Source organism: Janthinobacterium sp. P210005, assembly GCF_036231865.1.
Taxonomy (GTDB): Bacteria; Pseudomonadota; Gammaproteobacteria; order Burkholderiales; family Burkholderiaceae_D; genus Janthinobacterium; species Janthinobacterium kumbetense.
Map to the genome: position 1 here is coordinate 340,617 of NZ_JAZARC010000003.1, position 56,425 is coordinate 397,041.

General features: G+C 63.0%; 56 protein-coding genes (2 of these 56 only partly in view). 26 read left to right on the plus strand and 30 right to left on the minus strand.

Annotated elements, in window-relative coordinates:
* Window positions 1-563, minus strand: partial view of a YfiR family protein gene (locus VPH40_RS15240; RefSeq protein WP_328573875.1) — the 5' portion only. 55 nt of this gene lie to the left of the window's left edge; the window shows 563 of its 618 coding nt (coding positions 1-563); its start codon is at window positions 561-563; its stop codon lies off the left edge, out of view.
* A gap of 223 nt (window positions 564-786) precedes the next feature.
* On the opposite strand from VPH40_RS15240, the gene VPH40_RS15245 reads away from it, so the two are divergent.
* Window positions 787-1,269: a CinA family protein gene (locus tag VPH40_RS15245; protein ID WP_328573876.1), complete on the plus strand. Its 483-nt coding sequence runs from the start codon at window positions 787-789 to the stop codon at window positions 1,267-1,269.
* Here VPH40_RS15245 and VPH40_RS15250 read toward each other — a convergent pair.
* Window positions 1,259-3,031 carry a GGDEF domain-containing protein gene (locus VPH40_RS15250; protein ID WP_251350145.1) on the minus strand — a complete coding sequence of 591 codons (1,773 nt, stop codon included), beginning with the start codon at window positions 3,029-3,031 and terminating at the stop codon, window positions 1,259-1,261. The genes VPH40_RS15245 and VPH40_RS15250 overlap by 11 nt on opposite strands.
* A 212-nt stretch (window positions 3,032-3,243) precedes the next feature.
* Between VPH40_RS15250 and VPH40_RS15255 the strand changes: the two genes are divergently transcribed.
* The 3 genes from VPH40_RS15255 (at window position 3,244) to VPH40_RS15265 (ending at window position 7,227) form a co-directional block, all read left to right on the plus strand.
* Window positions 3,244-3,972, plus strand: coding sequence for a hypothetical protein (locus VPH40_RS15255; protein WP_077408658.1), 729 nt, complete (start codon window positions 3,244-3,246; stop codon window positions 3,970-3,972).
* The gene (locus VPH40_RS15260) at window positions 3,973-4,323 is read left to right on the plus strand and encodes a hypothetical protein (protein ID WP_305054121.1); all 351 of its coding nucleotides are present in this window, start codon (window positions 3,973-3,975) and stop codon (window positions 4,321-4,323) included.
* 78 nt (window positions 4,324-4,401) lie between these two features.
* Window positions 4,402-7,227, plus strand: a complete 2,826-nt coding sequence (locus tag VPH40_RS15265; RefSeq protein WP_328573877.1) for a M16 family metallopeptidase — start codon at window positions 4,402-4,404, stop codon at window positions 7,225-7,227.
* Between the two features lie 2 nt (window positions 7,228-7,229).
* On the opposite strand, the gene VPH40_RS15270 is transcribed toward VPH40_RS15265, so the two are convergent.
* The gene (locus tag VPH40_RS15270) at window positions 7,230-7,631 is read right to left on the minus strand and encodes a ribosomal maturation YjgA family protein (RefSeq protein ID WP_099666378.1); all 402 of its coding nucleotides are present in this window, start codon (window positions 7,629-7,631) and stop codon (window positions 7,230-7,232) included.
* A 100-nt stretch (window positions 7,632-7,731) separates the two neighbouring features.
* Window positions 7,732-8,637: a LysR family transcriptional regulator gene (locus tag VPH40_RS15275; RefSeq protein WP_328573878.1), complete on the minus strand. Its 906-nt coding sequence runs from the start codon at window positions 8,635-8,637 to the stop codon at window positions 7,732-7,734.
* Between the two features lie 99 nt (window positions 8,638-8,736).
* On the opposite strand from VPH40_RS15275, the gene VPH40_RS15280 reads away from it, so the two are divergent.
* A complete protein-coding gene (locus tag VPH40_RS15280; protein WP_328573879.1) occupies window positions 8,737-10,029 on the plus strand; it encodes an SGNH/GDSL hydrolase family protein in 1,293 nt (430 codons plus the stop codon).
* Here VPH40_RS15280 and cysK read toward each other — a convergent pair.
* Both cysK and VPH40_RS15290 read right to left on the minus strand, forming a co-directional pair.
* Window positions 9,990-10,922 (minus strand): cysteine synthase A, encoded by a 933-nt coding sequence (gene cysK / locus VPH40_RS15285; RefSeq protein ID WP_328573880.1) that lies wholly within the window; start codon window positions 10,920-10,922, stop codon window positions 9,990-9,992. The two genes, VPH40_RS15280 and cysK, sit on opposite strands and share 40 nt — an antisense overlap.
* An 84-nt stretch (window positions 10,923-11,006) precedes the next feature.
* The gene (locus VPH40_RS15290) at window positions 11,007-11,471 is read right to left on the minus strand and encodes an FKBP-type peptidyl-prolyl cis-trans isomerase (protein WP_077408663.1); all 465 of its coding nucleotides are present in this window, start codon (window positions 11,469-11,471) and stop codon (window positions 11,007-11,009) included.
* 95 nt (window positions 11,472-11,566) lie between these two features.
* Between VPH40_RS15290 and thpR the strand changes: the two genes are divergently transcribed.
* Complete coding sequence (thpR, locus tag VPH40_RS15295; RefSeq protein ID WP_180278679.1) at window positions 11,567-12,085, plus strand: RNA 2',3'-cyclic phosphodiesterase; 519 nt, start codon at window positions 11,567-11,569, stop codon at window positions 12,083-12,085.
* A gap of 10 nt (window positions 12,086-12,095) precedes the next feature.
* Here the strand turns inward: thpR and VPH40_RS15300 are convergent, their stop codons facing one another.
* A complete protein-coding gene (locus VPH40_RS15300; protein ID WP_257218844.1) occupies window positions 12,096-12,959 on the minus strand; it encodes a tRNA threonylcarbamoyladenosine dehydratase in 864 nt (287 codons plus the stop codon).
* Window positions 12,960-13,071: 112 nt separating this feature from the next.
* Between VPH40_RS15300 and pdxH the strand changes: the two genes are divergently transcribed.
* Both pdxH and VPH40_RS15310 read left to right on the plus strand, forming a co-directional pair.
* Window positions 13,072-14,292 (plus strand): pyridoxamine 5'-phosphate oxidase, encoded by a 1,221-nt coding sequence (gene pdxH / locus VPH40_RS15305; protein ID WP_328573881.1) that lies wholly within the window; start codon window positions 13,072-13,074, stop codon window positions 14,290-14,292.
* Between the two features lie 127 nt (window positions 14,293-14,419).
* On the plus strand, window positions 14,420-15,667 hold the full coding sequence (locus tag VPH40_RS15310) for an SAM-dependent methyltransferase (protein ID WP_099668346.1): 1,248 nt from the start codon (window positions 14,420-14,422) through the stop codon (window positions 15,665-15,667).
* Window positions 15,668-15,685: 18 nt separating this feature from the next.
* Here VPH40_RS15310 and msrA read toward each other — a convergent pair whose 3' ends face one another.
* A complete protein-coding gene (msrA, locus tag VPH40_RS15315) occupies window positions 15,686-16,219 on the minus strand; it encodes a peptide-methionine (S)-S-oxide reductase MsrA (RefSeq protein ID WP_328573882.1) in 534 nt (177 codons plus the stop codon).
* 176 nt (window positions 16,220-16,395) lie between these two features.
* Between msrA and VPH40_RS15320 the strand changes: the two genes are divergently transcribed.
* Window positions 16,396-16,902, plus strand: a complete 507-nt coding sequence (locus VPH40_RS15320; RefSeq protein WP_077408668.1) for a flavin reductase family protein — start codon at window positions 16,396-16,398, stop codon at window positions 16,900-16,902.
* Window positions 16,903-16,941: 39 nt separating this feature from the next.
* Here the strand turns inward: VPH40_RS15320 and VPH40_RS15325 are convergent, their stop codons facing one another.
* The 11 genes from VPH40_RS15325 to VPH40_RS15375 form a co-directional block, all read right to left on the minus strand.
* Window positions 16,942-17,628: an OmpW/AlkL family protein gene (locus VPH40_RS15325; protein WP_180278678.1), complete on the minus strand. Its 687-nt coding sequence runs from the start codon at window positions 17,626-17,628 to the stop codon at window positions 16,942-16,944.
* Window positions 17,629-17,727: 99 nt separating this feature from the next.
* Entirely contained in the window at window positions 17,728-19,140 is a 1,413-nt protein-coding gene (locus VPH40_RS15330) for an SGNH/GDSL hydrolase family protein (RefSeq protein ID WP_289917567.1), read from the minus strand.
* Between the two features lie 241 nt (window positions 19,141-19,381).
* The gene (locus VPH40_RS15335) at window positions 19,382-20,401 is read right to left on the minus strand and encodes an L-threonylcarbamoyladenylate synthase (RefSeq protein ID WP_328573883.1); all 1,020 of its coding nucleotides are present in this window, start codon (window positions 20,399-20,401) and stop codon (window positions 19,382-19,384) included.
* Entirely contained in the window at window positions 20,398-21,606 is a 1,209-nt protein-coding gene (locus tag VPH40_RS15340) for a 5-(carboxyamino)imidazole ribonucleotide synthase (protein ID WP_328573884.1), read from the minus strand. The genes VPH40_RS15335 and VPH40_RS15340 overlap by 4 nt, the downstream gene beginning before the upstream one ends.
* A gap of 15 nt (window positions 21,607-21,621) precedes the next feature.
* Window positions 21,622-22,119, minus strand: a complete 498-nt coding sequence (gene purE / locus VPH40_RS15345) for a 5-(carboxyamino)imidazole ribonucleotide mutase (protein WP_077408673.1) — start codon at window positions 22,117-22,119, stop codon at window positions 21,622-21,624.
* A 1-nt stretch (window position 22,120) separates the two neighbouring features.
* Window positions 22,121-23,014, minus strand: a complete 894-nt coding sequence (locus VPH40_RS15350; protein WP_077408674.1) for a phosphoribosylaminoimidazolesuccinocarboxamide synthase — start codon at window positions 23,012-23,014, stop codon at window positions 22,121-22,123.
* Window positions 23,015-23,118: 104 nt separating this feature from the next.
* Window positions 23,119-24,183, minus strand: a complete 1,065-nt coding sequence (fba, locus tag VPH40_RS15355; protein ID WP_010401625.1) for a class II fructose-bisphosphate aldolase — start codon at window positions 24,181-24,183, stop codon at window positions 23,119-23,121.
* Between the two features lie 179 nt (window positions 24,184-24,362).
* A complete protein-coding gene (gene pyk, locus VPH40_RS15360) occupies window positions 24,363-25,811 on the minus strand; it encodes a pyruvate kinase (RefSeq protein WP_099666366.1) in 1,449 nt (482 codons plus the stop codon).
* A 113-nt stretch (window positions 25,812-25,924) separates the two neighbouring features.
* Window positions 25,925-27,136, minus strand: coding sequence for a phosphoglycerate kinase (locus tag VPH40_RS15365; RefSeq protein WP_099666365.1), 1,212 nt, complete (start codon window positions 27,134-27,136; stop codon window positions 25,925-25,927).
* A gap of 77 nt (window positions 27,137-27,213) precedes the next feature.
* Window positions 27,214-27,564 carry an AzlD domain-containing protein gene (locus VPH40_RS15370; RefSeq protein WP_328573885.1) on the minus strand — a complete coding sequence of 117 codons (351 nt, stop codon included), beginning with the start codon at window positions 27,562-27,564 and terminating at the stop codon, window positions 27,214-27,216.
* Window positions 27,557-28,291, minus strand: a complete 735-nt coding sequence (locus tag VPH40_RS15375) for an AzlC family ABC transporter permease (RefSeq protein ID WP_305057314.1) — start codon at window positions 28,289-28,291, stop codon at window positions 27,557-27,559. Before VPH40_RS15375 ends, VPH40_RS15370 begins: the two co-directional genes overlap by 8 nt.
* Window positions 28,292-28,549: 258 nt before the next feature.
* Here VPH40_RS15375 and VPH40_RS15380 point away from each other — a divergent pair, with 258 nt between their 5' ends.
* The 4 genes from VPH40_RS15380 to VPH40_RS15395 all read left to right on the plus strand — a co-directional run bounded on the left by VPH40_RS15380 (window position 28,550) and on the right by VPH40_RS15395 (window position 30,852).
* Window positions 28,550-28,744 (plus strand): zinc-finger domain-containing protein, encoded by a 195-nt coding sequence (locus VPH40_RS15380; RefSeq protein ID WP_034780619.1) that lies wholly within the window; start codon window positions 28,550-28,552, stop codon window positions 28,742-28,744.
* A 74-nt stretch (window positions 28,745-28,818) separates the two neighbouring features.
* Entirely contained in the window at window positions 28,819-29,244 is a 426-nt protein-coding gene (locus tag VPH40_RS15385) for a YybH family protein (RefSeq protein WP_034780622.1), read from the plus strand.
* Window positions 29,244-30,269, plus strand: coding sequence for a YheT family hydrolase (locus tag VPH40_RS15390; RefSeq protein WP_099666362.1), 1,026 nt, complete (start codon window positions 29,244-29,246; stop codon window positions 30,267-30,269). The genes VPH40_RS15385 and VPH40_RS15390 overlap by 1 nt, the downstream gene beginning before the upstream one ends.
* Window positions 30,262-30,852, plus strand: a complete 591-nt coding sequence (locus VPH40_RS15395) for a DUF2946 family protein (protein WP_328573886.1) — start codon at window positions 30,262-30,264, stop codon at window positions 30,850-30,852. Before VPH40_RS15390 ends, VPH40_RS15395 begins: the two co-directional genes overlap by 8 nt.
* A gap of 3 nt (window positions 30,853-30,855) precedes the next feature.
* On the opposite strand, the gene VPH40_RS15400 is transcribed toward VPH40_RS15395, so the two are convergent.
* Window positions 30,856-32,445, minus strand: a complete 1,590-nt coding sequence (locus VPH40_RS15400; protein WP_328573981.1) for a M48 family metallopeptidase — start codon at window positions 32,443-32,445, stop codon at window positions 30,856-30,858.
* A gap of 196 nt (window positions 32,446-32,641) precedes the next feature.
* Here VPH40_RS15400 and moaC point away from each other — a divergent pair, with 196 nt between their 5' ends.
* A complete protein-coding gene (gene moaC / locus VPH40_RS15405; RefSeq protein WP_328573887.1) occupies window positions 32,642-33,148 on the plus strand; it encodes a cyclic pyranopterin monophosphate synthase MoaC in 507 nt (168 codons plus the stop codon).
* A gap of 12 nt (window positions 33,149-33,160) precedes the next feature.
* On the opposite strand, the gene VPH40_RS15410 is transcribed toward moaC, so the two are convergent.
* Window positions 33,161-33,538: a DUF6713 family protein gene (locus VPH40_RS15410; protein ID WP_328573888.1), complete on the minus strand. Its 378-nt coding sequence runs from the start codon at window positions 33,536-33,538 to the stop codon at window positions 33,161-33,163.
* 163 nt (window positions 33,539-33,701) lie between these two features.
* On the opposite strand from VPH40_RS15410, the gene VPH40_RS15415 reads away from it, so the two are divergent.
* Window positions 33,702-34,424 (plus strand): flagellar brake protein, encoded by a 723-nt coding sequence (locus tag VPH40_RS15415; protein ID WP_305054140.1) that lies wholly within the window; start codon window positions 33,702-33,704, stop codon window positions 34,422-34,424.
* Between the two features lie 20 nt (window positions 34,425-34,444).
* Here the strand turns inward: VPH40_RS15415 and VPH40_RS15420 are convergent, their stop codons facing one another.
* The 7 genes from VPH40_RS15420 to recA form a co-directional block, all read right to left on the minus strand.
* Window positions 34,445-34,909: a pilin gene (locus tag VPH40_RS15420; protein WP_092608610.1), complete on the minus strand. Its 465-nt coding sequence runs from the start codon at window positions 34,907-34,909 to the stop codon at window positions 34,445-34,447.
* 213 nt (window positions 34,910-35,122) lie between these two features.
* A complete protein-coding gene (gene sucD, locus VPH40_RS15425; RefSeq protein WP_034746085.1) occupies window positions 35,123-36,004 on the minus strand; it encodes a succinate--CoA ligase subunit alpha in 882 nt (293 codons plus the stop codon).
* 13 nt (window positions 36,005-36,017) lie between these two features.
* On the minus strand, window positions 36,018-37,187 hold the full coding sequence (gene sucC / locus VPH40_RS15430; RefSeq protein WP_034788653.1) for an ADP-forming succinate--CoA ligase subunit beta: 1,170 nt from the start codon (window positions 37,185-37,187) through the stop codon (window positions 36,018-36,020).
* A 78-nt stretch (window positions 37,188-37,265) separates the two neighbouring features.
* Window positions 37,266-37,826 (minus strand): DUF2889 domain-containing protein, encoded by a 561-nt coding sequence (locus VPH40_RS15435; RefSeq protein ID WP_077408684.1) that lies wholly within the window; start codon window positions 37,824-37,826, stop codon window positions 37,266-37,268.
* A gap of 267 nt (window positions 37,827-38,093) precedes the next feature.
* A complete protein-coding gene (locus VPH40_RS15440) occupies window positions 38,094-39,632 on the minus strand; it encodes a class I SAM-dependent methyltransferase (protein ID WP_328573889.1) in 1,539 nt (512 codons plus the stop codon).
* Between the two features lie 229 nt (window positions 39,633-39,861).
* On the minus strand, window positions 39,862-40,317 hold the full coding sequence (gene recX / locus VPH40_RS15445) for a recombination regulator RecX (protein WP_328573890.1): 456 nt from the start codon (window positions 40,315-40,317) through the stop codon (window positions 39,862-39,864).
* A gap of 138 nt (window positions 40,318-40,455) precedes the next feature.
* Window positions 40,456-41,562, minus strand: coding sequence for a recombinase RecA (recA, locus tag VPH40_RS15450; protein WP_071321836.1), 1,107 nt, complete (start codon window positions 41,560-41,562; stop codon window positions 40,456-40,458).
* A 240-nt stretch (window positions 41,563-41,802) separates the two neighbouring features.
* Between recA and VPH40_RS15455 the strand changes: the two genes are divergently transcribed.
* The 5 genes from VPH40_RS15455 (at window position 41,803) to VPH40_RS15475 (ending at window position 47,763) form a co-directional block, all read left to right on the plus strand.
* Window positions 41,803-42,537 carry a response regulator gene (locus tag VPH40_RS15455; protein ID WP_034746066.1) on the plus strand — a complete coding sequence of 245 codons (735 nt, stop codon included), beginning with the start codon at window positions 41,803-41,805 and terminating at the stop codon, window positions 42,535-42,537.
* A 2-nt stretch (window positions 42,538-42,539) separates the two neighbouring features.
* Window positions 42,540-44,066, plus strand: coding sequence for a sensor histidine kinase N-terminal domain-containing protein (locus VPH40_RS15460; RefSeq protein ID WP_442906650.1), 1,527 nt, complete (start codon window positions 42,540-42,542; stop codon window positions 44,064-44,066).
* Window positions 44,059-44,373, plus strand: a complete 315-nt coding sequence (locus tag VPH40_RS15465; protein ID WP_305057306.1) for a DUF4212 domain-containing protein — start codon at window positions 44,059-44,061, stop codon at window positions 44,371-44,373. Before VPH40_RS15460 ends, VPH40_RS15465 begins: the two co-directional genes overlap by 8 nt.
* The gene (locus VPH40_RS15470; protein WP_328573892.1) at window positions 44,370-46,418 is read left to right on the plus strand and encodes a sodium:solute symporter family protein; all 2,049 of its coding nucleotides are present in this window, start codon (window positions 44,370-44,372) and stop codon (window positions 46,416-46,418) included. The genes VPH40_RS15465 and VPH40_RS15470 overlap by 4 nt, the downstream gene beginning before the upstream one ends.
* A gap of 118 nt (window positions 46,419-46,536) precedes the next feature.
* Window positions 46,537-47,763 carry a 6-phosphofructokinase gene (locus VPH40_RS15475; protein ID WP_328573893.1) on the plus strand — a complete coding sequence of 409 codons (1,227 nt, stop codon included), beginning with the start codon at window positions 46,537-46,539 and terminating at the stop codon, window positions 47,761-47,763.
* Here VPH40_RS15475 and VPH40_RS15480 read toward each other — a convergent pair.
* Complete coding sequence (locus tag VPH40_RS15480; protein WP_289900139.1) at window positions 47,760-48,596, minus strand: IclR family transcriptional regulator; 837 nt, start codon at window positions 48,594-48,596, stop codon at window positions 47,760-47,762. The genes VPH40_RS15475 and VPH40_RS15480 overlap by 4 nt on opposite strands.
* A 163-nt stretch (window positions 48,597-48,759) precedes the next feature.
* On the opposite strand from VPH40_RS15480, the gene VPH40_RS15485 reads away from it, so the two are divergent.
* Both VPH40_RS15485 and VPH40_RS15490 read left to right on the plus strand, forming a co-directional pair.
* Window positions 48,760-50,376: a GMC family oxidoreductase gene (locus VPH40_RS15485; RefSeq protein ID WP_328573894.1), complete on the plus strand. Its 1,617-nt coding sequence runs from the start codon at window positions 48,760-48,762 to the stop codon at window positions 50,374-50,376.
* A gap of 129 nt (window positions 50,377-50,505) precedes the next feature.
* The gene (locus VPH40_RS15490) at window positions 50,506-51,837 is read left to right on the plus strand and encodes an MFS transporter (RefSeq protein WP_328573895.1); all 1,332 of its coding nucleotides are present in this window, start codon (window positions 50,506-50,508) and stop codon (window positions 51,835-51,837) included.
* A gap of 106 nt (window positions 51,838-51,943) precedes the next feature.
* Here VPH40_RS15490 and purM read toward each other — a convergent pair whose 3' ends face one another.
* A complete protein-coding gene (gene purM / locus VPH40_RS15495; protein ID WP_077408694.1) occupies window positions 51,944-52,987 on the minus strand; it encodes a phosphoribosylformylglycinamidine cyclo-ligase in 1,044 nt (347 codons plus the stop codon).
* A gap of 188 nt (window positions 52,988-53,175) precedes the next feature.
* Between purM and VPH40_RS15500 the strand changes: the two genes are divergently transcribed.
* From VPH40_RS15500 to pcnB, 4 genes are all read left to right on the plus strand, one after another.
* Window positions 53,176-54,258: an AI-2E family transporter gene (locus VPH40_RS15500; RefSeq protein WP_328573896.1), complete on the plus strand. Its 1,083-nt coding sequence runs from the start codon at window positions 53,176-53,178 to the stop codon at window positions 54,256-54,258.
* Between the two features lie 77 nt (window positions 54,259-54,335).
* Window positions 54,336-55,004 carry a DnaA regulatory inactivator Hda gene (hda, locus tag VPH40_RS15505; protein WP_058048421.1) on the plus strand — a complete coding sequence of 223 codons (669 nt, stop codon included), beginning with the start codon at window positions 54,336-54,338 and terminating at the stop codon, window positions 55,002-55,004.
* Window positions 55,004-55,675 carry an HAD family hydrolase gene (locus VPH40_RS15510; RefSeq protein WP_099668341.1) on the plus strand — a complete coding sequence of 224 codons (672 nt, stop codon included), beginning with the start codon at window positions 55,004-55,006 and terminating at the stop codon, window positions 55,673-55,675. Before hda ends, VPH40_RS15510 begins: the two co-directional genes overlap by 1 nt.
* Window positions 55,668-56,425: the 5' portion of a polynucleotide adenylyltransferase PcnB gene (pcnB, locus tag VPH40_RS15515; protein ID WP_328573897.1), read on the plus strand. Its footprint extends 616 nt past the window's final position; 758 of the gene's 1,374 nt are visible here — the first part of the coding sequence; its start codon is at window positions 55,668-55,670; the stop codon falls past the right edge of the window. The genes VPH40_RS15510 and pcnB overlap by 8 nt, the downstream gene beginning before the upstream one ends.

Genomic DNA, 56,425 nt, shown 5'->3' on the forward strand with positions numbered 1-56,425 from the left:
CGGATATGCGCCTGCGCCACGGGTTTCAGGGCCACGTCGAAGCGCACCTTGTCCTCGGCCATCACAAAATTGATCATGCTGCCCATCGCGTAGACCTCATCCGAATCGGACACCGTCAACAACGCCAGGCCACGGCTGGCGGCCAGCATCTCCTGCAGCGCCGCCTTCTCCAGCGCGCCCAGGTACAGCACGTGCAGCCCAACCAGCGTTTCGCCGCGGCGCACTTTTTTCACCTGCACGGCGCGGCCGTTGACGCTGTGCCCGGCCACGCTCTGCTCGAGCTGCTCGGCCAGCGCATCGGCGCCCGCCACGCCGATCACCAGCGGCGCGTCGGGCCGGGCAAAGCTGCCGTCGGGCCATTCGACAAAGCCGGCAAACTTGTACAGATACGCGGCCTTGACCTGGCGCTCCAGCTCCCCCGGCACCTGTGCCAGCGTCTCGGCGCACAGCACGCCCAACAGCAGCAATAGCCAGCCCCAGCGGTGAGCGCGGCGGCCGGCGCCGCGCGCGGGGTGGCGCAGGGGGCCAGGATGACGCCACCAGGTCCAGTTCAGAATTACCATGACAACCGAGTAAAGATAATGCATACGAAGGCGCGGCACCATGCCGCTGGCCTGTTCGAGCGATGCGCACCAGGGTGGCGCAGCGACAGAGCGCCTGCCGGCCCGAAGTGGTAACAAATGTATAAAAGAGTGTACGCATTTTCGCTGTGACCGGGGAAAGTTTCTTTTACCGTTGGCCATGCTACAGTCTTGCCACCATTTTCACCGCCTGCAGGAGTCATCCATGAGCAACGAACTCGTCCCCCTCTCCACCGCGCTCGGCCTGGCCTTGCATGCAAAGGGCTTGCTGCTGGCCACGGCCGAATCGTGCACGGGCGGCGGCGTGGCGCAAGCCGTCACCGATATCTCCGGCTCGAGCGCCTGGTTCGAACGGGGTTTCGTCACCTATTCCAACGGGGCCAAGACCGGCATGCTGGGCGTGCCCGCCGCGCTGATCGCCGCACACGGCGCCGTCAGCGAGGAAGTGGCCGCCGCCATGGCGCAAGGCACCCTGCGCCACAGCGAAGCCCAGGTGGCCGTCTCGACCACGGGCATCGCCGGCCCCACGGGCGGCGTACCGGGCAAGCCCGTCGGTACCGTCTGCTTCGGCTGGGCCATGGCCGGGCGCGTGCAGACAGAGCGCCGGGTCTTCGCCGGCGACCGCCAGGCCGTGCGCGAGCAGGCCGTGGCGCACGCCCTGCGGGAACTGCTGCGTTTTATCCAGTAGCATCGGCGATGCAGGCGCGGTCGCGGCCCGCCTGCTTGGCCGCGTACAGGGCGCTGTCGGCGCGCATCAGCAATTCGTGGCGGCCGGCACCGTGGCGCGGATATTCGGCGATGCCGGCCGAAAAAGTGCAGCCGGACAAGCTGTGCGGCGCCTGCTGGATCAGCAACTGGCGGTAGCGCGCGGCGATATCGTCGATCTTGTGCGCCGCGATGAGGCTGTCGGCTTCGCGCAACAGCAGGCAGAATTCCTCGCCGCCATAGCGGCACAGCATGTCGCTGCCGCGCAACTGGCCTTCCACCAGGCGCGCGAACTGGATCAGCACTTCATCGCCAAAGTTATGCCCGTAGGTGTCGTTGACGCGCTTGAAAAAATCCAGGTCGATGATGGCGATGGCCACGGGCGCATCCGCATCGGCTTCGTGCAGGATGGCATTGAGGCAAGTTTCAAAATGGCGGCGGTTGTACAGGCCCGTCAGGTGGTCGCGCATGGCCTGCTCCTTCAGGCTGTCCTGCAGGGAATTGACGTGCAGGATCTGGTGCGCCAGTTCGCGGTTCAGGTGCTCGAGCTTGGCGTTTTCCGTCTCGCGCGCCGCCTGCAGCTCCAGCGCCTTGTCGCGCTCCGCTTTCAGGCTGTGCATTTCCTTTTCCAGGTTGCGCATCAGGCTGCGCGAAGCGCGCGCCGACTTGCTGCTGGCCTCGTACGCGGCCTGGTATTGCTGCAGGAAACCATACGCGGCTTGCCATTCGCCCAGCTGGGCATTGATATCGGACAAACCGCGCAAAATCTGCTGCTGGTGAAACGGGTTGCGCGTCCAGCTCAGCAGGCTGTGCGCCTGCGTCAGCGACGCCAGCGCCTGCGCCGTCTGGCCCGCGTGCAGATCCAGCTTGCCGCGCACCAGCCACGCATGCATCTGCTCTTCCAGGTCCTGGCCGCGGCGCGCATATTCTTCCGCCCGCAACAGCAATTGCAGGGCGCTGGCCGGCTGTTGCAGCAGGATGGCGGCGTGGGCGGCGATACAGAACAGAAAGGCGCGCACGGCCAGGTCTTCTTCCGGCCACTCGTAAAACGGCTCTACCAGCGCCAGCGCCTCGGCCGGCTTGCCCGTGGCTAATAAACACATGGCCAGGTTGGCCGAAACGATGGTTTGCTGGTATTTGAGCTTTTGCGCACCGATGATGTCGAGCGCCTCGACCAGCAGGGGAATGGCGTCTTCATCGTTGCCCAGGTCATGCTGCGACGACGCCAGGTTCGACAGGCTGTTGACCCGGTGCGCGGGGCTGCCGAAACGCTCGGCGATGTCCAGTGCCAGCAGGAAATTGCGCGGACCGTCCTGCGTATCGCCACGGTTCAGGGCATCGACGCCCAGGCGCGCGTACAGCATGAACTTGTGCAGCGAGTCGGGTATCTGCGCGGCCTGGCTGCGCGCCTGCAGGAAATGCTGCTCGGCATCGGCAAAATCGCCGCGCCGGCTCGCATACGCGCCCTGCAGGGCGGCCACTTCCATGCCCCCTTCCAGGTCGCCGCTGTGCTGGAAATACGCGTCCAGGCGTTCGCACGACGGTTCGGCCTCGCCCGCGTAATACGCCAGCCAGCAATGATTGAGTTCCGCATACGCGCCGCCGCGCGCATACTGTTGCCGTTGCGCCGCCGCCAGCGCCATCTGCGCCAGCCGGCGCGCCTGGCGGCGGTTGCCGACCAGGCAAGACAGGGCTTGCTGATTCAGACGGTCAATGTCGGCTTTATCGAGACTGGAGATCGGCACTGCGTCCTCGTTCACACTCTGGGGTGGATTTTTCACACAAAACTTGCTCTGTATCAATGGTATCCTGATTAACATCATAACCAGATTCGCTGTTCCGCATGGCATATTTGCAAAGGATTGTGGTAAAAATGCCAGTCGTGGCCTGGCCGGGCGCCTGCGCCGCTGTCACGGATCTTTGATTGTCACTGACGCAACAACTTGGAGTAGTCGCAATGCAAAACACGGTACATTTCATCCTGCAGGGCAAGGGCGGCATCGGCAAGACCCTCGTCTCGACCCTGCTGGCCCAGTGGATAGGCGGCAAGGACGGCACGCCTTTGCGCTGCTATGACACCGATCAGGAAAACGCCACGTTCTCGCGCTACAAGGCGATGAACGTCAAGCATGTGCCCGTGATGACGGATGCGCGCAACATCGACCCGAAACGCTTCGACGCGCTGATGATCGACATCCTCGAAGAAGACGGCAACTGCGTGGTCGACAATGGCGCGAACACGTTTTCGCCGCTGATGGGCTACCTGCTGGAAAACGATTGTTTTTCACTGCTGCAGGAATCGGGCCGCAAGGTGTACATTCACACCATCGTTGGCGGCGGCGACACCCTGCACGACACGGCCACGGGTTTTGTCGCCACGGCGCAAGCGACGACCGTGCCGCTGGTGCTGTGGCAAAACGAACACTTCGGCCTGCTGCAATCGGCGTCCGGCAAGCAATTCGTCGAATCGCAGTCGTACAGCGACAACCGCGCGCGCGTCAAAGGCAGCATCACCTTGAGCCAGCGCAATCCCGACACCTTTGGCGCGGACGTCAAGAAAATGAACACGGCGCGCCTGACGATGCAGGAAGTGTTGCAGAACGACAAGTTCAACATCATGGAAAAGCAGCGCATCAAGGTCGTCTACCGCGACATCTTCGAACAGCTCGACAAGGTGCAGTGGTAGATGGACCAGCACAAACTGCGCAGCCACGTATTCGACAAGACGGGCATCAAGATCGACGTCGATGACCCGATATTCGCCCTCGTGGCGCTGAACGAAGCCGTGCTGGCGGAAACCGTCGAGCGCCAGCTGACCCTGCTGGATGCCGCCACGCAGGCGCTGGCGGCCCAGGCGCGCGCGGCGGGCGGCTTGCCTGAGCTGCCGCCGGCGTCCCTGGCCAGCCTTGCCGACAAGGCGACGCCAGCCGCAGGCTTCACGCCGCGCGAATGGCGTTTGCTGGGCGCCGCGGCCATCGTCTCCATCGCCAGCGCGCTGCTGGTGCTGGGCGGCGCGGCCCTGTTGTATAAACTGTAGCACCGACCGTAGCACCGTCGCGCTGCGCCAGCCACGAGCGAGCCGCAGCGTCTCCTCCACCTATCCCTGGAAGCATGCATGAAACCGATCAAATTGCTGGCCCTCCCCGCCCTGCTGCTGTCGCTGTACGGCGCTCCCCTGAGCCTGACCCACGCCGCCGATGCGGCTGCGGCGGCCCCCATGGGCGCGACGGCCGTGCCGCACATCGCCTACGAAAAATACACCTTGCCGAACGGCCTGGACGTCATTCTCGTGGAAGACCATAAATTGCCCGTCACGGCCGTCAATATCTGGTACCACGTGGGACCGGCCAATGAAGCGCCGGGCTTGACGGGCTTTGCGCATTTGTTCGAGCACATGATGTTTGCCGCCACCAAGCACGTGCCGCGCGGCATGGCCGACCAGTTGCTGGAAGGCGCGGGCGCCACCGATTCGAACGGCAGCACGGATTTCGACCGCACCAATTATTTCGACACGGTGCCGTCGAACCAGCTGGAACTGGCCCTGTGGACGCATTCCGACCGCATGGGCTACCTGCTGGACGTGCTCGACCAGACGGCGCTGACGAACCAGCAGGATGTGGTGCGCAACGAGCGCCGCCAGAGCGTGGAAAATGCGCCGTACGGCATCGTGCAGGAAGCCCTGTACCACCAGCTGTTTCCCAAGACCCATCCGTATTACGCCAGCGTCATCGGTTCGCACGCGGACATCCAGAACGCGAAACTGGCCGACATCAAGGATTTCTTCACCAAATACTATGGCCCCAACAATGCCAGTCTGGTGATCGCCGGCGATATCGACAAGGCGAAGACCAAGGAACTGGTCAACAAATACTTCGGCAGCTTCAAGAGCGGCCCGGCCGTGCCGAAACCCGCTGTCGTGACGCCGCCCATCACGCAGGAACGCCGCATCGTGGTGCAGGACCGGGTCGAATTGCCGCGCGTCTTCATGGCCTGGCTGACGCCGTCCGCCTACACCAAGGATGACGCGGAACTGTCGATGGCCGCGCACATCCTGGCCGGCGGCAAGTCCAGCCGCCTGTACAAATCGCTCGTGTACGACAAGCAGATCGCCCAGGATGTGGGCGCCAGCCAGGGCTCGAACGCCCTGACGTCCATCTTCACCATCGACGCGACGGCGCGCCCCGGCCACCAGCCCGAGGAAATCGAGCAAGCGCTGCAGGTGGAGCTGGAGCAATTGCGCGCCAAGGGCCCCACCGAGAAGGAGCTGGAACGGGCGCGCAACAGCATCGAGACCACCATGCTGAGACAGGTGGAAAAAATGGGCGGGCGCGGCGTGGCCAACTTGCTCAACGAATACAACCAGTACCTGGGCGACCCCGGCTACCTGGCCAAGGATATCGAGCGCTACCGCCAGGTGACAGCGGCCGGCGTGCAGCGCGCCGTGGATACCTACCTGAAGAAGCAGTCGCGCGTCGTCGTCTACGGCGTGCCGGGCAAGCCGGACCTGGGCGCGGAAGTGCCGACGCCGGCGCCGGGCAAGGTCAAGCCTGCGCCAGGCATGGCCATCAATGCGGACGAACCATGGCGCAATGCCGTGCCGAAGGCCGGTCCCGCACCGAAGATTGTGCTACCGCAAGGAAAATCGTTCACCCTGGCGAACGGCCTGACCGTGATCCACCACTACAATCCGGCCGTGCCGCTCGTTTCCAGCCAGCTGGTGATCAAGAGCGGCTCGGGCGCCAATCCGCCGGCGCAGCCGGGCTTGTCGAGCTTTACGGCGCAATTGCTGCAGGAAGGCACTGCCACGCGCAGCGCGCCGCAGATCGCCGACGATGTGGCGCAGCTGGGCGCCCTGCTGAGCACCGGTTCCGGCACGGATGCCTCGTTTGCCCAGTTGACATCGCTCAAAGCCACGTTCCCGCAAGCGCTGGACGTGCTGGCCGACGTGGTGCTGCACCCGCAGTTCCCGCAAGAAGAGGTGGAGCGCCAGCGCGCCAGCCGCATCGGACAGCTGGCGCAGCAGCGCGAAAACGCGGGTGCCGTGGCGGCCCGCGTGGAAGCGGCGGCCCTGTATGGCCCGCAACATCCGTACGGCTACATCCAGCTGGGCACGGAAGCGGCGCTGAAGGCGGCCAGCCGCGCCGACCTGCAAGCGTTCTGGCAGCAGCATTACCTGCCGAACAATGCGGCGCTGATTGTCTCGGGCGATATCGGCGAAGCGGAATTGAAGGCGCTGGCCGAAGCGAAGTTCGGCAGCTGGAAGGCAGGCACCGTGGCGCAGTCCGTGGCCGCAACGCCGCAGACGACGAAGGCAAAACTGATCTTGGTCGACAAGCCGGGCGCGCCGCAAACGGCCGTGCGCCTGTCCGCCATCGCCGTGCCGCGCGCCACGCCCGATTATGCGCCGCTGCAAGTGATGAACGCGGCGCTGGGCGGCTTGTTTACCAGCCGCCTGAACACCAACTTGCGCGAAGAAAAGGGCTACACATATGGCGTGCGCTCGCAATTCCAGTACCGCAATCAGCCTGGACCGTTCTCGATTGCCGCCAGTGTGCGCACCGATGTGACGGGCCCGGCCGTATCGGAAACCGTCAAGGAATTGCGCGCCATGATCGCCAAGCCCCTGAGCAGCAAGGAATTGGCGAATGCGCGCAACTCGCAGGTGCTGTCGCTGCCGGGCCAGTTCGACACGAACGCCAGCATCAGCGCCAGCATGGCGAACGCGTATATCTACGGCCTGGGACTCGACTATTACACGACCTTGCCGCAGCGCTTTGCCAGCGTGACGGACAAGCAGGTGCAGCAGGTGGCGAAAAAATACCTGCAGCCGGAAAAGCTGATCGTCATCGGCGTGGGCGACAAAGCGAAGATCGCCCCGCAATTGAGCAAGCTCAAACTGGCGCCCGTGGAACTGCGCGATGCTGAAGGTAACGTGAAATAAGACTAGCGGCGCTTGAACAGCGCCAGCTTGTCGATGATCGCCGCCACGGCCACGCCGGCCGTGTAGGCGATCAAATCACCCCAGCCGAAGGTGGAACCCAGCGCCAGGTGTCCCAGCGGATGCGCGCGCAGCTCGACGATCCACGGCGCCTGGTAAAGCTGGCCGAATTCCACGGCAAAGCAGATCAGCAAAGACCACAAGGCCAGTTGCCACGTGCGCATGCGCGTGGCAATGATGCCCAGCGCAAAGACGATCATCATGGCCCACAAGGCGTCGCCCGGATATTTGCCCAATGCAGCGGGAAGGAATTGGGGATAGGCGCGCGAGGCCAGGCCCAGCGCGATGACAGCCACGGTTGCGCCCACCTGCAGCAGGCGGCGGCGTTCAGGTTTTACCAGGAACATATTTCCATTCAAAGGCACGATACGGGCCGAACCATTGCGGCCCGTCCGATATTGTACTGCGCGGCCGTGTCCGCCTGTAGCCTAATGCGCCTGGACACGCTCAGTCCAGGTCGACGTTCTCCGCCAGGAAATCGAGCAAAGCGCGCACACGTAGCGGCACATGCCCGCCTTGCCCCACGAAGACGGCATGCACGTCCTCGCTGTCGCCCGGGTTGAACGCTTCCAGCACGGCCTGCAAACGGCCCGCCGCGATATCGCCGCGCACCTGGAAGGCGGCCAGGCGCGCCAATCCCAGTCCCGCCAGCGCCAGTTGCCGCAAGGCTTCGCCATCGCTGGCCTGCGCATTGCCGGTGACCGGCACGACGACGTCCCCCTCGGGCAAGCGCAGCGGCCAGCCCGAGCGGGCGCGCGCGTAATTGGCGTCGAGCAGGTTGTGCGACGCCAGGTCGGCCGCCAGCAGCGGCGTGCCGCGCCGCGCCAGGTAGCCTGGCGATGCCACGATGACCATGCGCGTCTGGCCCAGCTTGCGCGCCAGCAGGCTGGAACTTTTCAGGGGACCGGCCCGCACGGCCACGTCCGTGCGCTGTTCGAGGATATCGACCACTGCATCCGTGAGCACGATGTCGAGCGTCACCTGCGGATAGCGTTCGAGGAACAGCGGCGCCAGCGGCAGCAAAAAATGCTGGCCGAACGGCACGTTCGCATTCACGCGTATTTTGCCGCGCGGCACATCCTGCACGCTGGCGCAGCGCTCGGCCTCGTCCAGGGCCGCCAGCACCTGCATGCCCCGTTCGTACAGACCGCAGCCCTCGGCCGTCAGCTGCAGCTGGCGCGTGGAGCGGTTCAGCAGGCGCGCGCCCAGGCGCTCTTCCAGCCGCGAGACGAGCTTGCTGACGGCCGATGGCGTCATGCCGCAAACGCGCGCGGCGGCGGAAAAGCCGCCCAGCTCGACCACGCGCACAAACACTTCCAGCTCGCCGGAACGATTCACTTCCAGTCTGGCCATTGTGAATTCAACTCATAAATGTTCTTCGATAAGATAGTCTAGTGCATAAATGGCTTTGCTCGCATCATGCGGACATTCCCCTTGATGAAGCGAGCCGCCATGCAACGATTTTCCATCCTCCCCGCCGCCCTGCTGAGCCTGGCACTCGGCACAAGCACTGTCCAGGCCGCCAATGCGGACACCACCTGGCTGGCCAGCTGGACGGCCAGCCCGCAAGCCGTGTGGAGCACCGATTTCCTGTTTCCCAGCAATGTGCCCGCCGTGCTGCACGGGCACACCGTGCGCCAGGTAGCGCGCCTCAGCGTGGGCGGCCCGCGCGTGCGCATCGTGCTGTCGAATGCGTATGGCAAGGTGCCGCTGCGCATCGGCGCGGCCACCGTGGCCCTGGCCGCTTCCGGTTCGGCCATCGAAGCGGGCAGCCTGCGCACGCTCACGTTTTCCGGCCAGCCCTCGGCCAGCGTGGCGCCGGGCGCGCCGCTCGTCAGCGACCCCGTCGACCTGCCCGTGCCGGACCTGGCCCGGCTGACGGTGAGCGTCCACCTGCCGCAAGCCAGCCCGACTTCCACGTTTCACTGGGATGGCCGCGAGACGGCCTGGATCGCCCCGCATGACCAGACGCGGGCCGCGCGCATCGATGATGCACAAGCCGGCGTGCACACCACCACGGCGCGCCTTTTACTCAGCGCCATCCAGGTGGAAGCGGCGCCAGCCGCGCAAGCCGTGGCCATCCTGGGAGATTCGATCACCGATGGCGCCAGCGCCAGCCTGGGGATGGATGCGCGCTGGCCCGATTTCCTGGCCGAACGCCTGGCGCCGCAGGGCGTGGCGGTGATCAATGCGGGCATTTCCGGTGCGCGGCTGTTGTCCGACGGCATGGGAAGCAATGCCCTGGCGCGCTTCGAGCGCGACGTGCTGGCGCAGCCGGGCGTGCGCACGGTCGTCGTCTTGCTGGGGATCAATGACATCAGCTGGCCCGGCACGGCGTTTGCGCCACGGGAGCAACGGCCGACATTGGAGGAACTGAGCAGCGGCTACGCCCGGCTGGTCGCCCAGGCCCGCAGCCGCGGCGTGCGCGTGGTCGGCGCCACCCTGACGCCGTTCGCAGGCGCCCTGCCCGGCACGCCGCTGAGCGACTATTATCAGCCTGATAAAGATACGCTGCGGCAACAACTCAATGCGTGGATACGCGCCAGCGGCACGTTCGACGCCGTGCTCGACTTCGATGCGTGGGCGCGCGACCCCGCGCACCCGCTGCGCCTGCTGCCCGCCTACGACTCGGGCGACCACCTGCACCCGGGCGACGCGGGCAACCGGGCGCTGGCGGAAGGGATAGACCTGCCGCTGCTATTGAATCAGTCGCCCAGGCCTGCGTACAAGGCCGTGCTCAAGTAGCGCTCGCCAAACGACGGGATGATGGTGACGATGGTCTTGCCCGCGTTTTCCGGACGGCGCGCCACTTGCAGGGCGGCCCACAGGGCGGCGCCCGAAGAGATGCCGACCAGCAAGCCTTCATCGCTGGCAGCCAGGCGCGCCGTGGCGAACGCGTCGTCATTCTTGACGCAAATGATTTCGTCGTAGATGGCCGTATTCAAAATCTGCGGCACGAAGCCGGCGCCGATGCCCTGGATCGGGTGCGGTCCCTTGGTCCCCTTCGACAGCATCGGCGACGCTTCCGGTTCCACGGCGATCACTTGCACGCCGGGCTTGCGTTCCTTCAGCACTTCGCCGACGCCCGTGATCGTGCCGCCCGTGCCCACGCCGGCGACGACGATGTCCACTTGCCCATCCGTATCGCGCCAGATTTCCTCGGCCGTCGTGGCGCGGTGGATGGCGGGATTGGCGGGGTTATTGAATTGCTGCAACATCAGGTAGCGCGGGTCGGCCGCCACCAGTTCCTCGGCCTTGCGGATGGCGCCCAGCATGCCTTCGCTGCCGGGCGTGAGCACCAGCTCGGCGCCGTAGGCGCGCAGCAGGATGCGCCGTTCGCGGCTCATGGTGTCGGGCATGACGAGGGTGCAGCGGTAGCCGCGCGCGGCGCACACCATGGCCAGCGCGATGCCCGTGTTGCCGCTGGTGGGCTCGACGATGACGGTGTCGGCATGGATCTTGCCGGCGGCTTCGGCCGCAACGATCATGGACAGGCCGATGCGGTCCTTGACGCTGTGCGCGGGATTGTAGAATTCGAGTTTGGCCAGGATGGTGGCCACACTGCCGGCGGCGATGCGGTTGATGCGCACCAGGGGGGTGTTGCCGATCAGTTCAGTGACGTCGTTGGCGATGTTCATGGGAGTCTCCACAGCAATTACAGAAGAATCCAGTCTACCGCTTTTTCACGGCAGCGCACGTGGTGCGCTGCCGAAACTGAACAATTACTTCACGTCCAGCAATTCCACATCGAAGATCAATGCCGAGTTCGGCGGGATGTCGCCATTGCCGGCGCCGCGCGGGCCGTAGGCCAGTTCGCCTGGAATGATCAGGGTGCGCTTGCCGCCCACTTTCATGCCGGCCACGCCCTGGTCCCAGCCCTTGATGACCATGCCCTTGCCGAGCGGGAAGTCAAACGGGCCACGGCCCACGGAGCTGTCGAACTTCTTGCCGCGCGAATCTTTCGCCAGCGGACGATACAGCCAGCCCGTGTAGTGCACGGTGACGTTGTTGCCTGCGGACGCTTCCTTGCCCGTGCCGACCTTGTTGTCGATCAAGATCAATTTATCGGCGACAGGGCCGGGGCTCAGCGAGACGGCGGAGGCGGGAACAGGCGCTGGCGCCTGTGCCTGCGCCAGCGACGCGGCGACGGAGCAGATCAGGGCAAACAAAACGGAGCTACGCGTCATGATGTATTCTTTCAGTGAGTTTCGGTGAGATCCCTGCGCCAGCGAACCGGCAGGGAACGCCAATAATAGCAAACCGCCGCAACGATAGGAAAAACTTGTCGCCCGATGCCCATTGCCCCCGCCTGTTTTACGCGCTATGGCCCGATGCGGCCACGCGCGCGGCCCTGGCCGCCTGGCAGGCGCGTCTGGAAGGCAAGCCCGTGCGCGCGGACAAGCTGCACCTGACCCTGGCTTTCCTGGGCCAGCGCCCTGCCAGCGAGCTGCCCGCCCTGCTGGGTATTCTGGAACACATGCCGGCGCGGGCCATGCCCCTGCTGTTCGATCACGCCAGCCATTTTACGCAGCTGGCGCTGGCCTGGGCCGCCCTGGCGCGGCCCTCGCCCGCCTTGCTCGACTTGCGCGCGGCCTGCATGCAGCGTCTGGCGGAACAAGGGCTGGCGCCGCGCTTCGAGCACGACCGCTTTACGCCGCACGTGACCCTGGCGCGCCAGGCGCCGCAGCCGGCCATCGAGGATTTCGCGCCCATCGCCTGGCAGGCGGACGAACTGGTGCTGGTGGAATCGCTGAAAAGCAGCGGCGATTACCGCATCCTGGCCAGCAGGAAGCTGATCTAAGCAGCGAGACTCAGGCGGCGTCCGGCACTGGCATTGGCGCTGGCACTGCGGCAACTTTGTCCTGGCGCAAGCTTTTCAGCGCATGGGCGGCCGCCACCATGCCGAAGCTGGCCGTCACCACCACGCTGGAACCGAAGCCGGCGCAATTGAGTCCCGTCACGCCGGCGGGCGCGCTGCCGTCAATGGCGCACGCTTCCGCGCTCTCGGGCGTGCTCAGCGGCTCCATGGAAAACACGGCGTCGACATTGAATTTGTTTTTCACGCCACGGGGGAAACCATATTCCGTGCGCAACAATTTGCGCACGCGCTTGAGCAGCGGTTCCTGTTCCGTCTTCGACAAGTCGCGCACGGCGATCAATGTCGGGTCCGTCTGCCCGCCCGCGCTGCCGATGGTCAGCATGGGAATGTTGCGCGCGCGACAATATGCAATCACGGCCGCTTTCGCCTTGGCATTGTCGATGGCGTCGACCAGGTAGTCGAAATCGCGTCCGCCCAGCAATTGCTCCAGATTATCGGGGGTAATGAAATCCTCGATCTGCGTGACCTGGCAAAACGGGTTGATCAATTCGATGCGTTCGGCCAGGGCCGTGATCTTGGCCTTGCCGATGGTGTCGCTCATGGCCTGGATCTGGCGGTTGATGTTCGATTCGGCCACATTATCCAGGTCGATCAGGGTCAGGCGGCCGACGGCGCTGCGCGCCAGCGCTTCGACGATCCAGGAACCGACGCCGCCCACGCCGATCACACACACATGCGCGGCGCGGAAGCGCGCCAGCGCGGGCGCGCCGTACAGGCGGGCAATGCCGCCAAAACGCCGCTCAAAATCGATCTCGGTCAAGTCCATGGAAATTAGTTCATTGGTGGAGGTATGCATGGCGCCATTTTAACGGACACTGCGCTGGCGGATATTCTAAAATAGCCGAATTGACACAGCGACAAGAGCAATTGTCGCCGCGCCCCCACACCGCTCACCACGAGAACTCGCCATGACCTCTCCCCTGTTCGACTCCGTTCCCGGCTTTGACCAGCCCATCGCCGTGCTCAAGCATTGCCACGACAAGATCCGCAAGCAGCTGACGACCCTGCAAAACCTGCTGGGCCATCTGGCGCAACACGGCAACACGGCGGACGCGCAGCAGGCGGCCAAGGCGGTGTTGCAATATTTCAATAAAGCGGCCCATCTGCACCATGACGATGAAGAGCAGGACTTGATGCCCATGCTGCAGGCCACGGCCACGGGCGACGATGCAGCCCTGCTGACCACGCTGGTGCCGGAAATCCTCGCCGACCACCAGCGCATGGATCAGGCCTGGCTGACCCTGCGCCCGGAACTGGACGCCATCGCTGTCGGCACGGGCACACAGCTGTCCGCCGACGGCGTGCGCGATTATGTTGCCGCTTACCAGGCCCACATGGCCAAGGAAGAAGGCCAGCTGGCGCCCATGGCCAAGCGCCTGTTCAGCGCGCAACAGATGGAGCAGCTGGGCACGGCCATGCAGCACCGTCGCGGCATCGCGCCGGAAGAGACCGCCGCCCCGGCAGCGGCCACCGTGCCCGTGCACGATGCAGCCACCCTGGCCGCCATGCGCATCGATTATGTGCAAAGACTGTTATCCGAGGAAGACGTGCAGCGCGACCCGATTGCGCAATTTGAAAAGTGGTTCGACGAAGCGCTCAAGTCCCAGGTCAGCGAGCCGAACGCCATGAGCTTGTCCACCGTCAGTCCCGACGGCAAGCCCAGCTCGCGCATCGTGCTGATCAAGCAGTTCGATGAACGGGGTTTCACCTGGTACACGAATTACAACAGCGACAAGGGCCAGCAGCTGGAACACAACCCGCACGCGGCCTTGCTGTTCTTCTGGCGCGAGCTGGAGCGGCAAGTGCGCATCGAGGGCACGGTGGTGAAGACCACGGCGGCCGAGAGCGACGAGTATTTCAATGTGCGCCCCCTGCAAAGCCGGCTGTCAGCGATTGCCTCGCAGCAAAGTACACCGATCGCCAGCCGCGCCGAGCTGGAAAGCCATTACGAGGCCGTGGCCGCCGCCGTCGGCGATGCGCAGCCGCCGCGCCCCGCCCACTGGGGCGGCTACCGTTTGCAGCCGGAACGCATCGAATTCTGGCAGGGACGCCGCTCGCGCTTCCACGACCGCATCGTGTTTACCCGCGATGCTGACGGGCAATGGAGCATGCAGCGCCTGCAACCCTGAACAGGATAAGCAAGGCGGCGCAAAGCAAGCTGGTCAATATAGGTGTAGGCTATGAGGGTAGAAGTTACTAAATGACATTGTTTCTCAATTTGCGGCTGCCATGGCGGCCGCTTCATTGGAGGCCATTTTGTTTGTACAAAACCAACTCAAGTCCTGGATCGCCAGCATCCGCAGCAAGACCGCCTTGCCGCTGCGCATAGAATTGTGGAATGGCCAGCATGTCGACCTGTCCAGCGAAGCGCCCAGAGTCACCATCCGCCTGCCGACCGTCGCCTCGGCCCGCTACCTGCTGAACCCGTCGCTGGCCAACCTGGGCTCGGCCTATGTGGAAGGCAATATCGAGGTCAAGGGCACGGCGATGGACATGATTTCCATCTGCAATGCCCTGGCGCGCACGACCTTGAAGCCGGAAGGCAAGCTGGCCCGCATCGTGCGCAGCTTTACGCACGACAAGAGCAAGGATGCCGAAGCCATCCGCTACCACTACGACGTGTCGAACGCGTTCTATGAACAATTTCTCGACCCCGCCCTCGTGTATTCCTGCGCGTATTTCGAGCATGGCGATGAAACCCTGGCGCAGGCGCAAGTCAAGAAGATCGACCATATCCTGAAGAAAATCCAGCTGCAGCCGGGCCAGACCCTGCTCGACATCGGCTGCGGCTGGGGCGCGCTCGTGATTCGTGCCGCGCAGCAATATGGCGCCCGCTGCGTGGGCGTGACCCTGTCGGAAAACCAGTACGCGCTGGCGCGCGAGCGCGTGGCGGCGGCCGGCCTGGCCCATTTGATCGATATCCGCCTGCAAGATTACCGCGACGTCACGGGCCAGTTCGACCGCATCACCAGCGTGGGCATGTTCGAGCACGTGGGCCTGAAACACTTGCCCGACTACTTTTCCATCATCCACAAGCTGCTGGCGCCCGATGGCATGGCGATGAACCACGGCATCACCTCGACCGACCCGGACAATGGCGAAACGCCGTATGGCGGCGGGGAATTCATCGAAAAATATGTATTTCCGCACGGCGAGCTGGCGCACATCGGCAATGTCTTGAAAACCATGCAGCAGGGGGGACTGGAAGTGCTGGACGTGGAAAACCTGCGCCGCCACTATGCGCGCACCTGCGCCCTGTGGACGGAGAATTTCGAAGCCCATGCCGAGCAGATCCGTCCGCTGGCGGGCGAACGGCGCTTCCGCATCTGGCACGTCTACCTGGCCGGCTGCGCCTATGCCTTCGAGCAAGACCTGATCAGCTTGTACCAGATCGTCTGCGTGAAGGCGGGCCGGCGCTCGTCCACCCTGCCCTGGTCGCGCAACTACATGTATGCGCAGGAGAATACGCAGGAAACAAGGCCGGCGCCCGTGCTCGCGCCCTGACAGGCGCGCGGGGCCGTCTTACTTCAGGCGGCCCGCATACATGGCGCGGAATTTCTCCACCTTGGGCGCGACGACGAGGGCGCAATAGCCCTGCAAGGGATGCTGCTCGACATAATTCTGGTGGTAATCCTCGGCCGGATAAAAAGTGGCGGCCGGCGCCAGCTGCGTGACGATGGGCGCATCCCACACGCCGGCCATTTCGGCGAGCACCTTGCGCGCCACGCTTTCCTGCGCGGCCGACTGGTAACAGATGACGGAGCGAAATTGCGTACCGACATCATTTCCCTGGCGATTCAGGGTGGTGGGGTCGTGCAGCGTAAAAAAGATTTCCAGCAAGTCGTGGTAAGCGATGATGGCAGGGTCGAATTCCAGGCGCACCACTTCCGCGTGGCCCGTCTCGCCCGTGCACACCTGTTCGTAGCTGGGATGGGGCACGCTGCCGCCCGTGTAGCCGGACTCGACGCGCGTCACGCCGCGCACTTCCCCATACACGGCGGCGAGGCACCAGAAACAGCCACCGCCGAATACCGCCACTTCCGTCTGTTGATTCATGATGTCCTCCCGCAACGCTGCTGCGACTTATCATTTCACCACTGTAACGCAAAGCGCCATCGCTTGCAGCGTCGCTTGAAACGGCGCGTGGGACACCGCACATACGGGCATGCCGGCCACGATTGCGCTGGCATGGCCGATTTTTGGCATAATGTCAGCAAATAGACAGGTCACCCATGAACACACGCTCTCCCCGCGCGCCCGCGCAAGAATTCGATACGACACATTTCCGCCAGGCACTGTCGCAGTTTGCCACCGGCGTGACGGTCATTACGACGCGCCTGGCCGACGGCAGTTTCCGCGGCTTGACGGCCAGTTCCTTCAATTCCGTCTCGCTGTCGCCGCCCCTGGTGCTGTGGAGCCTCGGTTCCGTGGCGAACAGCATGCCCATTTTCAGCGGCAACTCGCATTACGTCATCAATGTGCTGGGCGCCGACCAGGCGGAACTGGCCACGCGCTTTTCACGCCGCACGCCGAATCCCTTCGACGACGTCGAATACGAACTGTCGCGCACGGGCCAGCCCATCCTGAAAGGCGCATCGGCCTGGTTCGAATGCCACAACCGCAGCCGCTATCCGGAAGGCGACCACGTCATTTTCGTGGGCGAAGTGGAACAATGCGCGTTTGCCGCGCAGCCGCCCTTGATCTTCCACAATGGTAAGTTCAATACACCGCCAGCCTGAGCGGGACAAAAAAAAATCCGCCGAGGCGGATTTTTTGTTTTACAGGGTAAAGTTATACCCGATGCTGATACTCACGGCGACCGGGTCGAGCTTGATGTCCTGCGTCTGCCCCGTGGAGAATTTCGCCTTGGTTTTCAGGTAAGTCTTGACCACGGCCACATCGGCAAACCAGCGCTCGTTGAAGGCCAGGGTGCTGCCGACCACCAGGCTGCCTGTCAGCTTGTTGTCCATGCGGTAAGTCACGGGTTTTCCACCCGGATCCAGCAAGGCCGTCATCTGGCCCGAGCCTTTTTCCTTCTGGAAATAGGCATACGTCAAGCCCGCGCCCACGTATGGGCGGATCATCGCATTGGGCTGGAAGAAACGGTACTGGATGAAGGCCGTCGGCGGCAAGGCTTCCGCCGTCCCCAGCTTGCCCGTGCCCTTGATGGAACCGGCGCCGATCAGGTCATGCTTGTACGGCACGCCCAAAATCATTTCAGCGGAAACATTGTCCGTGATCATGTAGGCAAAGGTCAGGATGGGCTTGGTATCCGACTTGACGTCGGCTTTCGTGCCCGGCAATGCTGGCGCGGAAATGTCGCCACTTTCCACGTGCGGCGTGATCTTGTTGAGGCCAGCCTTGGCCATCCAGGTGCCTGCGCTTTGCGCCGAAGCGCCCGTCGCCATGGCCATCGCGGCGGCCGCGGCCAGCACGCGTACAGCGGTATTCAAACGATTCTTCATCTTGTCTCCTGATTCATTATGTGCGGATAGCCCCGCTATCCAGTCTTGTCGCTGCCAGCGCCAGCCACATCGCGGGGATGCAGCTGGCGCGGCCCTCCCTTACAGCCAGCCCCGCACGACCATGTCCTTGGCCACATAACGGGCCAGCAACAGGTTGTTGAACGGCGTAGGGTGCACATCGTCGGCATACGAGTAGTGGCTGACGTCGCCCGCTTTCAGGTTCGTGCCATTGCACACGAGCGAGCTGCCCAGGAAATTCTTCGCTGGCGTCAGGTCGCACGCCGTCTCGCTGACATTGGTCAAGCCATACGGGCCAGGATTGACGCCCTGGTCATGGCTGACGGCAAACACGTCGACCAGCAAGACTTTCGCGTTGCCGTTCAAGCCCCCGCTCAGCTCTCCGTTGAAGGCGCTGACCATGGCATTGATGAGCGCCTTGGTATTGGCATCCTTGCTCAGGCCCGATGGTGTACCAGCCACGTCAGGCAGGTTGTTGACCACCACATAGTTGGCGCCCTTGGCAATGATCTGATCCTTGACCAGCGCCACCAGCTCGGTGCCAGCCTGTTTCATGGCACCAACCAGTGCAGGACCATTCGCCGCGGCGTAATCGGCACCAGCCTTGGCGCCGGCAGCGGCACCGGCGGCGTTGCCGGTGACCGTCGCATCGGCTTGCGCCTTGGTCACCAGCGGGCTATACACGGCTGGCGAAGCGACCGCCGTATCGCCGGCGGTGGCGGCAGCGGTCACGGCAGCGCCCACGATCGATGCTGACGTGGCGCCAGGCGCCGCAGCGGCGGCCGCCACGGCCGCGCCGATGGCTTGCGCTGCCGTGGCAGGGTTGGCGGCGCGCGCTGCCAGGGCAGCAACCAGATTGGAGGCAAAGGCTTTCGCGCCAGCAGCGGCACCGGCAGCCGCGCCAGCCGTCTGGCCAGCAGCAGTGGCCTTCGCTTGCAAGTCGCCCAGCAGGAACAGCACGTCGTTACCGCCCGCCATCACGAAGACGGCTTCCGTACCGCTGAACTTGCCGCCGGAAACGGCCAGGTGGTTCGCAATCTGCGTCACCACGGGCACGGTCAGGGCGCCCAGCGCACCGCCCGCCAACTTGTTGTTCGGGCCGACCGGGTTGGTGACGCGCGAACCGCCCATGGCGTAGCCGAAGCAGCCCGCATGCTTGACGCGCGGAGCCTGCAGGGAGGGAATGCTGCCTTCCAGGCCCGTTTCGGCGGCGCATGGCGCCGGCAAGCCGAATTGCGCGGCCAGGTGCTCGGTCCAGTTCTTGCCCGTCAGTTCAGGATTGATCTTGGTATTGTCGCCATTGATGGTGAATTTGCCGCCACCGCTCACCGCCACGCCGGCGACGGCATACGAACCGACATCGGACAGGCTGTCGCCGAACGACACCTGCGCCGTGTATTTGACTTTCAAGGCTTGATCACCGCCACTGGCGCCGCCGCAACCTGCCAGGACAGCCGCAGCCAGCACGGCCAGCGCGAATTTTGTTTGATGCATTTTGTCTCCTCGGTCTTTTTTCTGGTTTCTAAACGAACGGGCGTGCTATTCGCTACCCAACTAATATGCCATCGTTCCTCAGGCTTGTATAGAAAATATGTTTTAAAAATCAACGAAATAACAACACCGCCAGCGCCCCGTCACGACCGGGCGATCCGCTGAATTATGGAGGATATAAGATGTTTCGTGGCAAGCATCTCTATTGCGCTGCATCAAGAAAAAGCCCCTTGCGGGGCTTTTATTATGCGGACAGAAATTGCTGCAAGATACCACTTGAGCCGAAGGCGGCACGCCGCAGACGGTCATTCACGCCCAGCCACGCGGGGCCGGTGGGCGGTGCTTCGACGAGTATCAGCTCGGCGCCGACCTGGTCCATCGTGCGCAGCGAGGCATACAGCGCATGTGCGTAATTTTCCGGGGTCGCTGCCAGGCGCACGCTGGCGCTGGCCGGCGGCAGATCCGAGTAGTGGATCAGGGCCACGCGGCGCCCGTCATTGAGCAGGCGGTTCAAGGTGGCGCGCACGTCGTCGCTGTGCTGCATCGCAACAGGCGTGTGCGGTGCGTAATGCGATTCCAGGGTGCCCGAGGCACGCGGCGCGGCCGCGTCCGCCACGACCGGTGCGCGGCCAATGACGGCGGCGATCTGCTCGCTGCTGATATGGCCGGGACGCAACAACACGGGACCATGCGTGGCCAGGCGCGACAAATCGACGATGGTCGATTCGATGCCGACATCGCTCTGTCCGCCGTCGAGGACTTGGCCCAGCAAGCCGCTGGCGAGTTCCGCCGCGAATTCATCGCGCACGTGCTGCGCCGTGGTGGGGCTGACATTGCCGAATTTGTTTGCCGACGGCGCCGCCAGGCCGCCCTTGCCGCCCTTGAAGGTGCGTAGCAATGCGATAGCCACCGGGTGCGACGGGCAGCGCAAGCCCACCGTATCCTGGCCGCCGGACACGGCGTCGGGAATATGCGCGGCGCGCTTGACGATCAGGGTCAGCGGACCGGGCCAGAAGGCAGCCACCAGTTGCTGCGCTTCGGGCGGAATATCGTCGGACCAGTGCGCCAAGTCGGCGCCAGGCGCCACGTGCACGATCACGGGATGGTCCGAAGGCCGGCCCTTGGCTTCGTAGATGCGCGCCACGGCGGCCGGGTTTTCCGCATCGGCGCCCAGGCCATACACCGTTTCCGTCGGGAAAGCGACGAGGCCGCCCCCTTCCAGCACGGCAGCGGCCGCCGCCAGATCGTGTGCAAGTACGCTCACGGCGCGATTCCCAGAATCAGGCAAGCGTCGCGCAGGCGCTGCTGCGCCTCTTGCAAGGTGGCAGCGATGAAAGTCAGGTGGCCCATCTTGCGGCCACGGCGCGGGTCGTCCTTGCCATACAGGTGCAGGCACGCGCCCGGCAGCGCCAGCATCTGGTCCCACGCCGGTTCGCAGGCAACATCGCTGTCGTCGGCAAACCAGGCGTCGCCCAGAATGTTGAGCATCACGGCCGGCGAATGCTGGCGCACGTCGCCCAGCGGCAGACGCGCCATGGCCCGCACCTGCTGCGCGAACTGGCTGGTGACGCAGGCATCCATCGTGTAGTGGCCGCTGTTGTGGGGACGGGGCGCCATTTCATTGACCACCAGGCTGCCATCGTCCAGCACGAAAAATTCGATGCACAGCACGCCGACATAACCGAGTTCAGCGACCATGGCTTGCGCCGCCCGCTGCGCCCTGGCGGCGCAGTCGTCCGACACGTTCGGGCCCGGCACGGTAGTGGTAAACAGGACGCCGTCGCGGTGCACGTTTTCAGCGATCGGATACACGACCGATTCGCCATCCACGCCGCGCGCCGTCAGCACGGACACTTCATACGCCAGCGGCAACATTTTTTCCAACAGGCAAGTTACCTCGCCCATTTCCGCAAAGGCGGCGCGCACGTCGTCGCGCGTGCGCACGCGGAACTGGCCCTTGCCGTCATAGCCCATGCGCACGGTTTTCAAGATGCCCGGCAGCAAGTCGTCGCCGATGGCGTCGATATCGTCCTGCGTGGCGATGACCCTATGCGGCGCCGGCAGCACGCCGGACTTGGCGGCGCAGTCGACAAAGAAACGTTTTTCCGCGATGCGATCTTGCGCCACCGACACGCCGTGCGCATCCGGCGCCACGAATACCCGTTCGGCCAGGCGCGACAGGCTGTCGGCCGGCACGTTCTCGAACTCGGTGGTGACGGCCAGGCATTGCGCCGCCAGGGCGTCGAGGCCGGCGACATCATCATATGCGGCATGGATCAGGCGCTGCGCCACCTGCCCCGCAGGGCAAGTAGCGGCTGGCTCCAGCACAGGTTCAAGAACTGCAACCTGGTAGCCCATGCTCTGGGCGGCCTGGGCAAACATGCGGCCGAGCTGGCCGCCGCCCATCACGCCCAGCCATGCCGGTGGATGGGCGGCAGGCAGCAATGGGGAAGTCGATTTACTATTCATTATTTTTCAAACATATTAATCAGGCAAGACCATGGCCTTGGCGGCGGCCGTTTGCGTGGTACGGAACGCTTCCAGCTTTTCGGCCAGGACATCGTCGTTGGCGGCCAGCATCGCCACGGCCGTCAGCGCCGCATTCGCCGCGCCCGCTTCGCCGATGGCGAAAGTGGCGACCGGCACGCCCTTGGGCATTTGCAGGATGGACAGCATGGAGTCTTCGCCACGCAAGTATTTCGATGGCACGGGCACGCCCAGCACGGGCACGATGGTCATCGCTGCCACCATGCCAGGCAGGTGGGCCGCGCCGCCGGCGCCGGCGATGATGGCGCGCAAGCCGCGCGCGCGCGCGCTTTTCGCGTACGCATACATCTCGTCGGGCATGCGGTGCGCGGAAATGACTTGCGCTTCGTACGGCACGCCAAACTGTTTCAGGATGGCAACTGCATTTTGCATCACGTCCCAGTCCGAGGACGACCCCATGATGACGCCGACCAGCGGCTTATTCTGCTCGCTCATCTCAGGCCTTCAGCTTCTCGCCCGTCAGGCGTTCGATGGCTTCGAAGTACTTGGCCTGGGTTTTTTCGATGACGTCGGCCGGCAGCGCCGGCGCCGGTGCGGTCTTGCCCCAGGTCAAGGTTTCCAGGTAGTCGCGCACGAATTGCTTGTCGAACGACGGTGGCGAAATGCCAGGCTGATACGAATCGGCAGGCCAGAAGCGCGACGAGTCGGCCGTCAGCACTTCATCCATCAGATGCATGACGCCATTGTCGTCCAGGCCGAATTCAAACTTGGTGTCGGCGATGATGATGCCGCGTGTGGCAGCGTATTCGGCGGCCGTCTTGTACAGGGCAATGGCGACGTCGCGCATCTTGGCGGCCAGGTCGGCACCGATGCGCTCTTCCATTTCAGCAAAGCTGATGTTTTCGTCATGCTCGCCCAGTTCGGCCTTGGCTGCCGGGGTGAAGATCGGCTCCGGCAGTTTTTCCGCCTGTTGCAAGCCCGCTGGCAGCGCGATGCCGCAGATGCTGCCCGTATCTTGGTAATCTTTCCAGCCCGAACCGATGATATAGCCGCGCACGACTGCCTCCACCATGATCGGTTTCAGGCGCTTGGCCACCACGGCGCGGCCTTGCACTTGCTCCACTTCCTCTGGCGCCACCACGGATTCCGGCGCCACGCCGGTCAGGTGGTTCGGCACGATGTGGCCCAGCTTCTCGAACCAGAAATCGCTCATCTGGTTGAGGACCTTGCCCTTGCCGGGGATAGGCTCGTTCATGACGACATCGAAGGCCGACAGGCGGTCCGTGGTGACGATCAGGATCTTGTCGTCGCCAACGGCGTAGTTGTCGCGGACCTTGCCGTGGCCCAGCAATGGCAGGGAGTGGATGGAAGTCTGATAGAGGCTGTTCATAGCGGGGGAATAGTTGGATGAAACGAAACCGGCAGGCAGGGGGTGCCCACCGGTCGAGAAAATCGGGCACGGAGCATTGCTTCCGGCCCGTTCCAGACAGAATTTTACTTCACAATTTGCGACAGCTCGCCGGCCTTGTAGCGCTCGGCCATTTTTTCCATCGTGATGACCTTGATTTTCGACGCCTGGCCTTCGCAGCCGAACGCCTGCATGCGCGCGCGCACGATTTGCTCGGCGGCGGTGCGGGCTGGCTTCAGGAAGTCGCGCGGGTCGAATTTCGACGGGTTCTCGAACAGGTACTTGCGGATCGCGGCCGTCATCGCCAGGCGGATGTCGGTGTCGATGTTGATCTTGCGCACGCCGTGACGGATGCCTTCCTGGATTTCCTCGACTGGCACGCCGTAGGTTTCCTTCATGTCGCCGCCGAATTCGCGGATGATGGCCAGCAATTCCTGCGGTACCGACGAGGAACCGTGCATCACCAGGTGGGTGTTCGGAATGCGCGCGTGGATTTCCTTGATGCGGTCGATGGCCAGGATGTCGCCCGTCGGCTTGCGGGTAAACTTGTACGCGCCGTGCGAGGTGCCGATGGCGATCGCCAGGGCGTCGCACTGGGTGCGCTGCACGAAATCGGCCGCTTGCGCCACGTCCGTCAGCAGTTGCTCGCGGGTCATGGTGCCGTCGGCGCCGTGGCCGTCTTCCTTGTCGCCCTTCATGGTTTCCAGCGAACCGAGCACGCCCAGTTCCGCTTCCACCGTCACGCCGATGGCGTGCGAGAATTTCACCACTTCACGCGACACTTCCACGTTGTATTCATACGAAGCGACCGACTTGCCGTCCGCTTCCAGCGAACCGTCCATCATCACGGAAGTAAAACCCGAGCGGATGGCGGCCATGCAGACGGCCGGCGACTGGCCGTGATCCTGGTGCATGACGACAGGAATGTGCGGATACGCTTCGACGGCCGCGTCGATCAGGTGGCGCAGGAACGCTTCACCGGCGTACTTGCGCGCGCCAGCGGACGCTTGCATGATCACCGGGCTGTTCAGCGCATCGGCGGCAGCCATGATGGCTTGCACTTGCTCCAGGTTGTTGACGTTGAAAGCAGGAATGCCATAACCGTTTTCGGCGGCATGGTCCAGCAGTTGACGCATGGATACGAGAGACATGGTAATACTCCAGATAACAATAGAAACCGTTGCGGCGCTTCGCGGTGGTCAATAACCGCGGCGGCGCCTGAATTCTTTCAACTAAATTAGAACGTCCAACAAACTGCTCAGGGCTAGGCGCGTTGCCGAAGGCAGTACAACTAGTACGACTAGGCAATGCAACAACGCCCTGGCAGTTTTTACTCGAATTCGCCTACCTTCACAATCTTCAAGGCATTCGTGCCGCCCACCTGCCCCATCGGCTCGCCCCAGGTGACGACGATCATGTCGCCCTTGCGGACGATGCCCTGCGCCACCAGCAGCTCTTCCGCCTGCTTCAGCACTTGCGCGCTGGGGGCGTTCTGCATCAGATGATACGCCCGAACATTGCGGTACAGCGCGGCTTTGCGCAAAGTGGTGACACTGGGCGTGAGCGCGTAGATCGGCGTGTCGATACTGTGGCGGCTCATCCACAAGGCGGTGGAACCGGATTCCGTCAGCGCCACGATGGCTTTGACGCGCAGGTGATGGGCCGTGAACAGCGCGCCGTAGGCGATCGACTGGTCGATGCGGGTAAACGTGACGTTGAGGAAATCGGCATCGAGCTTGTTGTATTCGGACTGTTCCGCTTCCACGCAGATGGCGGCCATCATTTCCACCGTCTCGATCGGGTACTTGCCCGAGGCCGTTTCGGCCGACGTCATGACGGCGTCCGTGCCATCGAGCACGGCATTGGCCACGTCGGACACTTCCGCGCGGGTCGGCACGGCGTTGACGATCATCGATTCCATCATCTGTGTTGCCGTAATAGCAATCTTGTTCGACGCGCGCGCCATCTTGATCATGCGTTTCTGCAGGGCCGGCACGGCCGCGTTGCCCACCTCGACCGCCAGGTCGCCGCGCGCCACCATGATGCCGTCGGACGCGTCGAGAATCTCTTGCAGGGCAGGAATGGCTTCCGCGCGCTCGATCTTGGCGATCATCATCGGCTTGTGGTGGTACGGTTCGCCGGCGATATTGGCCAGCTGGCGCGCCATTTCCATGTCGGTCGCACATTTCGGGAAGGAAATAGCCAGATAGTCGGCCTGGAAACTCATGGCCGTCTTGATATCTTCCATATCCTTGGCCGTCAACGCGGGCGCGGACAGGCCGCCGCCCTGGCGGTTGATACCCTTGTTGTTCGACAACTCGCCGCCAATCTTGACGGTGGTGTGGATTTCGCTGCCGTGGATGCGCTCGACGATCAGCACGATGAGGCCGTCGTTCAGCAACAGCACGTCGCCCTTGTGCAAGTCGCGCGGCAGGGCCTTGTAGTCGAGGCCGACACGCTCCTGGTTGCCCAGTTCGCCGTTTTCGCCCCACTTGGCGTCGAGGATAAACTTGTCGCCCGCTTCCAGCTGGATGCGGGAATTTTCAAACTTGCCGACGCGAATCTTCGGCCCTTGCATGTCGGCCATGATGGCCACTTCGCGGCCGCACTCGGCCGCCGCCAGGCGCACCAGCGCCGCGCGGTCGATATGGTCTTGCGCCTTGCCGTGGGAAAAATTCAAGCGCACCACGTCGACGCCCGCACGTATCATCTTCACCAGGATATCGAAGTCGGTGGAAGCGGGGCCGATTGTTGCTACGATTTTTGTACCGCGTGGCATAGGAGTCCTTGTGCGCGAGCGAAGGTGAGCAAGACCTGGCGGCTGAACCGCCCGGCAAGGTAAAAGCGCAGCGATCAGGCTGCGCTTGGTACTGAATTGCTGACGGCAGCGCCTTAAGCGGCGCGCTGCATCAGGATTTCAACGGCGGGTAAAGTCTTGCCTTCCAGGAACTCCAGGAAAGCGCCGCCGCCCGTCGAGATATAGCTGATTTTATCGGTAATGTCGTATTTGGCAATCGCCGCCAGGGTGTCGCCACCGCCAGCGATGGAGAATGCTTTCGAATCGGCAATGGCCAGGGCCAGGGTCTTGGTGCCGTTGCCGAACTGGTCGAATTCGAACACGCCCACGGGGCCGTTCCACACGATGGTGCCGGCGGCGCCGATTTGCTGCGCCAGCAAGGCCGCCGTTTTCGGGCCGATATCGAGGATCATGTCGTCGTCCGCCACGTCGGCCACGTCCTTGACGGTGGCAACGGCCGTGGGCGAGAATTCCTTGGCGCACACGACATCGACGGGAATCGGCACTTGCGCGCCGCGCTTGGCCATGATGTCGATGATGGCTTTCGCTTCCTCGACGAGTTCCGCTTCCACCAGCGACTTGCCGACATTCAAGCCGACAGCTTTCATGAAGGTGTTGGCGATGCCGCCGCCGACGATCAGGTTATCGACCTTGTCGGACAGGGCTTTCAGGATGGTCAGCTTGCTCGATACTTTCGAACCAGCAACAATGGCCAGCAGCGGACGGGCTGGCGCGTGCAGCGCCTTGCCCAATGCATCGAGTTCGGCGGCCAGCAGCGGGCCGGCGCAAGCGACGGGCGCGAACTTGGCGATGCCGTGCGTGGACGCTTCGGCGCGGTGAGCCGTGCCGAACGCGTCATTGACGTAGATATCGCACAATTTGGCCATTTTTTGCGCCAGCTCATCGCTGTTTTTCTTTTCGCCCTTGTTGACGCGCACGTTTTCCAGCAGGACGACCTGGCCGGCAGCCAGGTTTTCCAGGCCGGCGCCATCGACCCAGTTTTGTTTCAATGCAACTTCCTGGCCCAGCAGCTCGGACAGGCGTGCCGCCACGGGCGCCAGGCTGTCGGCCGGCTTGAACTCGCCTTCCGTCGGGCGGCCCAGGTGCGACGTCACCATGACGGCGGCGCCAGCGTCCAGCGCGGCGCGGATGGCCGGCACCGAGGCGCGGATGCGCGTATCTTCGGTGATCTTGCCACTGTCATCTTGCGGGACGTTCAGGTCGGCGCGGATAAACACGCGCTTGCCTTGCAGTGCATTTTGGGCGATCAAATCTTGCAGACGGATGAAGTTGAGAACAGCTGACATGGCGATCCAGATGACGAGTGGAAGGAAGTGCGCTATTTTACCGCAATGACCAGAGCAAATCCCCGATTTGTCCTGCTTTACTGAAAAACGTGCAACAGTCGCAAGCCCGTGAAAACCAGCATGCCAAACACGATGGTTTGCAGCATATTGCGGCGAATCACAAAAAAGAGCGTGGCGGCAATACCGGACAAGAGTTTCAAATTCGACAATTCAAGGTGCACTTGCTGCCCCTCCATCAGCATGTCGGGCGCGATGATGGCGGCCAGCGCGCAGGCCGGCGCATAGCGCAGCATCTCGCCCACGCGGCGCGGAATGGTGATGTGATGGCCGATCAGCCAGAAGGTGCTGCGCGTGGCGGCCGTCGCCACCACCAGCACGCCGATGGCGATCCACACGTCGGCCCTGCCCCAGTCTATGCCGTCAAACATGGCGTTTTGTCCATTTTTCTGTCAATTCTTCCACGGCCATGGCGCTGACCATGCCCACCACGACGGCCACCAGCAAGCCCAGCTTATACGGCAGGCCGTAGGCCAGCACGGCCACCGCACCCGCCACCAGCACGCCGCACAGGGCGGCGCGGCTGAGGATCAGCGGCACCGTCACGCACAGGATCGCCAGGGTGCCGGCAAAACCCAGCCCCCATTCGGCCGGCACGACGGCGCCCAGCACGATACCGATGAAGGAACCGATTTGCCAGGCCAGCCAGTTGGGGTAGATCAAGCCTTTCAGGAAAGGCAGCTTGGCCGGGTCCGGCGTTTCGTGCGGATAGCGCTGCAGGAACAGGCCCACCGTGATGTCGCCCGCCACATAGCCGAGCCCAAAGCGCTGGCGCCACGGCAGATGGGAAAAATGGGGCGCCAGCAGCACGGAAAAGATGACAAAACGCAAATTGACGACGAGGGCCGTGGCGAAGATCACCCACACGGGCGCATGCGCGGCCAGCAGCGGCAAGGACGCGAGCTGGGCCGAGCCGGCAAAGACAAACAGGGTCATGGCCCCCGCCTGCGCTACAGTCAAGCCGCTTTTCACCATGGCCACGCCCACCACCATGCCCCAGGCGGCGATGCCCAGCAGGGTGGGCGCACCCAGGTTCAGGCCGGCGCGCCAGGCATCTTTCAGCAGGGCGTCATCCTTGGCGGCCAGGACGGCGTTCACGCGGCGCTCCGGCAGGCGTACTGTGGTAACTGCACAACAATGGTGCGTGGCGACAAGGGGGACAACGGCGATACCGGCAAGGCAAATCCAGTCAGTGTGGCGCTGCAGCTGCCATATTTCCGTAAAAACCCGCGCCGCAGCCGAAGATGATCGAGCCGCCATTTTAGCCATGATTTTTGCTGTCTGCCTGAATCCGTTAAAATCGTGGTTTTGGCAGCAGCCGACTTCCTTCCATACAGCCTCACGGAGCATGACAAGATGACAAAAACCACCCAGCCAGCGGTCGAACTCGACAGTAAAGACCTGCCAGCCCACTGCCCTAACCCGGCCATGCCGCTGTGGTCGTCGCATCCGCGTGTGTTCCTGGAATTCAACAAGGACGGTATCGCCAAGTGCCCGTACTGCGGCACGGCCTACACCCTGAAGGAAGGCGCCAGCGCCGGCCATCATTAAACTGCCCAGCGGCGCGCCCCCAGCGCGCCGTTTTCATTTACACAGCTAGCTGTACCGATCAAGCCGGAGTCGTCATGAAACGTCTGAAAGAACTCAATGGCAGCGCCGCGGAAGTCGAGGCGGCGTTCTACGATGCCTTGCACCGCGCCGACCTCGAAGCGCTGATGGCACTGTGGGCCGACGATGAAGAGATCGTCTGCATCCATCCGGGCGGCGCGCGCCTGATCGGCCATGCCGCCATCCGCGCCTCGTGGGAAACCATCCTGGCGGGCGGCGGCCTGCACATCGTGCCGGCGCAGCTGCATGAAACGCACAACCTGATGAGTTCGGTGCACACGGTGATCGAAGGCGTCACCCAGGAAGAAGGCGGTCCGGCGCATCTGCTGGCGACGAATGTGTACGTGAAAACGCCGCGCGGCTGGCGCATCGTGCTGCACCATGCCTCCATCGCGCCGGGCGGCGCGCCGGCCGACGCCACGGGGGCGCAGATCCTGCACTGATGTCTTTGTCTCTTTCCTATACTGCCCCGCTCTGGCTGCCTGGCGGCCATGCGCAGACGATTTATCCTGCCGTGTGCCTTGCCAAGCCGGCCGTGGCCTTCCGCCGCGAACGCTGGCAGGCGCCGGATGGCGATTTCGTCGACGTCGACCTGGTCGACGGCCAGCCGGGCCAGCCCTTCGTGGTGCTGTTCCACGGCCTGGAAGGCTCGTCGAACAGCCACTACGCGCGCGCCCTGATGGCCGAAGTGGCCGCGCGCGGCTGGTCGGGCGCCGTGCCGCATTTCCGCGGCTGCTCGGGCGAAGCCAACCTGGCGCCGCGCTTCTACCACTCGGGCGATGCGCAGGAAGTGGACTGGGTCGTGCGCACATTGCGCCCGCGCGCCACGGGCAAGTTTTACGCGGCCGGCGTCTCGCTGGGCGGCAACGCCCTGCTGTGCTGGCTGGGCCAGTCGCAGCACCAGGCCGATTTCGTCGATGCGGCAGCGGCCGTGTCCGCCCCCCTTGATCTGGCGCAAGGGGGTAAGGCCCTGTCTTCCGGCGCCAACCGGCTCTACACGCGCATGTTCCTGAACACCTTGAAACCGAAATGCCTGGCCAAGCTGGAACAGTTTCCCGGCCTGTTTGCGCGCGACGCCATGCTGGCCGCGCGCGACTTGCACGCCTTCGACGACGTCGTCACGGCGCCCCTGCACGGCTACCGTGATGCCGACGATTACTGGCACCGCGCCAGCGCCAAGCACGTCTTGCCGGACATCACCGTGCCGACCCTGGTACTGAATGCGCAAAATGATCCTTTCCTGCCCGGACGCTTCCTGCCGCGCAGCGCCGCGCCGACGGTCACCCTCGAGTATCCGCGCCACGGCGGCCACGTCGGCTTTGCGGCAGGCAAATTGCCGGGAAGCACACGCTGGTTGCCGCAGCGCCTGATCCACTTTTTTGAAGGCGGCAACACGGCGCCATCGGCGCCGCAAACCTGTCACGCTGGCGATGCGCGCACTCACACGGAAAACGCTACACATGGATGAACTCGTCAAGCAGGCCCTGGCCAAATGGCCGAACGTGCCCCACTGCTACGGCTGGCTGGGCCTGGACGCGCGCGGCCACTGGCGCATGCGCGACCAGCAGGCGCAACTGCAAAAATTGCCGGGCGACAAGATCGCCCACGCCGCCCTGTTGAGCTTTATCAACCGCAATTACGCCCAGGACGAACGCGGTTGCTGGTTTTTCCAGAATGGCCCGCAGCGCGTGTATGTGAATCTGGAAGCGACGCCCTACGTCGCCCGCAGCGACCCGCAGCACGGTTTCGTCTTGCAGACGGGTGCGCCGCTGGAACAGATCGCGCAAGCGTATTGGTGCGATAACGGCGCGCTGCTCTTGCGCCAGGGCGACATCGTCGCGCAGGTGGATGACCGCGACATGGCCCAGGTGCTGCCCGCGCTGCGCATCGACGGCCGGCAAGCCAGCGACGACGCCTTGCTGGCGTGGCTGGAAGAACAGCGGGGCAAGCTGACCGTATTGCATGCAGGCAAGGAGATTGCCGTGCAGCCGCTGGCCTATGCCGGCGTAGCGCAGACCTTCGGCTTCCAGCAGGCGCCGCAAGCCGGGTAAGCGCTAACCCTTCTGGTCCTTGATCTGTTCGCGGCGTTTTTCCTGCAACTCGCGCTCGCGCGCATCGATCACGGCCTGGTCATAAAAAGTCGCGTCCGTCGATTTGCGGGCAATCGTCAGCTGGTCCAGCGCGGCCATGGTGGCGCCCTGCAGCACGTAGGATTCAGCCAGCGCCATGTGCTGCAAGGTCATCTTGCCCTGGTCCGCATAGGCTTTCGCCAGTAAATCATACAGTTCCGGCTCTTCCTTGTAGAGCTGCACCTGCTCGCGCAAATACAGCGTGGATTGCTCCAGCTTGCCGGCAGCCATCAGCGCTTCCGCATACTGGTGGGCGATGCCGCGCGACAGGGGAAACTGCTGGCGCGCAGCGTCCGCCGCCTTCAGGACCTGTTGCGCCACTTCCTTCTTTTGGCCCGGCATCAACAGCACTTCCAGTCCCATCGCCGCCAGCAGCGAATTGGGGCCCTGCGTGCCGCCCGACGTCAGCACATTCGGCCCGGCCGGCTGGTGCAGGGCCGCATTGGCCGCATCGAGTTCCTTTTGCGCTTCCGCAGGCTTGCCCTGCTTGACGGCGACGAAAGACAGGCCGTAATGGGCGGCCGTCACCTGGAAACGGCTTTGCTGTTCCAGCTGCGTCTTGAAGAGAGCCTTGGCATTCAACAGGCCTTGCACGCTTTCATCCTGCAGCACGCGGGCGCGGGCCCGGGCCAGGTGGAAACTCAGGCTGTCGGCACGCTGCTTGTACGGCTGCTCGCGGATGCGCGCCTGGATGTCGGCGATGCGTTCGGTCGTCAGCGGGTGGGTCTGCAGATAGGCGGGCATCAGGTCGCTGTACGAACGGCTGGCCGCCTGCATACGGCCGAAAAAGGCCACCATGCCGGTGGTGTCGAAACCGGCTTCGCCCATGATCTGGAAACCGATGCGGTCCGCCTCGCGCTCGGCGTCGCGGCCGAAATTGAGCTGGCGCTGGATGGCCAGGCCCTGGCCGGCGGCAAACACGCCCATGGCCACGTCGCCGCCCGCGCGCGAAGCGAGCGCCGCCAGCAACATGGCGGCCAGCGGCATCAGGGCATCCTGGCGCTGCTGGCCCAGCATGCGCGCGATATGGCGCTGCGCCACATGGCCGATCTCGTGCGACAGCACGGAAGCCAGTTCCGCCTCCGTTTGCGCCGCCAGCACCAGGGCCGAGTGCACGCCGATGAAGCCGCCCGGCAAGGCAAACGCGTTCAACTGGGGATCGCGCACGGCAAAGAAAAAATAGTCGTAATTCGTTTCGCCCCGCACGCTGGGGCGCGCCGCCACGAGGGCGTTGCCGAAGGTGTTCAGGTATTCCAGCAAGGGCGCGTCGTCGAGGTAGTCGCGGTCGCCGCGGATGCCGCGCATGATTTCCTCGCCGATCTTGCGCTCCATCGCCGGCGACAGGTCTTCGCGCGACGTATCACCCAGGTTCGGCAGATTCGGCGCCGGCGGCACGGCCAGCGGCGTCCAGCTGCCGGCCGGCTTGGCCGCCACGCTGGCAACCGGCGCCGCGGGCGCGGAGGTATAGGTTTGCGCCAGCGTACAGGGCGCCGCCAGCCACAATGCAGCCAGCACCGACGCGCGCCGGGAGCTGCGCAGCCATGCCGCGCCGGCGTTTTCAAGGACGATCGGAAGAAGAGTTTTTGAATTCACGGGTGCTATCATACCTTGTTCGCGGCGCCCATTCCCACGCAACAAGCATGCGCCATGCCAGTAGCATGGCGTCGTGGTCAGGCCTGCCGCGCCCCCACTCCTCACCTATTTTGACGCCATGACAACAGCAGACAAGCAAGCCCCCGCCGGGGAACTGACCCATTTCGACGCCACGGGCCAGGCCCATATGGTCGACGTGGGCAGCAAGGAAGACACGCGCCGCAGCGCCGTGGCCGCCGGCACCATCCGCATGCAGCCCGCCACCTTGGCCTTGATTATTTCCGGCACCGCCAAGAAGGGCGACGTACTGGGCATCGCCCGCATCGCCGCCATCATGGGCGCCAAGCGCACCAGCGACCTGATTCCCCTGTGCCACCCGCTGGCCCTCACGCGCGTCACCGTCGATTTTGAAGTGGACGAAGCGGTCAACAGCGTGCACTGCCGCGCCCAAGTCGACACGGCGGGCAAGACGGGCGTGGAAATGGAAGCGCTCACTTCCGTGCAGATCGGCTTGCTGACGATCTACGACATGTGCAAGGCCGTCGACCGTGGCATGGTCATGACGAACGTGCGCGTGCTGGAAAAACATGGCGGCAAGTCGGGCGACTGGCACGCCGAGGTGTAAGACGCCACCGTTTCAGGCGGGCACTGGCCGCGTCACCTTGACGCGGCGCAAATCGCGCAACAGCCACACGGCGCATGCCAGGCACAGCACGATAATGGCCACGGATAGGGGCAAGTGGAACTGTTCCTGCCCTGCCAGCGCGAAGCCAGCGTGGATCAGGAAGGTGCCTGCGCCCAGTGCGGCGCAGATACCCGCATAGCGGGGCGCCTGTCTGGTGTTCAGCAGCACATGCCGGTAACCGGCCAGCACCAGGACAATCGCCGCCAGGTTAAACACCAGAAAACCCTGCACGCCGCCCGGCACATGAAACATCTCCCACTCTTTCCAGTAGGCAGCGTCAATTTGATGCAGGATCAGAAACAACATGGTCCAGAAGTAGCTGCGCGGCATAAAATTTACATTCGTCAATATTGACGCAATTGTAAAGCCTGAATCCTGCCCCGGCACGCGCGCATGGCATTTTTCGATGCCAATATGAATTTCATTGATATAAATGCTTTTTCATTAAGAAATCATGCATACTGCGAGTCGACCATATCCAGATGAGCATCGCATGACTAGCAACAAGCCCGCCGCGGAAAGCAAGCTCCAGGACTTCGAATTCGAGGCCATGAATCTGCAGGTGGGTGGACGCATCCAGTTCATCACGCACCGCACTATCAAACCCATCCAGCATTTCTCGACCCTGATCGGCTATGTGAAAGACGAATACCTGATCGTCAAGATTCCCATGGAAAACGGCGCCGCCATCATGCTCAACGAGGGCGACAAGCTGACCATCCGCGTGTTTTCCGGCGTCACCGTGTGTTCGTTTTCCTGCAGCGTGCTGCGCATCTTTGGCCGTCCGCTCAATTATGTCCACCTGAGCTTTCCCGACGCCATCCAGGGCACCAGCCTGCGCACGGCCATGCGCGTCAAAGTGGACATTCCGGCGCAGCTCAGCTACCGCGACGTGGCGGCCGTGCCCGTGTTCATCGTCAACCTCAGCGTTTCCGGCGCGCTGATCGAGGCGCCCAGCATGCTCACGCCGGACGACGACGGCGTGGCCCTCAGCTTTACCCTGCTGGTGCAGCCGAACAAGCATCAGATGCGCGTCAACACGCGCGCGCGCATCCAGAACGTCAGCGTGGGCAAGCCGTCGAATGGCCACGCCGCCGAGGTGACGGAAATCTATACGTATGGCGTGCAATTCATCGACCTGGAACCGACCCACTACACCTTGCTGCAAAACCTCACCTATGAAGCGCTGATCGCGGACCGGCAAAAAATCGTCTGACGCTGGCGCGGCAGGGCCACTTACAGCGTCGGCGTCACGTCGGGAATGTTGTTTTTGGTAATCGCTTCCTTCGCTGCCGCATTCGTCACGGTGGTGCTGTTGAACCAGGTCAGGCTGCTCGTGCCCGGCTTCATGGTCATCGTCACGGTTTGTCCACCGATACCCGTGCCCAGGTCGGCCGCCAGGGTCAGCACGATATCGCCCTTGTCCACTGTGGCGCTGGCCACTTCGCGCGTGGCACTGAACACGGGGATGGCGCTGGGCACGGCCTGGGTAGGCGTGCTGCAGGCGGTAGCCAGCCCGCCGTTTTCCTGCACGCACAGGGCCACGGCAGTCTTCAGTGGCGCGGCGGCCGCCAGCACATTGCTGACCTTGGCCCGCATCGTGTAGTCGCCATACTGGGGAATGGCCACGGCCGCCAGGATGCCGGCGATGGCCACCACGATCATCAGTTCTATCAGGGTAAATCCGCTTTGCGCGCGCATCGTATCCTCCCATTGTGCATTGCTCACGCCGTGCATGGTGCAAGCGCCATGCCAGCGGCGTGCCCGGGCAGTGGCGGCACACGTGGAAAGAAAAGCGACACATTTGGGCCGGTTCGGACCAGCGCCGTCGTCCCGGGCCGGGATGCGGCCTGTCTTGCGGACAAAAAAAAGGAGCCGAAGCTCCTTTTTTGTACTACGGTAAGCCGGCTGAGATTACAGCATGGCTTTCAGCAGACGCGCCATTTCCGACGGGTTTTTGGTGACGGTGATGCCGCAAGCTTCCATGATTTCCAGCTTGGCTTGTGCCGTATCGGCACCGCCCGAGATCAGCGCGCCGGCGTGGCCCATGCGCTTTCCTGGAGGAGCCGTTACGCCAGCGATGAAGCCGACGACCGGTTTTTTCATGTTGTCTTTGATCCAATAAGCCGCGTTGGCTTCGTCCGGACCACCGATTTCGCCGATCATGATGACCGCGTCGGTATCTGGATCGTCATTGAACATCTTCATGATGTCGATGTGCTTCAGACCGTTGATCGGGTCGCCGCCGATGCCGACTGCCGACGATTGGCCCAGGCCCAGTGCGGTCAGCTGACCCACTGCTTCATAGGTCAGGGTACCCGAACGCGAAACAACGCCGATACGGCCCTTCTTGTGGATGTGACCTGGCATGATGCCGATCTTGATTTCGTCTGGCGTGATCAAGCCTGGGCAGTTAGGGCCCAGCAGCAGGGTTTTGCTGTTGGCTTTGGCCATGCGGTCTTTCAAAGCCATCATGTCGCGGACAGGAATGCCTTCGGTGATGCAAATGGCCAGATCCATTTCAGCTTCGACAGCTTCCCAGATCGCCGCTGCCGCGCCTGCTGGCGGCACGTAGATGACGGAAACGTTGGCGCCGGTTTCTTTTTTCGCTTCGGTAACGTTAGCGAAAATAGGAATGCCTTCGAAATCTTCGCCGGCTTTCTTCGGGTTCACGCCTGCCACGAAGGCAGCTTTGCCGTTCGCGTAGTCGCGGCAACCGCGGGTGTGGAACTGGCCGGTCTTGCCGGTGATCCCTTGGGTAACAACTTTGGTATCTTTATTGATCAGAATGGACATGTTGATTCCTTAATTAAGCTTGACCGGCAGCGGCGGCAACGACGCTCTTGGCTGCATCTTCCATGGTGTCGGCTGCGATGATAGGCAGACCGGAATCGGCCAGCATCTTTTTGCCCAGGTCTTCGTTGGTGCCCTTCATGCGCACCACCAGCGGTACGTTCAGCGAAACGGCTTTCACCGCGGCGATAACGCCTTCGGCGATCACGTCGCAACGCATGATGCCGCCGAAAATGTTCACCAGGATGGCTTTCAGGCCTGGGTTTTTCAGCATGATCTTGAACGCTTCGGTCACTTTTTCTGCCGTGGCGCCGCCGCCGACGTCCAGGAAGTTGGCTGGCTCGCCGCCGAACAGTTTGATCGTGTCCATGGTGGCCATGGCCAGGCCGGCGCCGTTCACCAGGCAACCGATGTTGCCGTCGAGCGAGATGTAGGCCAGGTCGAATTTCGACGCTTCGATTTCAGCTGGATCTTCTTCGTCCAGGTCGCGCAGGGCGATGATTTCCGGATGACGGAACAGGGCGTTCGGGTCAAAGTTGAACTTGGCGTCCAGGGCGATGACTTTGCCGCTGCCGGTGACGATCAGCGGATTGATTTCGGCCAGCGAGCAATCGGTTTCCCAGTATGCTTTGTACAGGCCTTGCAGGTTGACGCGGGCGTCGACGATGGAACCGGCAGGCACGCCGATTTTGGTCGCGATGTCGTCTGCCTGGGCATCGGTCAGGCCAACGCTCGGCTCGATGGTGACGTGGTGGATCTTCTCTGGGTGGCTCTCGGCCACTTCTTCGATGTCCATGCCGCCTTCGGACGACGCCATCAGGACGATTTTCTGGGTAACGCGGTCGGTGACCAGCGAAACGTACAGTTCTTGCTTGATGTCGGCGCCTTCTTCCACCAGCAGGCGGTTGACTTTCTGGCCTTCGGCGCTGGTCTGATGCGTGATCAGCTGCATGCCCATGATCTGGTCAGCGTATTCCTTGACCTGTTCCATCGATTTTGCCACTTTCACGCCGCCGCCCTTGCCGCGGCCACCTGCGTGGATCTGCGCCTTGACAACCCACACCGGGCCGCCCAGGGTTTCCGCAGCCTTGACGGCTTCTTCGACGGACATGCACGGAATACCGCGTGGTACCGTCACTCCGAATTGCCGGAGGATTTCTTTGGCTTGATACTCATGGATTTTCATGCTGGCTTCCCTTCTGATACTGATGTGTAAAAATACGGTTAGTGGTGCAAAAAAAACAGGAAAAACAGAGCGCCGGGATCACGCTTTGGCTACCCAGCGCGGGTAATACTGTGCAACCGCCCCGCCATCGGTGCGCAGGGCGTGGCATTTGTCGAGTTGAAACGGCTTTTCATGCGACAAGTCAGCATTCGCACCGTCACGGGTCGACCAGACATCGCCGGCAAATGCCTGAACCGTCGCAGTCGGCAAGACTTGCGCCAGTTCGGTCAAATGGGTACAGCCGGCGATTCCCGCCAGGCGCTGTTTCAAGTCGCGGCGGAAATTCTTCAATAAATTCAGACCGATCAGCGCTCTGTAAGCGGGGCCGATGGTATCGCAAAAACCGGGATAGGGCACGGCATCGGAGGCGGCTTCGGCCTCGACGATGGTCAGTTCGCGATCGACGGTAATGCGTAAGTGGAGGTCATGCAGGGGGGAGCCGGCGGGACGGGGGCCGGAGGCCAGGGTCGCGTCATAGCTTTTGATATCGGTGATACGGGCGTCAATATCCCACAGGCCGTCGTCGCGCACATACGCTTGGACGTCGATAACGCGGGAGTGCCGGAGGGCGCGCCGGGATACGGGAGTTGACAGGGGCATAAGACCGATGCCGCTTGCGCGGCCATAATTTAGTAAGCAGCCATGTGCCTAAAGCACTCTGTTCGCAGCTTCTACGAACAGCAACCGCACCTGCGGCGCCGCAAAAACCCTAAAAGTGTAGCACACTGGGCGCTGGTTGCGCCGCAACATAATTTTTCGCCGGTCTGCTCGCCTGCCTGCGATTATTGATGCAAATCGCAAGATCAATGACGATCATTCGCGATTCGCATAACTTGCGGCATGGCGCGGACACGCCAACACCGTGCCTCAGTCGGTCACGCCCAGCGCGCGCAAAACCGGCAAGGCACGCTCGGCAAAATGGCGGGCATGCTCCCACAGCTCGGCCAGGTTCTCTTCCTCCGTCAGCAAGGGCTGCCCATCCTTCGACAGCAACTGCTTCAGGCGTATCAGCACGGTCCATGTCTCACGCACCCAGTCCTGCGGCTCTTGCCATCCTTGCATTTTCGCCCACAGGAACAGCTGTTGTAAATGCGGTACAAACACGCCGCCGCCCGTCATCGGGCTGGCAAGGCTGTACAGGTCGGACCTTGCCAGCGCCTGCTCCAGCAAATACGCATTCAGGCGCGCCGTCTGCGGCCTTGCCACGGCAATGTCGGCATCGTCCTGGACGGCGTAGACACTGCCCTTGCTGATCAGAATCAGCATGATCTGCAACAAGGCGGCCAGGCTGGCTTCCGTGCCAGCCAATTGCTGCTCCAGTTCCCCGATCGTGCGCACACGGTGATCGGCAAGCGCATCGAGCACGGGCCCATACACGCGCTCATCCATATCGGCATCGCCCAGCACGCCATGCACGCTCAACACCACCGTATCGCGCGGCACCGCCAGCATCACGCGCACGGCCCGCAAGGCCGTGGCCTGGGCGAACGGCGTCAGCGTGCGTGCACCCTTGATCCAGTAATCCCTGCGAAATTGCTGGTTGATCAGAAAAGCCCGCGTCGTTTCGCGGAAGATGGGATCAGGAATCTCGGCCAGGAATTGCTGGTGCTCGGCCGTCAGATTGAGCATGTCGACATGCTCGGTGTAGGTGGCGGAAGCGGCGAACTCCAGCTTGGCTTCACTCAACATGGCAGCCACCTGGGAAAAAGCCATCGGCTGCCAGTCCGCATTGAAATACTCGTGTGCAACATAATGACGTTCAAACGATTTCAGCTTCTCGAAGCGGTCGGCCAGCAGGGGATTGGCCTCGAGATAGCGCGGCTTCGTGGCGATCATCCTGTCGACGAAATCGATGGCGCCGTCGATACGCGCCAGCACGCCTTGCCCCGGCGCCCCCATGACACGGCTATGCTCCGTCAGCAAGTCGCGCATCGGCATCATGGCCGCCCAGCCAGGCTGGGTGTTGTAGCTGAGGTAGGCGACGCCGCCCACTTTCAGCTTGCGCTGCAGGAAGTCCACGATCAATACACGGTTTTCCGCCGAAATCCAGCTCCAGATGCCGTGCAGGCAAATGAAATCGAAATCGGGCAAATCATCGCGGCGGCAAAACTGTTCGAACGATTCGTCCGTGAACTGCGCCCCGGCGCCAGCGGCGCTGGCCAGTTCCTGGGCATAGGCCGCCTGGGCCGGATTGAAATCATTGCCATACCAGCGCGTGGCGGACGCCGCAGCATGGAAGTTGGCACTGACGCCCTGGCCGAAGCCCAGTTCGCAAGCCGTGCCATTGACAGGCAGGACCAGGCCGGCGGCCAGCAGGGGCAGGCGCAGGCGCAGGGGATTCAATTCTTCGTAATAGCCATAGGTATAGGCGACCTCGGCCATATAGCCGGCATTCCAGTTGCTCATTGCGCTTCCTGTCTCGATCAGTGGCGGTGCACGCAGCGCACCGGGTTCGAGCGCCAGAATACCCGATATCGCGGGCGCCCAGTAGCGCGAACAGAGGGCATTTGAAAGCGCAGTTCACGGCCGCGCGGCGCGGCGGCCGGGTCATGGCCAGGGCGCAAAGCAGACGGCAGGAGCGGCAAAGCGACCTTGTCTGGCGGCATACGGGAGCGCCAGTGCACGCACGACGGCCTTAGTCCTCGTCGGGCTCGAGTCCCTTCAACGCCACCTGCACAGCGCGCTGGGAAAAGCCGCGCTGCATCAGGAAGCGCATCTGCTTGTTACGCTGCTCGGCATCCTGCGCCACTGCGCCAAATTTGCGGCGCCACACTTCGCAGGCGCGCGCCACTTCCCCTTCGGCCAGGCCCGCCTTGAGTTCCTGCAACGCCTCGCCCCCAATGCCATGGCTTTGCAATTCCGCCATGATGCGACTATTGCCGAAACGGGCCGAGCGGCGATGGATCAGCGACTCGGAAAAACGCTCCTGCGACAGCCAGTTGGCTTGCTCCAGGCTGTCGAGCAAGGCTTCCACATCGTCGCCCTCCTGCGCATGGCGCTGCAGCTTGCGCCGCAATTCCATGCGGCTATGTTCGCGCATCGACAGAAAGCGTAGCGCCCTGCCCTTCAGGCTTAGTTGTACCCCTGCCATACCCGTATCCCATCTTTACCACACCGGACTGAAAACACAATTGCCGCCAGGCGCACAGGCGCAGGGCGGCAATCATTGTAGAACTTTTTTGTGCGGCAAGCTGCCGCCGGCGGGCCAGGCGGGCCCCGCCACTGTCGCTTACTCGGCGGCCTTGGCTTCCGCAGCCTTGGCAGCCTTGTCGGCAGCTTTATCCGCTTTTTCCGGCTTTTCAGCAGCCAGCGGCGGCAGTTCGCGCACGCCCAGCGAAGCGCGGACCTTGTTTTCGATCTCGCGGGCCAGCGCCGGACGCTCTTGCAGGAAGGCGCGGGCGTTGTCCTTGCCCTGGCCGATGCGTTCGCCGTTGTAGCTGTACCACGAACCGGATTTTTCCACGATCTTGGCATCCGAACCCAGGTCCAGGATTTCGCCTTCGCGCGAGGTGCCGGCACCGTACAGGATGTCGAAGTGCGCTTCCTTGAACGGTGGCGCGATCTTGTTCTTGACGACCTTGACCTTGGTTTCGTTGCCGATCACTTCATCGCCGGACTTGATCGAGCCGGTGCGGCGGATATCCAGGCGCACGGAGGCGTAGAATTTCAGCGCATTGCCGCCGGTGGTCGTTTCCGGGCTGCCGAACATCACGCCGATCTTCATGCGGATCTGGTTGATGAAGATGACCAGGGTATTCGTGCGGTTGATGGAGCCGGTCAGCTTGCGCAGGGCTTGCGACATCAAACGGGCTTGCAAGCCCGGCAGGGAATCGCCCATGTCGCCTTCGATCTCGGCGCGTGGCGTCAGTGCGGCCACGGAGTCGATGACGACCAGATCGACGCTGCCCGAACGCACGAGGGCGTCGCAGATTTCCAGCGCCTGCTCGCCCGTATCCGGTTGCGAGATCAGCAGTTCATGCAGGTTCACGCCCAGCTTTTGCGCGTAACCGACGTCGAGCGCGTGCTCGGCATCGATAAAGGCGCAGGTGCCGCCCAGTTTTTGCATTTCAGCAATGGTTTGCAGGGTCAGGGTGGTTTTACCCGACGATTCCGGACCGTAGATTTCCACCACGCGGCCGCGCGGCAAGCCGCCTACGCCTAGCGCGATATCGAGGCCGAGCGAACCGGTCGACACGACTTGCACTTCTTCGATCGGTGCGCTGGCATCCATGCGCATGACCGAACCTTTGCCAAACTGCTTCTCGATCTGCGCCAGTGCGGCGGCGAGCGCCTTGGCTTTTTCCGATGCGGGTACTACAGCTTTTTTATCGTCCATATGTTCTTTCAGCCGTTCTACAGTCGACGATTCACGTGAATCGGTCGGCCTGCGATAGCGCCAGTGGGTTAAATTCTTTACACAGACAGTACTGTATAAAAAAACAGTGATCAATGCAAGCGGAACGTGGATTTGTTTTGAAACAGATCAATACAACCCTGTTTTTCACAAAAATTCGCCACCTTGCGGAAAATGAAACACAATACAAGCTTCTACCGTCGCAAGCATAGGAAGTGCACCATGCGTATTTTACTTGCCGAAGATGACAGCGTGCTGGCCGATGGCCTGACCCGCTCGCTGCGCCAGTCCGGTTATGCGATCGACTACGTCAAGACCGGGCAAGAGGCCGATACGGCCCTGTCCACCCAGGAATTCGACTTGCTGATCCTCGACCTGGGCTTGCCCAAGATGTCCGGGCTGGAAGTGCTGCGCCGCCTGCGCGCGCGCGCCTCGCTGCTGCCCGTGCTGATCCTGACGGCCGCCGATTCCATCGAGCAACGCGTGAATGGCCTCGACCTCGGTGCCGACGATTATATGGCCAAGCCGTTCGCCTTGTCGGAACTGGAGGCAAGAGTGCGCGCCCTGACGCGCCGCGGCGCCGGCGGCGGTGCCACCATCATCAAGCACGGCCCCCTCAGCTACGACCAGGTGGGGCGCAGCGCCTACATCAACGACCAGATGCTCGACCTGTCGGCGCGCGAACTGGGCTTGCTGGAAATCCTGCTGGGCCGCACGGGCCGCCTCGTTTCAAAAGAGCAACTGGTCGACCACCTGTGCGAATGGGGCGAGGAAGTGTCGAACAACGCCATCGAAGTGTATGTCCACCGCTTGCGCAAGAAGATCGAAGTGGGCGGCGTGCGCATCGCCACAGTGCGCGGCCTCGGATACTGCCTGGAAAAATACTCGGAAGCGGCGCGCCTGAACGCCGAAGCGGGCGAATCGGCAAGCCCGGCCAGCGGACCCGCCAGCAAGTGAAGGTGCGCGAGGCGCCAGCGGACGAGGCGGAAGACGACGACTGGTTCGAGCCGCCCACCACGGAGCAGGATGACACCATCGAGCATTCGCTGTTCGGCGAAATCCTCGACTGGATGCTGGCGCCCTTGCTGCTGCTGTGGCCGATGAGCATCGCCATCACCTATCTGGTGGCCAAGAGCATCGCCAATCAACCGTTCGACCATGCGCTGGAAGACAGCGTGACGGTGCTGACGCAACAGGTCAAGCAAGCCGATGGCGCGATGCTGCGCCACGTGCCGGACAAAAACGGCAAGGGCCGCGACTTCCTGCGCGGCGACGATGTCGACACCCTGTATTACCTGGTGGTGGGCCCGCGCGGCGAATACCTGAACGGCGACCGCGATCTGCCGCCGCCGCAAGACCCCGACAAATACCGCAGCGGCATGGTGCTGTTTCGCAACGACACCATCCACGGCACGCCCGTGCGGGTGGCGTTCAGCTATCTCGACATTCCTTCCGGCAACGACGATGAACCCAGCCGCGCGCTGGTGCAAGTGGCGGAAACCCTGGAAAAGCGCGCCCAGCTGGCCAATGAAATCATCAAGGGCGTGATTTTGCCGCAGTTCATCATCCTGCCCGTGATCCTGGCCCTGGTCTGGTTTGCCCTGGCGCGCGGCCTGTCGCCGCTGGCGCAATTGCAGGAACGCATACGCGCCCGCCCGCCCGACGATTTATCGCCCATCGAATCGGGCCAGGTGCCCGAGGAAATCACGCCGCTGGTCGGTTCGCTCAACGAGATGCTGGCGCGGCTGTCGCTGTCGATCGACATGCAGAAACGCTTCATCGCCGATGCCGCGCACCAGATGAAAACGCCGCTGGCCGGCATGCGCATGCAATCCGAGCTGGCCCTGCGCCAGACCGACCACGACGAAATCCACCGCTCGCTGCTGCAACTGGCGAAAAGTTCGGAAGCGGCCACGCGCCTGGTCAACCAGTTGCTGGCTCTGGCGCGCGCGGAAAACCAGCCGCAGGCGGGCACGGCGTTCGAGCCGATCGAGCTGAGCGAACTGGCGCGCGGCGTGGTGCAGGATTGGGTGCAAGCCTCGTTTGCCCAGCATATCGACCTGGGCTTCGAGCAGCCCGCGTATTCGATCTTGATCTCCGGCAATGCCATGATGCTGCGCGAGCTGCTGAGCAACCTGATCGACAATGCCTTGCGCTACACGCCGGCTGGAGGCAGCGTCACGGTGCGCGTGCGCAGCACCCTGGAACTGGCCATCCTGGAAGTGGAAGATACGGGCCCCGGCATACCGCAGGCCGAGCGGGCGCACGTGTTCGAACGCTTTTACCGCATTCTCGGCAGTAATGTCGACGGTAGCGGCCTGGGCCTGGCCATCGTGCGCGAAATTGCCCAGCAGCATGGCGCCGAAGTCGATATTTTTAACAATCCGCGCGCGCAGTCGCCGAAGCTGCCGGGCACCCTGCTGCGCCTGAGCATCGCCCTGCTGTTGCCGGACGCGCCAGAAGAGGATGACATCACGTATGGATAAGCCGAGCCCACCCGCTCCCCCCGCGCGGCCGGCGCGCACGCCCAGCCCCGAGCTGCAGGCGCGCCTCGATGTGCACTGGCGCAAGACGCGGCGCCTGACGGCCATCCTGCTGCTGGTCTGGCTGCTGACGGGCTTCCTGACCGTGTTCTATGCGCGCGAGCTGTTGCATCTGAACCTGTTCGGCTGGCCGCTGCCCTTTTATATGGCGGCCCAGGGCGCCTCGCTCGTGTACCTGGCCATCATCGCCTTCTACGCCTGGCGCATGCGGCGTCTCGACCGGGCTTTTCATGCCGAGGAGCAAGCATGAGCGGCCAGCCCACCTTCTTTGCGCGGCTGTGCCGCTACTACCTGCTGTTTACGGCCGGTTTCGCCGCCTTCCTGCTGGCCCTGTCGGTGCTGGAGCAGGAAGGCATGCCGCGCGCGTGGATCGGCTACCTGTTCATGCTCGTCACCATCACCCTGTACGCCACCATCGGCGTCATCAGCCGTACCTCGAACGTCACCGAATACTATGTGGCGGGGCGCCGCGTGCCGGCCATGTTCAACGGCATGGCCACGGCCGCCGACTGGATTTCGGCGGCCAGCTTCATCAGCCTGGCTGGCGGCCTGTACCTGAACGGTTTCGACGGCCTGGCCTTCATCATGGGCTGGACGGGTGGCTATTGCCTGGTCGCACTGCTGATCGCGCCCTACCTGCGCAAGTTCAGCCAGTACACGATTCCCGATTTCCTCGCCGCCCGCTACGGCAGCGGCACCGACAAACGGGGCGCCAGCGTGCGCGTGGTGGCCGTGGCCGCCACCATCATCGTCTCGTTTACGTATGTGGTGGCGCAGATCTACGCCGTCGGCCTGATCGCCTCGCGCTTCACGGGCGTGGATTTTTCCGTCGGCATCTTCCTGGGCCTGGCCAGCATCCTCGTCTGCTCCTTTCTGGGCGGTATGCGCGCCATCACCTGGACGCAGGTGGCGCAGTACATCATCATCCTCGTCGCCTTTCTGATTCCCGCCATGTGGCTGTCGGTCAAGCATGCGGACAATCCCGTGCCGCAGATCGCCTACGGCAAGGTGCTGCCGCAACTGAGCGCGCGCGAACACGTGCTGGAAACGGATCCGAAAGAAAACGAAGTGCGCGCCATCTTCCGCCAGCGCGCACAAAGCTACCAGGCGCGCATCGACGGCTTGCCCGCTTCCTGGGAACAAGGCCATCTGACGGCCCAGCGCCAGCTCGATAGTTTGCGCCAGCGCAATGCTTCGCTGTTCGACATCCGCAACGCGGAACGCTACCTGATTGCCTATCCGAAAAGTCCGGACGAGGCACGCGTGCTGTGGCAGGCGGCGCAGGCGCAGAACCAGAAACGCGCCGAGCCGATCATTCCGCACGCGCAGCCGTTTCCCGCCGCCGACCGGGAACAATCCGACATCAAGCGCAACAATTTCCTGGCCCTCGTGTTCTGCATGATGCTGGGCACGGCCGCCCTGCCCCACATCCTGATGCGATCGTACACCACGCCGTCCGTGCACGAAACGCGCGTCTCCGTCTTCTGGACCCTGTTCTTCATTTTGTTGATCTACCTCACGATTCCCGCGCTGGCCGTGCTGGTCAAATACGATATTTACTCGGCGCTGGTGGGCACGCAATACACGAACCTGCCCACCTGGGTATCCTACTGGGCCAACGTGGACAAGCTCAGCCCCCTGATCAGCATCGTCGACGTCAACCGGGACGGCATCGTGCAACTGGCGGAAATTTCCATCGACGCCGACGTGCTGGTGCTGGCCACGCCCGAGATCGCCGGCCTGCCCTACGTGATTTCCGGCCTGGTGGCGGCCGGCGGCCTGGCTGCCGCCCTGTCGACGGCTGATGGCTTGCTGCTGGCCATCTCCAACGCCCTGTCGCACGACATTTATTACAAGGTGGTCGATCCCACCGCCTCGACGCAAAAGCGCGTGACGATCTCGAAATTGCTGCTGCTGGCCGTAGCCTTCATCGCCGCCTATGCGGCCTCGCAAAAGCCGGCGGATATTTTGTCGCTCGTGGGCGTGGCCTTTTCCCTGGCCGCCTCGACCCTGTTTCCGCCGCTGGTGCTGGGCGTGTTCTGGAAACGCGCCAACCACCAGGGCGCGCTGGCCGGCATGCTGGCGGGCTTTGGCGTGTGCCTGTATTACATGCTGCACACGAGCACCATGCTGGGCGGTAATGCCAGCGGTCAATGGTTTCATATCGCGCCCATTTCCGCAGGCATCTTCGGCGTGCCGGCCGGCCTGGCCGCCGCCGTGCTGGTCAGCTGGCTGACGCCGGCGCCAGGACGCCGCAGCACGGGGCTGGTCGAGCATATCCGGGCGCCGGAATAACAGCGCATCCAGGCCGTGGGATGAAATGGAAAAATTCCGCGACAGAACTATCGGAAAAGACAGCGTCCCGGCAAAAAAGGAGTAGGCTGGAGGGCCGTTCCATTTACGAGGAAATCCCATGCCGTCTGGAAAAATTCTTGTTGCCCAGGGAGGCGGTCCCACCGCCGTCATCAACCAGTCGCTGGTGGGCGTGGTGCTCGAATCGCGGCGCTTTCAACATGTCACGCGCGTGTATGGGGCGCTGCACGGCGTGCGCGGCATCATCAATGAAGAGTTCGTCGATCTGACGCAGGAGACCAGCCACAACCTGGAACTGGTGGCCGCCACGCCCTCGTCGGCGCTCGGCTCCACGCGCGACAAGCCCGATATTGCCTACTGCCAGCAGATCTTCGAAGTGCTGCGCGCGCACGAGATCGAGCATTTCTTTTACATCGGCGGCAATGACTCGTCCGACACGGTGCGCATCGTCAGCGAGGAAGCGCATAAGGCAGGCTATCCGCTGCGCTGCATCCACATTCCGAAAACCATCGACAACGATCTGGTGGGCAGCGACCATACGCCCGGTTTTCCCTCGGCCGCGCGCTTCGTCGCGCAAGCGTTCGCCGGCGCCAACCTCGACAACGCGGCCTTGCCCGGCGTCTACGTGGGCGTGGTAATGGGCCGCCACGCAGGCTTTTTGACGGCCGCCTCGGCGCTGGGCAAGAAGTTCCCCGACGATGGCCCGCACCTGATCTACCTGCCCGAGCGCGTCTTTGCGCTGGATCAATTCCTCGCCGACGTGAAGGCCATGTATGAAAAACATGGCCGCTGCGTGATTGCCGTGTCGGAAGGCATCCACGATGCCTCTGGCGAGCCGATCGCCAGCCTGCTGGCCACACAGGCGGGCAATGCGGTCGAGCGCGATGCGCACGGCAACGTGCAATTGTCGGGCACGGGCGCGCTGGCCGACCTGCTGTGCGACGCGATCAAGGCGAAACTGGGCATCAAGCGCGTGCGCGGCGATACCTTCGGCTATCTGCAGCGCTCCTTCATCGGCTGCGTCTCTGATGTAGATCAACGCGAAGCCCGCGAAGTAGGCGAAAAAGCCGTGCAATTCGCCATGTGGGGCGAGCGCGACGGTTCCGTCGCCATCAAGCGCACGGGCTTTTATTCCGTCGATTACGAGTTGCTGCCACTTTCCGACGTGGCGGGCAAGACGCGCACCATGGAAGACGAATTCATCAGCGCCAGCGGCACGGACGTGACAGATGCTTTCCGGCTGTATCTGCGCCCGCTGCTGGGCTCGGGCATGCCGGACGCCTTCCGCCTGCGCGCGGCGAAGGTGGCAAAGGTCTTGAAACCCTAGCTGTTTTCCGCCAGCAACAGAGGCCGCAGCTTGACGGCCGCCTCCTTGAGCTGCGGCACGTGCTGCAGCAGTTGCTCCACGGACTTGCGCGCCACGGGCGCGTGGCAGGCCACGGCCGCCACGATGCGCCCGTCGGCCGCGCAGATGGGCACGGCCACGGCGACCATGCCGTGCACGAATTCCTCGTCGTCGATGCCGATGCCCAGGCGGGCGATGCGCACGATCTCGCGCTCGAGCAGCACGGGGTCCGTGATGCTTTTCGGCGTGCGCGCCTGCAGGGTCAGCATGGCCAGCAACTCGCGCCGCTCCAGCAACGTCATATGCGCCAGGAATAATTTTCCGCTCGCCGTGCAATGCATGGGCGCGCGCGTGCCCAGCACCAGGTGCAGGCGCAACGGTTCCTGCGTTTCCACGCGGTCCACGTAGACGATCGCATTGCCCTCGGGAATGGCCAAGTTGCACGTCTCGCCCGTGGCCGCCACCAGGCTCCCCAGGATGCTGCGGCTCACGCGGATCAGGGCATTATTGCGCAGAGTCGCCAGCGCCAGGTTGGTGGACGCGGCACCGGGCACGTAACCGCGTCCCACGGGCGTGCGCAGCACATAGCCATGTTGCTCCAAGGTATCGAGCAGGCGCATCATGCTGGCCTTGGGCACCTGCATGCGCGCGGCCAGCTGCGACAGGGTCAAGGGCTGGCTGGCGCTGGCCAGGTGCTCGATCAGACGCAGCACGCGCAAGCCCCGCGCCTCGTCGCCATGGCTGGCCGCCGTGCTGGGCGCAGCCTGGCTACCCTCTTCGGCCTCGGCCGGCCGTTTTTGAAACGCATCATGCATGTTCTGTTTCACCTCTCGCGTATGCGGCTGTTTCCGCTTGTCCCGGTGCTGCACGTCTTTTATAAATGGAACAAGACGTTCCAAAAATAATCAATAAAGACCAGTGTATCGCAAAAAACGCCCGCCGAGGCGGCGCGATACCGCAACGCAGGAGACAAGCACCATGTTGCAAACACACTATGATTACATCGTCGTCGGCGCCGGTTCGGCCGGCTGCGTGCTGGCCAACCGCCTGTCGCACGACAGCAACAATCAGGTATTGCTGCTGGAAGCGGGCGGCAAGGACAACAATCCCTGGATACACGTGCCGGTCGGCTATTTCAAGACCATGCACGACCCGAAGCTGGACTGGTGTTACCGCACGGAAGCGGACGCCGGCATCGCCGGGCGCCAGCTGCAATGGCCGCGCGGCAAGGTCTTGGGCGGTTCCAGCTCGCTCAACGGCCTGCTGTACGTGCGGGGCCAGAAGGAAGATTACGACCGCTGGGCCGAACTGGGCAACGCAGGCTGGAGCTATGCCGAGGTGCTGCCCTACTTTAAAAAATCGGAAGACCAGGAACGGGGCGCCAGCGATTACCACGGCGTCGGTGGCCCATTGAAGGTGTCGGACTTGCGCCTGCGCCGTCCCATCGCGGAACACTTTATTGCGGGCGCCACGGAAAGCGGCATCCCTTTCAATGCCGATTACAACGGCGCCACGCAGGAAGGCGTCGGCTACTTCCAGCAGACGGCCAGCAAGGGTTTGCGCTGGAGCACGGCGAAAGCCTTCTTGCGGCCGGCCCGCAAGCGCGCCAACCTGCGCGTGGAAGTGCGCGCGCAGATCACGCGCGTACTGTTCGAGGGCAAGCGCGCCGTCGGCATCGAGTACAGGCAAGATGGCCAGCTGCGCCAGGCGCGTGCCGGCGGCGAAGTGATTTTATGCGCGGGCGCCATCGGCTCGCCGCAGATCCTGCAATGCTCGGGCGTGGGTCCGCGCGCCCTGCTCGAGGAAGTGGGCGTGCCGCTGGTGCACGACTTGCCCGGCGTGGGACAGAACCTGCAAGACCACCTGCAAATCCGCCTCGTCTTCAAGACGCGGCTGAAAACCCTCAACGATGAAGTCAACAGCTTGTGGGGCAAGCTGTGGGTGGGCATGCAATATGTGTTTTCGCGCTCCGGGCCCTTGACCCTGGCGGCCAGCCAGGTGACGGTATTTACCAAATCCTCGCCCGAGGTGGAGCGGCCCGACATCCAGTTCCACATGCAGCCGCTAAGCGCCGACAAGCCGGGCGAAGGCGCGCATCCGTTTTCCGCCTTTACGTCGTCCGTGTGCCAGCTGCGCCCGCACAGCCGTGGCCACGTGTCGATCAAGTCCGCCGATCCCCTCGCTTATCCGGGCATCTACCCGAACTACCTGTCCGACCCGCGCGACCAGCGCACGGCGATCGCCGCCCTGCGCGTGGCGCGCAGGATCGCCGCCGCGCCGTCGCTGGCGCCGCACATCATTTCCGAGTTCGTGCCCGGCCCGCAGTTCGAGACGGACGCGGAATTGCTGGACGCGGCGCGGCGCTTCAGCCAGTCGATCTACCACCCTAGCGGCACCTGCAAGATGGGACATGACGCCATGGCCGTCGTCGATGACCGCCTGCGCGTGCACGGCATGCAGAACCTGCGCGTGGTCGACGCGTCGATCATGCCGGAAATCGTCTCGGGCAACACGAACGCGCCCACCATCATGATCGCCGAAAAAGCGGCCGACATGATCCTGGCGGTCGCCGTGCGGCTGCCCAAGGCTGCCTAGTCCGCGCCCCACGCCACCTCACCCGGGAGGATGCCAGCGCGGGCAGACGGCCCCGCCCCTCAATGACTTGGCAATCAGCCAGGCATCAAAAAAACACACATAATCGATATCGATTGGAGACTAGATATTATGGATAACAATACGAACAATCCGAAAAAGGCCAAAGAGCTACGGAAAGTCGTGATGGCCAGCGTGATCGGCGCCACCATCGAGTGGTACGACTTCTTTTTATACGGCGTCGTCGCCGGCATCGTGTTCAGCAAGCTGTATTTCCCGGGCGGCGATCCGCTCGTTTCGACCATGCTGGCCTACGGCACCTTCGCCGTGGGCTTTTTGTCGCGCCCCATCGGCGGCGTGATCTTCGGCCACTTCGGCGACAAGATCGGCCGCAAGAGCATGCTGGTCATGACCCTGATGATCATGGGCATCTCCACCTTCCTGATCGGCGTGCTGCCCACGTATGACCACATCGGCTACTGGGCGCCCGGCCTGCTGCTGTTCCTGCGCGTGCTGCAGGGCATCGGCCTCGGTGGAGAATGGGGCGGCGCCGTGCTGATGGCGTATGAATATGCGCCGCCGAAGGAGCGCGGCTTCTATGCCAGCCTGCCGCAGATCGGCCTGGCCATCGGCCTGTGCCTCGCTTCCGGCGTGGTGGCGATCCTGTCGTACAGCTTGAGCGATGCGCAATTCCTGTCCTGGGGCTGGCGCGTGGCCTTCATTTTATCTGCGGCCCTGGTCTTCATCGGCATGTGGATACGTTTGAACGTGATGGAAACGCCGGAATTCCAGGCCGTCAAGGAAAAGAATGCGGAGACGCAGATTCCGTTTTTCGACCTGCTGAAACGCTATCCGGGCAACGTCTTGAAGGGCATGGGCGCGCGCTATATCGACGGCGTGTTCTTCAATATCTTCGGCGTGTTTTCCATCACCTATCTGACCAACACCATCAAGATTGCCCGCACGGAAGCGCTGATGGGCGTGATGGCGTCGGCCGTCGTGATGTGCTTTTGCATCCCGTTCTTCGGCCGCCTGTCGGACCGCATCGGCCGCACCAAGGTGTTTTTCTGGGGTTCCTTGATCACGGGCGTGTCGGCCATTCCCGCCTTCTGGATCATGCTCAACCACGCCGACAATCCGCTGCTACTCTGGTGTTCGGTGATTATCCCGCTGGGCGTGCTGTACTCGGCCGTGTACGGCCCGGAAGCGGCCCTGTTCTGCGACCTGTTCGATGCCAAGGTGCGCTACACGGGCATCTCCTTCGTCTACCAGTTCTCCGGCATCTTCGCCAGCGGCCTGACTCCCATCATCGCCACCTACCTGCTGAAAACGGGCAATGGCGAACCGTGGCACATCGTCGGCTACATCCTGTTCGCGTCCCTCGTCTCGGCCGTCAGCGTGGCCATGATCGGCAGGGGCGGCTCGCAGCCGGATGGGCGCATGAAGCCGGCGCACGCAAGGTAAGCTGGCAACTGGCATAAAAAAAGCAGGCTCTCAAAGAGGCCTGCTTTTTTCTTACGAACGCCACAGCGCCTGACAAAGGCGTAGCGCGGCAGGGTTGGTCAGGTGATCAGATCACGATCGTCTGATGCTCGTCGCCCACGCGGGCACGGATGGTGCCGATGCGCGAGACGGTTTCGCCGGCCGCTTGCAGCTGAGCGATGGCGGCGTCCGCGTTTTCCTGCGAGACGATGACGGTCATGCCGATGCCGCAGTTGAAGACGCGGTGCATTTCGGCGTCAGCCACGCCGCCGTGCTGTTGCAGCCACGTGAACAGCGGCGGCATGGTCCACGATTTCGAGTCCAGTTCGGCCACCAGGCCAGGCTGCAGCACGCGCGGGATGTTTTCCACCAGGCCGCCACCGGTGATGTGCACCATGCCCTTGACTTCCATGGCATCCATCAGCGCCAGCAATGGCTTGACGTAGATGCGCGTCGGCTGCATCAGCACGTCGGCCAGCTTGCGGCCGTGGAAGTCGCCTTCCAGGTCCGGTTTTGCCACTTCGATAATCTTGCGCACCAGCGAGTAACCATTCGAGTGCACGCCCGACGAGGCCAGGCCCAGCACCACGTCGCCCGGGGCGATCTTGGTGCCGTCGATGATTTTCGATTTTTCCACGGCGCCGACGGCAAAACCTGCCAAGTCGTATTCGCCGGCCGGGTACATGCTCGGCATTTCCGCCGTTTCGCCGCCGATCAGTGCGCAGCCCGCTTGTTCGCAACCCTGGGCGATGCCCTTGATGACGTCGGTGGCGATGGCCACGTCCAGCTTGCCGCAAGCGAAGTAATCGAGGAAGAACAGCGGTTCGGCGCCTTGCACCAGGATGTCGTTGACGCTCATGGCGACCAGGTCGATGCCGACCGTATCATGGCGGTTCAGTTCGAACGCCAGGCGCAATTTGGTGCCCACGCCGTCGGTGCCCGAGACGAGCACCGGTTCCTTGTACTTCTTGCTGATTTCAAACATGGCGCCAAAACCGCCCAGGCCGCCCATCACGCCTTCGCGCAGGGTGCGCTTGGCAAACGGCTTGATTGCTTCGACTAAAGCGTCGCCTGCGTCGATATCGACGCCAGCGTCACGGTAGGAAAGGGAAACATTAGAAGTCTGGTTCATGGTGTGGTGGCAGCGGAGGCGGTAAAATAGAAGGCGGATACCCGCCGACACGCGCGCGCAAGCATGTTTTTCAACATCGTGCGGCAGGACGCCAGCGGGTGAATTCGGTCGATCAAGTCGCTATTTTATCAAACTGCCCCGCCATTTCGTAATTAACTGCCTTTTTTTAACGCAACAGTACAAACTCCATGCCATTCGCCATCTCCGCCGAACAGAAGCAAACAGCATTTTGGATCGCGGTCTGGCTGGCATTCCTGCTGCTGCTCGTCAGCCTGGGCCCCATCCTGACGCCCTTCCTGGCCGCCGCCATCCTCGCCTACGTGCTCAATCCCGGCGTGGACCGATTGCAACGCCTGCATTACAAGCGCTTTTACCTGCCCCGTCCGCTGGCCGTGCTGGTCGTCGTAGTGTTGTTTTTCCTCGCCATTACGGCGCTGGTGCTGATCGTCGTGCCCGTGCTGCAGAAGGAAATTCCCTTGCTGCAGGCGCAGATTCCCCAATTTCTCAGCAAGGCCAACGAGTTCCTGGCGCCGAAACTGCGCGACCTGGGCATCCGCGTGCGCCTGGATGGCACGGGCATCAAACGCATGCTGAGCCAGCAGATGGCCACCAGCGGCGATGAAATCTGGAGCACGGTATTGGCCTCGGCCCGCATCGGCGGCACGGCCGTGCTGGGCTGGCTGGCCACCGTGGTGCTGATTCCCGTCGTGCTGTTTTACTTGTTGCTGGACTGGCATCCCATGCTGGCGCGCATCGCCGGCGCCGTGCCGCGCCGCTGGGTCGGCCGCACGGTAGGCATGGCGCAGGAAGTCGACACCCTGCTGGCGCAATACCTGCGCGGCCAGTTGCTCGTCATGCTGGTGCTGGCCACGTATTACTCGGTGGCGCTGGCCATCGCCGGTTTCGAAGTGGCATTGCCTGTGGGCATCATCACGGGCTTGCTGGTGTTCATCCCCTACCTGGGCTTCGGCCTGGGGCTGATGCTGGCGCTGATCGCCGCCCTGCTGCAGTTCGCCGACTGGAGCGGCGTGATCGCCGTGGCCGTCATCTACGGCTGCGGCCAGGTCATCGAAGGCTTTTTCCTCACGCCGCGCCTGGTGGGCGAGCGCATCGGCCTGAACCCGCTGGCCGTGATCTTCGCCTTATTGGCTTTCGGGCAACTGTTTGGTTTCGTCGGCGTACTGCTCGCTTTACCCGCTTCTGCCGTGTTGATGGTCGCTTTTAAGCATCTAAGACGCCACTACCTGTCCAGCACCTTCTATAATGCATAATAAAAGCGGATATCATATCAACCTGGCAATACCAATGATGCACAAGCAGTAATGAAAAACAGGACAAGGCGTACGCCATGAAACAACTGGTGCTCGATTTAGGCACAGACCAGGCGCACAGCCTCGATACCTTCGAGGTGGGACAGAATGCCGAAGTGGCGCAGCTGATGCGCCAGTTCGCCGCGCGCACTTCGCGCGAACATTTTGCCTACCTGTGGGGCGAACTGGCCGCCGGCAAGAGCCACCTGCTCAAGGCCCTGGCCAGCACCGAGCGCGCGCGCTACATTTCGCCATTCTCGATCGAGTCCGAATTCGTGTATTCGCCCGACGTCGACCTGTACCTGCTCGACGACTGCGAAAAGCTGTCGCCGCTGGCGCAAATCGATGCCTTTGCCCTGTTCAATGAAATCCGCGCCAACAAGGCCTTCATGGTGTGCAGCGGCGCCGTGCCGCCGGCCGTGCTGCCCGTGCGCGAAGACTTGCGCACACGCATGGGCTGGGGCCTGATCTATCAAATCCACGGCTTGACCGACGATGAAAAAATCGCCGCCCTGACCCAGGCGGCCACCACCCGCGGCTTGACCTTGTCGCCCGGCGTGTTACCCTATCTGCTGTCCCATTTCCGGCGCGACATGCGTTCGCTGTCGACGATGCTGGACTCTCTCGACCTCTACTCCCTTGAAACCCAACGCCCGATCACCTTGCCATTATTGCGCGAGTTGCTGCAGGCGGAAGCGAAAGAATGATGAATCTGGCCCTGTTTGACCTCGACCACACCCTGCTGCCCATCGACTCGGATCACGAGTGGGGCGAATTCCTGGTACGCATCGGTGCCGTGGACGCCGCCGAATTCACCCGCCGCAACGACGAATTTTTCGCGCAATACCAGGCCGGTACGCTCGATCCGGTGGAATATCTGGAATTTTCCCTCGGCACCCTGGCGCAATTCCCGCGCGAACGCCTGGAAGCGCTGCACAAGCAATTCATGGCCGAAGTGGTCATGCCGGCCATCCGCCCGGAAGTCGTGGCCCTGCTCAAGCAGCACCAGGACGCGGGCGATTTGCTGGCCATCGTCACGGCCACCAACCATTTCATCACCAAACCCATCGCTGACGCGCTCGGCGTCGAGCACCTGCTGGCCGCCATGCCCGAGTATGACGACAAAGGCAATGTCACGGGCAAGCTGGTGGGCACGCCGACCCTGGGCGCGGGCAAGCTGACCCACACCCATGCCTGGCTGGAAAAAATGGGCAAGGAACTGGGGCAGTTCGAGCGCAGCTATTTTTACAGCGATTCGCACAACGACATTCCCTTGCTGTCAGTCGTGACCCACCCTGTCGCGACCAATCCCAATACCGCTTTGAGCGCACACGCATCCCTCCACGGCTGGCCATCACTCCACTTATTCAATGATTAAAAAATTCATCCGCAAGATCCTCGGCGTTAAAAAAGAGGCAGCGCGCGACACCACGGCCCCCATCGTGCTCGGTCCTGCGCAACACGGAATCGACCCGAAACTGGTGTCGTCGAATGCCATCCGCGTCACCAGCAGCCTGCAGGAAGCGGGTTTTGAGGCCTTTGTCGTCGGCGGCGCCGTGCGCGACCTGCTGCTGGGCGTCAAACCCAAGGACTTCGACATCGCCACCAACGCCACGCCGGAACAGGTCAAGCGATTGTTCCGCCGCGCCTTCATCATCGGCAAGCGCTTCCAGATCGTGCACGTGATGTTCGGTCAGGATTTGCTGGAAGTGACGACCTTCCGCGGCGCGGGCGCCGATTCCGCGCCCAAGGATGAACACGGCCGCGTCCTGCGCGACAATACCTTCGGTTTGCAGCACGAAGACGCGCTGCGCCGCGACTTCACCATCAACGCCATGTACTACAACCCGGCCACGCAGGAAGTGCTCGATTACCACGGCGGCGTGGAAGACATCCGCGCCAAGACTCTGCGCATGATCGGCAAGCCGGAAGAGCGCTATCGCGAAGACCCCGTGCGCATGCTGCGCGTGGTGCGCTTCGCCGCCAAGCTGAAATTCACCATCGAGCCGCACACGGCCGCGCCGATTCCCATCATGGCGCCGCTGATCAACAATGTGCCCGCGCCGCGCGTGTTCGACGAGATGCTGAAACTGCTGATGAGCGGCCACGCGCTGGCCTGCCTGCAGCA

Coding starts and splice junctions, on each gene's coding strand:
- VPH40_RS15245 (WP_328573876.1), top strand. CDS start 787: ATGAGCAACGAACTCGTCCCCCTCTCCACCGCGCTCGGCCTGGCCTTG.
- VPH40_RS15255 (WP_077408658.1), top strand. CDS start 3,244: ATGCAAAACACGGTACATTTCATCCTGCAGGGCAAGGGCGGCATCGGC.
- VPH40_RS15260 (WP_305054121.1), top strand. CDS start 3,973: ATGGACCAGCACAAACTGCGCAGCCACGTATTCGACAAGACGGGCATC.
- VPH40_RS15265 (WP_328573877.1), top strand. CDS start 4,402: ATGAAACCGATCAAATTGCTGGCCCTCCCCGCCCTGCTGCTGTCGCTG.
- VPH40_RS15270 (WP_099666378.1), bottom strand. CDS start 7,631: ATGTTCCTGGTAAAACCTGAACGCCGCCGCCTGCTGCAGGTGGGCGCA.
- VPH40_RS15275 (WP_328573878.1), bottom strand. CDS start 8,637: ATGGCCAGACTGGAAGTGAATCGTTCCGGCGAGCTGGAAGTGTTTGTG.
- VPH40_RS15280 (WP_328573879.1), top strand. CDS start 8,737: ATGCAACGATTTTCCATCCTCCCCGCCGCCCTGCTGAGCCTGGCACTC.
- cysK (WP_328573880.1), bottom strand. CDS start 10,922: ATGAACATCGCCAACGACGTCACTGAACTGATCGGCAACACCCCCCTG.
- VPH40_RS15290 (WP_077408663.1), bottom strand. CDS start 11,471: ATGACGCGTAGCTCCGTTTTGTTTGCCCTGATCTGCTCCGTCGCCGCG.
- VPH40_RS15300 (WP_257218844.1), bottom strand. CDS start 12,959: ATGCATACCTCCACCAATGAACTAATTTCCATGGACTTGACCGAGATC.
- pdxH (WP_328573881.1), top strand. CDS start 13,072: ATGACCTCTCCCCTGTTCGACTCCGTTCCCGGCTTTGACCAGCCCATC.
- msrA (WP_328573882.1), bottom strand. CDS start 16,219: ATGAATCAACAGACGGAAGTGGCGGTATTCGGCGGTGGCTGTTTCTGG.
- VPH40_RS15320 (WP_077408668.1), top strand. CDS start 16,396: ATGAACACACGCTCTCCCCGCGCGCCCGCGCAAGAATTCGATACGACA.
- VPH40_RS15325 (WP_180278678.1), bottom strand. CDS start 17,628: ATGAAGAATCGTTTGAATACCGCTGTACGCGTGCTGGCCGCGGCCGCC.
- VPH40_RS15330 (WP_289917567.1), bottom strand. CDS start 19,140: ATGCATCAAACAAAATTCGCGCTGGCCGTGCTGGCTGCGGCTGTCCTG.
- VPH40_RS15340 (WP_328573884.1), bottom strand. CDS start 21,606: ATGAATAGTAAATCGACTTCCCCATTGCTGCCTGCCGCCCATCCACCG.
- purE (WP_077408673.1), bottom strand. CDS start 22,119: ATGAGCGAGCAGAATAAGCCGCTGGTCGGCGTCATCATGGGGTCGTCC.
- VPH40_RS15350 (WP_077408674.1), bottom strand. CDS start 23,014: ATGAACAGCCTCTATCAGACTTCCATCCACTCCCTGCCATTGCTGGGC.
- fba (WP_010401625.1), bottom strand. CDS start 24,183: ATGTCTCTCGTATCCATGCGTCAACTGCTGGACCATGCCGCCGAAAAC.
- pyk (WP_099666366.1), bottom strand. CDS start 25,811: ATGCCACGCGGTACAAAAATCGTAGCAACAATCGGCCCCGCTTCCACC.
- VPH40_RS15365 (WP_099666365.1), bottom strand. CDS start 27,136: ATGTCAGCTGTTCTCAACTTCATCCGTCTGCAAGATTTGATCGCCCAA.
- VPH40_RS15370 (WP_328573885.1), bottom strand. CDS start 27,564: ATGTTTGACGGCATAGACTGGGGCAGGGCCGACGTGTGGATCGCCATC.
- VPH40_RS15380 (WP_034780619.1), top strand. CDS start 28,550: ATGACAAAAACCACCCAGCCAGCGGTCGAACTCGACAGTAAAGACCTG.
- VPH40_RS15385 (WP_034780622.1), top strand. CDS start 28,819: ATGAAACGTCTGAAAGAACTCAATGGCAGCGCCGCGGAAGTCGAGGCG.
- VPH40_RS15390 (WP_099666362.1), top strand. CDS start 29,244: ATGTCTTTGTCTCTTTCCTATACTGCCCCGCTCTGGCTGCCTGGCGGC.
- VPH40_RS15395 (WP_328573886.1), top strand. CDS start 30,262: ATGGATGAACTCGTCAAGCAGGCCCTGGCCAAATGGCCGAACGTGCCC.
- moaC (WP_328573887.1), top strand. CDS start 32,642: ATGACAACAGCAGACAAGCAAGCCCCCGCCGGGGAACTGACCCATTTC.
- VPH40_RS15410 (WP_328573888.1), bottom strand. CDS start 33,538: ATGCCGCGCAGCTACTTCTGGACCATGTTGTTTCTGATCCTGCATCAA.
- VPH40_RS15415 (WP_305054140.1), top strand. CDS start 33,702: ATGACTAGCAACAAGCCCGCCGCGGAAAGCAAGCTCCAGGACTTCGAA.
- VPH40_RS15420 (WP_092608610.1), bottom strand. CDS start 34,909: ATGCGCGCGCAAAGCGGATTTACCCTGATAGAACTGATGATCGTGGTG.
- sucD (WP_034746085.1), bottom strand. CDS start 36,004: ATGTCCATTCTGATCAATAAAGATACCAAAGTTGTTACCCAAGGGATC.
- sucC (WP_034788653.1), bottom strand. CDS start 37,187: ATGAAAATCCATGAGTATCAAGCCAAAGAAATCCTCCGGCAATTCGGA.
- VPH40_RS15435 (WP_077408684.1), bottom strand. CDS start 37,826: ATGCCCCTGTCAACTCCCGTATCCCGGCGCGCCCTCCGGCACTCCCGC.
- VPH40_RS15440 (WP_328573889.1), bottom strand. CDS start 39,632: ATGAGCAACTGGAATGCCGGCTATATGGCCGAGGTCGCCTATACCTAT.
- recX (WP_328573890.1), bottom strand. CDS start 40,317: ATGGCAGGGGTACAACTAAGCCTGAAGGGCAGGGCGCTACGCTTTCTG.
- recA (WP_071321836.1), bottom strand. CDS start 41,562: ATGGACGATAAAAAAGCTGTAGTACCCGCATCGGAAAAAGCCAAGGCG.
- VPH40_RS15455 (WP_034746066.1), top strand. CDS start 41,803: ATGCGTATTTTACTTGCCGAAGATGACAGCGTGCTGGCCGATGGCCTG.
- VPH40_RS15465 (WP_305057306.1), top strand. CDS start 44,059: ATGGATAAGCCGAGCCCACCCGCTCCCCCCGCGCGGCCGGCGCGCACG.
- VPH40_RS15470 (WP_328573892.1), top strand. CDS start 44,370: ATGAGCGGCCAGCCCACCTTCTTTGCGCGGCTGTGCCGCTACTACCTG.
- VPH40_RS15475 (WP_328573893.1), top strand. CDS start 46,537: ATGCCGTCTGGAAAAATTCTTGTTGCCCAGGGAGGCGGTCCCACCGCC.
- VPH40_RS15480 (WP_289900139.1), bottom strand. CDS start 48,596: ATGCATGATGCGTTTCAAAAACGGCCGGCCGAGGCCGAAGAGGGTAGC.
- VPH40_RS15485 (WP_328573894.1), top strand. CDS start 48,760: ATGTTGCAAACACACTATGATTACATCGTCGTCGGCGCCGGTTCGGCC.
- VPH40_RS15490 (WP_328573895.1), top strand. CDS start 50,506: ATGGATAACAATACGAACAATCCGAAAAAGGCCAAAGAGCTACGGAAA.
- purM (WP_077408694.1), bottom strand. CDS start 52,987: ATGAACCAGACTTCTAATGTTTCCCTTTCCTACCGTGACGCTGGCGTC.
- VPH40_RS15500 (WP_328573896.1), top strand. CDS start 53,176: ATGCCATTCGCCATCTCCGCCGAACAGAAGCAAACAGCATTTTGGATC.
- hda (WP_058048421.1), top strand. CDS start 54,336: ATGAAACAACTGGTGCTCGATTTAGGCACAGACCAGGCGCACAGCCTC.
- VPH40_RS15510 (WP_099668341.1), top strand. CDS start 55,004: ATGAATCTGGCCCTGTTTGACCTCGACCACACCCTGCTGCCCATCGAC.